General features: G+C 67.8%; 54 protein-coding genes (1 of these 54 running past the window's edge). 16 read left to right on the top strand and 38 right to left on the bottom strand.

Annotated features, from left to right (window positions below; translation table 11 throughout):
• The 12 genes from mtrB to FGL98_RS15165 all read right to left on the bottom strand — a co-directional run.
• On the bottom strand, positions 1-1,254 hold the 5' portion of the coding sequence (gene mtrB / locus FGL98_RS15220) for an MtrAB system histidine kinase MtrB (protein WP_246136574.1). The gene continues 420 nt to the left of window position 1, outside the view; 1,254 of the gene's 1,674 nt are visible here — the first part of the coding sequence; its start codon is at positions 1,252-1,254; the stop codon falls past the left edge of the window.
• A gap of 40 nt (positions 1,255-1,294) precedes the next feature.
• Positions 1,295-1,972 (bottom strand): MtrAB system response regulator MtrA, encoded by a 678-nt coding sequence (mtrA, locus tag FGL98_RS15215; RefSeq protein WP_146317940.1) that lies wholly within the window; start codon positions 1,970-1,972, stop codon positions 1,295-1,297.
• A 99-nt stretch (positions 1,973-2,071) separates the two neighbouring features.
• Positions 2,072-3,163 carry a VIT1/CCC1 transporter family protein gene (locus FGL98_RS15210; RefSeq protein WP_146317938.1) on the bottom strand — a complete coding sequence of 364 codons (1,092 nt, stop codon included), beginning with the start codon at positions 3,161-3,163 and terminating at the stop codon, positions 2,072-2,074.
• Between the two features lie 125 nt (positions 3,164-3,288).
• Positions 3,289-4,722: an adenosylhomocysteinase gene (ahcY, locus tag FGL98_RS15205; protein ID WP_146317936.1), complete on the bottom strand. Its 1,434-nt coding sequence runs from the start codon at positions 4,720-4,722 to the stop codon at positions 3,289-3,291.
• Positions 4,723-4,917: 195 nt separating this feature from the next.
• On the bottom strand, positions 4,918-5,460 hold the full coding sequence (locus tag FGL98_RS15200; protein ID WP_146317934.1) for a DinB family protein: 543 nt from the start codon (positions 5,458-5,460) through the stop codon (positions 4,918-4,920).
• A 9-nt stretch (positions 5,461-5,469) separates the two neighbouring features.
• Positions 5,470-6,459, bottom strand: coding sequence for a cation diffusion facilitator family transporter (locus tag FGL98_RS15195; RefSeq protein WP_146317932.1), 990 nt, complete (start codon positions 6,457-6,459; stop codon positions 5,470-5,472).
• Positions 6,460-6,510: 51 nt separating this feature from the next.
• Complete coding sequence (locus FGL98_RS15190; protein ID WP_146317930.1) at positions 6,511-7,881, bottom strand: mycothione reductase; 1,371 nt, start codon at positions 7,879-7,881, stop codon at positions 6,511-6,513.
• Between the two features lie 9 nt (positions 7,882-7,890).
• Positions 7,891-8,694 (bottom strand): tryptophan 2,3-dioxygenase, encoded by an 804-nt coding sequence (locus FGL98_RS15185; protein WP_146318009.1) that lies wholly within the window; start codon positions 8,692-8,694, stop codon positions 7,891-7,893.
• Positions 8,695-8,793: 99 nt separating this feature from the next.
• On the bottom strand, positions 8,794-9,990 hold the full coding sequence (locus FGL98_RS15180; protein ID WP_146317928.1) for an SIS domain-containing protein: 1,197 nt from the start codon (positions 9,988-9,990) through the stop codon (positions 8,794-8,796).
• Between the two features lie 3 nt (positions 9,991-9,993).
• On the bottom strand, positions 9,994-10,203 hold the full coding sequence (locus FGL98_RS15175; RefSeq protein WP_146317926.1) for a Trm112 family protein: 210 nt from the start codon (positions 10,201-10,203) through the stop codon (positions 9,994-9,996).
• A 10-nt stretch (positions 10,204-10,213) separates the two neighbouring features.
• Positions 10,214-11,653 carry a phosphomannomutase/phosphoglucomutase gene (locus FGL98_RS15170; RefSeq protein WP_146317924.1) on the bottom strand — a complete coding sequence of 480 codons (1,440 nt, stop codon included), beginning with the start codon at positions 11,651-11,653 and terminating at the stop codon, positions 10,214-10,216.
• A 21-nt stretch (positions 11,654-11,674) separates the two neighbouring features.
• Positions 11,675-12,010: a DUF3499 domain-containing protein gene (locus FGL98_RS15165; RefSeq protein ID WP_425460999.1), complete on the bottom strand. Its 336-nt coding sequence runs from the start codon at positions 12,008-12,010 to the stop codon at positions 11,675-11,677.
• Positions 12,011-12,125: 115 nt separating this feature from the next.
• On the opposite strand from FGL98_RS15165, the gene FGL98_RS15160 reads away from it, so the two are divergent.
• The gene (locus FGL98_RS15160; protein ID WP_246136573.1) at positions 12,126-12,512 is read left to right on the top strand and encodes a metallopeptidase family protein; all 387 of its coding nucleotides are present in this window, start codon (positions 12,126-12,128) and stop codon (positions 12,510-12,512) included.
• Positions 12,513-12,519: 7 nt separating this feature from the next.
• Positions 12,520-13,347, top strand: coding sequence for an SDR family oxidoreductase (locus FGL98_RS15155; RefSeq protein ID WP_146317922.1), 828 nt, complete (start codon positions 12,520-12,522; stop codon positions 13,345-13,347).
• A 134-nt stretch (positions 13,348-13,481) separates the two neighbouring features.
• Here FGL98_RS15155 and FGL98_RS15150 read toward each other — a convergent pair whose 3' ends face one another.
• Genes FGL98_RS15150 through FGL98_RS15140 form a run of 3 tightly spaced genes read right to left on the bottom strand, consistent with a single transcriptional unit; the run spans position 13,482 to position 18,656 of the window.
• Positions 13,482-14,945, bottom strand: coding sequence for a DUF5719 family protein (locus tag FGL98_RS15150; RefSeq protein WP_222432200.1), 1,464 nt, complete (start codon positions 14,943-14,945; stop codon positions 13,482-13,484).
• Between the two features lie 10 nt (positions 14,946-14,955).
• A complete protein-coding gene (locus tag FGL98_RS15145) occupies positions 14,956-18,354 on the bottom strand; it encodes a glycosyltransferase (RefSeq protein WP_146317918.1) in 3,399 nt (1,132 codons plus the stop codon).
• Between the two features lie 17 nt (positions 18,355-18,371).
• Positions 18,372-18,656: a WhiB family transcriptional regulator gene (locus FGL98_RS15140; protein ID WP_146317916.1), complete on the bottom strand. Its 285-nt coding sequence runs from the start codon at positions 18,654-18,656 to the stop codon at positions 18,372-18,374.
• Positions 18,657-18,764: 108 nt separating this feature from the next.
• Here FGL98_RS15140 and cofD point away from each other — a divergent pair, with 108 nt between their 5' ends.
• The 4 genes from cofD to cuyB are packed head-to-tail and all read left to right on the top strand — an operon-like array spanning position 18,765 to position 22,960.
• Positions 18,765-19,736, top strand: a complete 972-nt coding sequence (gene cofD, locus FGL98_RS15135) for a 2-phospho-L-lactate transferase (RefSeq protein WP_146317914.1) — start codon at positions 18,765-18,767, stop codon at positions 19,734-19,736.
• A gap of 3 nt (positions 19,737-19,739) precedes the next feature.
• Positions 19,740-20,801: a coenzyme F420-0:L-glutamate ligase gene (locus tag FGL98_RS15130; RefSeq protein ID WP_146317912.1), complete on the top strand. Its 1,062-nt coding sequence runs from the start codon at positions 19,740-19,742 to the stop codon at positions 20,799-20,801.
• A 10-nt stretch (positions 20,802-20,811) separates the two neighbouring features.
• A complete protein-coding gene (locus tag FGL98_RS15125; RefSeq protein ID WP_146317910.1) occupies positions 20,812-22,101 on the top strand; it encodes a carboxylate--amine ligase in 1,290 nt (429 codons plus the stop codon).
• A 58-nt stretch (positions 22,102-22,159) separates the two neighbouring features.
• The gene (cuyB, locus tag FGL98_RS15120) at positions 22,160-22,960 is read left to right on the top strand and encodes a cysteate racemase (protein WP_246136572.1); all 801 of its coding nucleotides are present in this window, start codon (positions 22,160-22,162) and stop codon (positions 22,958-22,960) included.
• A 92-nt stretch (positions 22,961-23,052) separates the two neighbouring features.
• On the opposite strand, the gene FGL98_RS15115 is transcribed toward cuyB, so the two are convergent.
• The 4 genes from FGL98_RS15115 to FGL98_RS15100 form a co-directional block, all read right to left on the bottom strand.
• Positions 23,053-23,976 carry a DNA-3-methyladenine glycosylase family protein gene (locus FGL98_RS15115; protein ID WP_146317908.1) on the bottom strand — a complete coding sequence of 308 codons (924 nt, stop codon included), beginning with the start codon at positions 23,974-23,976 and terminating at the stop codon, positions 23,053-23,055.
• Positions 23,973-24,725 carry a hypothetical protein gene (locus FGL98_RS15110; RefSeq protein ID WP_146317906.1) on the bottom strand — a complete coding sequence of 251 codons (753 nt, stop codon included), beginning with the start codon at positions 24,723-24,725 and terminating at the stop codon, positions 23,973-23,975. Before FGL98_RS15110 ends, FGL98_RS15115 begins: the two co-directional genes overlap by 4 nt.
• Before the next feature lie 64 nt (positions 24,726-24,789).
• Complete coding sequence (locus FGL98_RS15105; RefSeq protein WP_146317904.1) at positions 24,790-25,755, bottom strand: hypothetical protein; 966 nt, start codon at positions 25,753-25,755, stop codon at positions 24,790-24,792.
• Positions 25,756-25,765: 10 nt separating this feature from the next.
• Positions 25,766-26,644 (bottom strand): glycosyltransferase family 2 protein, encoded by an 879-nt coding sequence (locus FGL98_RS15100; RefSeq protein WP_342779982.1) that lies wholly within the window; start codon positions 26,642-26,644, stop codon positions 25,766-25,768.
• A 196-nt stretch (positions 26,645-26,840) separates the two neighbouring features.
• Here FGL98_RS15100 and FGL98_RS15095 point away from each other — a divergent pair, with 196 nt between their 5' ends.
• Positions 26,841-28,712, top strand: coding sequence for a hypothetical protein (locus FGL98_RS15095; RefSeq protein ID WP_146317902.1), 1,872 nt, complete (start codon positions 26,841-26,843; stop codon positions 28,710-28,712).
• A 190-nt stretch (positions 28,713-28,902) separates the two neighbouring features.
• Here the strand turns inward: FGL98_RS15095 and FGL98_RS15090 are convergent, their stop codons facing one another.
• The 5 genes from FGL98_RS15090 to FGL98_RS15070 all read right to left on the bottom strand — a co-directional run bounded on the left by FGL98_RS15090 (position 28,903) and on the right by FGL98_RS15070 (position 33,042).
• On the bottom strand, positions 28,903-29,676 hold the full coding sequence (locus FGL98_RS15090; protein ID WP_222432199.1) for an alpha/beta hydrolase: 774 nt from the start codon (positions 29,674-29,676) through the stop codon (positions 28,903-28,905).
• Positions 29,677-30,259: 583 nt separating this feature from the next.
• Positions 30,260-30,502, bottom strand: coding sequence for a hypothetical protein (locus tag FGL98_RS15085; RefSeq protein ID WP_146317898.1), 243 nt, complete (start codon positions 30,500-30,502; stop codon positions 30,260-30,262).
• 302 nt (positions 30,503-30,804) lie between these two features.
• Positions 30,805-31,551 carry an SDR family NAD(P)-dependent oxidoreductase gene (locus FGL98_RS15080; protein ID WP_146317896.1) on the bottom strand — a complete coding sequence of 249 codons (747 nt, stop codon included), beginning with the start codon at positions 31,549-31,551 and terminating at the stop codon, positions 30,805-30,807.
• Positions 31,544-32,773, bottom strand: coding sequence for an AMP-binding protein (locus FGL98_RS15075; protein ID WP_146317894.1), 1,230 nt, complete (start codon positions 32,771-32,773; stop codon positions 31,544-31,546). The genes FGL98_RS15080 and FGL98_RS15075 overlap by 8 nt, the downstream gene beginning before the upstream one ends.
• Positions 32,774-32,790: 17 nt before the next feature.
• Positions 32,791-33,042 (bottom strand): acyl carrier protein, encoded by a 252-nt coding sequence (locus tag FGL98_RS15070; RefSeq protein ID WP_146317892.1) that lies wholly within the window; start codon positions 33,040-33,042, stop codon positions 32,791-32,793.
• 132 nt (positions 33,043-33,174) lie between these two features.
• On the opposite strand from FGL98_RS15070, the gene pseH reads away from it, so the two are divergent.
• Together pseH and pseI are read left to right on the top strand one after the other, a co-directional pair.
• On the top strand, positions 33,175-33,684 hold the full coding sequence (pseH, locus tag FGL98_RS15065) for a UDP-4-amino-4,6-dideoxy-N-acetyl-beta-L-altrosamine N-acetyltransferase (protein ID WP_146317890.1): 510 nt from the start codon (positions 33,175-33,177) through the stop codon (positions 33,682-33,684).
• Positions 33,685-33,712: 28 nt separating this feature from the next.
• Complete coding sequence (gene pseI, locus FGL98_RS15060; protein ID WP_246136571.1) at positions 33,713-34,804, top strand: pseudaminic acid synthase; 1,092 nt, start codon at positions 33,713-33,715, stop codon at positions 34,802-34,804.
• A 63-nt stretch (positions 34,805-34,867) separates the two neighbouring features.
• Here pseI and FGL98_RS15055 read toward each other — a convergent pair whose 3' ends face one another.
• Genes FGL98_RS15055 through pseB form a run of 3 tightly spaced genes read right to left on the bottom strand, consistent with a single transcriptional unit; the run spans position 34,868 to position 38,012 of the window.
• On the bottom strand, positions 34,868-35,839 hold the full coding sequence (locus FGL98_RS15055; RefSeq protein ID WP_222432198.1) for a hypothetical protein: 972 nt from the start codon (positions 35,837-35,839) through the stop codon (positions 34,868-34,870).
• 5 nt (positions 35,840-35,844) lie between these two features.
• Positions 35,845-37,023 (bottom strand): DegT/DnrJ/EryC1/StrS family aminotransferase, encoded by a 1,179-nt coding sequence (locus FGL98_RS15050; protein WP_146317888.1) that lies wholly within the window; start codon positions 37,021-37,023, stop codon positions 35,845-35,847.
• A complete protein-coding gene (gene pseB, locus FGL98_RS15045) occupies positions 37,023-38,012 on the bottom strand; it encodes a UDP-N-acetylglucosamine 4,6-dehydratase (inverting) (protein WP_146317886.1) in 990 nt (329 codons plus the stop codon). The genes FGL98_RS15050 and pseB overlap by 1 nt, the downstream gene beginning before the upstream one ends.
• A gap of 178 nt (positions 38,013-38,190) precedes the next feature.
• On the opposite strand from pseB, the gene FGL98_RS15040 reads away from it, so the two are divergent.
• The 3 genes from FGL98_RS15040 (at position 38,191) to FGL98_RS15030 (ending at position 41,567) form a co-directional block, all read left to right on the top strand.
• Positions 38,191-39,237 (top strand): PseG/SpsG family protein, encoded by a 1,047-nt coding sequence (locus FGL98_RS15040; RefSeq protein WP_146317884.1) that lies wholly within the window; start codon positions 38,191-38,193, stop codon positions 39,235-39,237.
• Positions 39,238-39,360: 123 nt separating this feature from the next.
• Positions 39,361-40,869 (top strand): aldo/keto reductase, encoded by a 1,509-nt coding sequence (locus FGL98_RS15035; protein WP_281289184.1) that lies wholly within the window; start codon positions 39,361-39,363, stop codon positions 40,867-40,869.
• A complete protein-coding gene (locus FGL98_RS15030) occupies positions 40,866-41,567 on the top strand; it encodes a TIGR03089 family protein (protein WP_146317880.1) in 702 nt (233 codons plus the stop codon). Before FGL98_RS15035 ends, FGL98_RS15030 begins: the two co-directional genes overlap by 4 nt.
• 26 nt (positions 41,568-41,593) lie before the next feature.
• On the opposite strand, the gene FGL98_RS15025 is transcribed toward FGL98_RS15030, so the two are convergent.
• Positions 41,594-42,640, bottom strand: a complete 1,047-nt coding sequence (locus FGL98_RS15025; RefSeq protein WP_146317878.1) for a putative sugar O-methyltransferase — start codon at positions 42,638-42,640, stop codon at positions 41,594-41,596.
• 148 nt (positions 42,641-42,788) lie between these two features.
• Between FGL98_RS15025 and FGL98_RS15020 the strand changes: the two genes are divergently transcribed.
• Complete coding sequence (locus FGL98_RS15020; protein ID WP_146317875.1) at positions 42,789-43,559, top strand: CoA transferase subunit A; 771 nt, start codon at positions 42,789-42,791, stop codon at positions 43,557-43,559.
• Positions 43,560-43,562: 3 nt separating this feature from the next.
• Entirely contained in the window at positions 43,563-44,195 is a 633-nt protein-coding gene (locus FGL98_RS15015) for a CoA transferase subunit B (protein ID WP_146317873.1), read from the top strand.
• Positions 44,196-44,213: 18 nt separating this feature from the next.
• Here the strand turns inward: FGL98_RS15015 and FGL98_RS15010 are convergent, their stop codons facing one another.
• The 3 genes from FGL98_RS15010 to FGL98_RS15000 are packed head-to-tail and all read right to left on the bottom strand — an operon-like array spanning position 44,214 to position 47,004.
• Positions 44,214-45,104, bottom strand: coding sequence for an ABC transporter ATP-binding protein (locus FGL98_RS15010; protein ID WP_146317871.1), 891 nt, complete (start codon positions 45,102-45,104; stop codon positions 44,214-44,216).
• A gap of 1 nt (position 45,105) precedes the next feature.
• Positions 45,106-45,933 carry an ABC transporter permease gene (locus tag FGL98_RS15005; RefSeq protein WP_246136569.1) on the bottom strand — a complete coding sequence of 276 codons (828 nt, stop codon included), beginning with the start codon at positions 45,931-45,933 and terminating at the stop codon, positions 45,106-45,108.
• A gap of 27 nt (positions 45,934-45,960) precedes the next feature.
• Complete coding sequence (locus FGL98_RS15000; protein WP_425460998.1) at positions 45,961-47,004, bottom strand: glycosyltransferase family 2 protein; 1,044 nt, start codon at positions 47,002-47,004, stop codon at positions 45,961-45,963.
• A gap of 61 nt (positions 47,005-47,065) precedes the next feature.
• Here FGL98_RS15000 and FGL98_RS14995 point away from each other — a divergent pair, with 61 nt between their 5' ends.
• Positions 47,066-48,418: an LCP family protein gene (locus FGL98_RS14995; RefSeq protein ID WP_246136568.1), complete on the top strand. Its 1,353-nt coding sequence runs from the start codon at positions 47,066-47,068 to the stop codon at positions 48,416-48,418.
• A gap of 82 nt (positions 48,419-48,500) precedes the next feature.
• Here FGL98_RS14995 and FGL98_RS14990 read toward each other — a convergent pair whose 3' ends face one another.
• From FGL98_RS14990 to FGL98_RS14975, 4 genes are all read right to left on the bottom strand, one after another.
• On the bottom strand, positions 48,501-49,670 hold the full coding sequence (locus FGL98_RS14990) for an acyl-CoA dehydrogenase family protein (RefSeq protein ID WP_146317867.1): 1,170 nt from the start codon (positions 49,668-49,670) through the stop codon (positions 48,501-48,503).
• Positions 49,671-49,691: 21 nt separating this feature from the next.
• Positions 49,692-50,699 carry an LLM class F420-dependent oxidoreductase gene (locus FGL98_RS14985; protein WP_146317865.1) on the bottom strand — a complete coding sequence of 336 codons (1,008 nt, stop codon included), beginning with the start codon at positions 50,697-50,699 and terminating at the stop codon, positions 49,692-49,694.
• Between the two features lie 43 nt (positions 50,700-50,742).
• A complete protein-coding gene (gene purE, locus FGL98_RS14980) occupies positions 50,743-51,273 on the bottom strand; it encodes a 5-(carboxyamino)imidazole ribonucleotide mutase (RefSeq protein WP_146317863.1) in 531 nt (176 codons plus the stop codon).
• Between the two features lie 70 nt (positions 51,274-51,343).
• A complete protein-coding gene (locus tag FGL98_RS14975; RefSeq protein ID WP_146317861.1) occupies positions 51,344-52,519 on the bottom strand; it encodes a 5-(carboxyamino)imidazole ribonucleotide synthase in 1,176 nt (391 codons plus the stop codon).
• Between the two features lie 46 nt (positions 52,520-52,565).
• Between FGL98_RS14975 and FGL98_RS14970 the strand changes: the two genes are divergently transcribed.
• Positions 52,566-53,045: a GtrA family protein gene (locus tag FGL98_RS14970; protein ID WP_246136567.1), complete on the top strand. Its 480-nt coding sequence runs from the start codon at positions 52,566-52,568 to the stop codon at positions 53,043-53,045.
• Here the strand turns inward: FGL98_RS14970 and FGL98_RS14965 are convergent.
• From FGL98_RS14965 to FGL98_RS26355, 3 genes are all read right to left on the bottom strand, one after another.
• Entirely contained in the window at positions 53,042-54,001 is a 960-nt protein-coding gene (locus FGL98_RS14965) for a sensor histidine kinase (RefSeq protein ID WP_246136566.1), read from the bottom strand. The two genes, FGL98_RS14970 and FGL98_RS14965, sit on opposite strands and share 4 nt — an antisense overlap.
• Before the next feature lie 5 nt (positions 54,002-54,006).
• Entirely contained in the window at positions 54,007-54,687 is a 681-nt protein-coding gene (locus FGL98_RS14960; RefSeq protein WP_146317857.1) for a response regulator transcription factor, read from the bottom strand.
• A 68-nt stretch (positions 54,688-54,755) separates the two neighbouring features.
• On the bottom strand, positions 54,756-56,606 hold the full coding sequence (locus FGL98_RS26355; protein WP_186526190.1) for a biotin--[acetyl-CoA-carboxylase] ligase: 1,851 nt from the start codon (positions 56,604-56,606) through the stop codon (positions 54,756-54,758).
• Between the last annotated feature and the right edge of the window lie 240 nt (positions 56,607-56,846).

The raw sequence follows: 56,846 nt of genomic DNA, 5'->3' as shown, positions 1-56,846 counted from the left end.
CTCGATGGCGTTGGTGACGAGGTTGCGCACGATCCGTTCGATGCGACGGGAGTCCATCGGGGCAAGCGCGGGCGTGTGGGCATGCACGCGCAGCTGCGTCCCGGCCCGATCGGCCAGCGACGCGGCGCCCTCGGCGACACTCCCGACGATGACCCGCAGGTCCACCGTCTCGGTCGTCAGCGCGGCGGCGCCGGCGTCGAAGCGGCTGATCTCCAAGAGGTCGGTGAGCAGAGACTCGAACCGCCCCAGCTCCCGGTGCAACAGCTCGGATGACCGAGAGACCTGGGCGGTGAAGTCATCCCGGCTCGCATGGATGAGGTCGGCGGCCATCCGGATGGTCGTCAGGGGCGTCCGCAGCTCGTGTGAGACGTCCGAGGTGAAACGCTGCTGCAACTGCGACAGGTCCTCCAGCTGGCGGATCTGCCGTTGCAGGCTGTCGGCCATCGCGTTGAACGACGTTGCCAGCCGGGCCAGGTCGTCCTCACCGGACACCTGCATGCGCTCATTGAGGGCTCCGGCGGTCAGCCGCTCGGAGACGTGCGCCGCGGCGCGGACCGGGGCGACCACCATACGGGTGACCAGGTAGGCCAGGCCGGCGAGCAGCAGCAGGAGCGCCAGGCCGCCGGCAAGGAGCGACCCCTTGACGATGTTGAGCGACTGCTGCTCGGGGGCCATCGAGTAGATGAGGTAGAGGTCGTACTCGCCCGCGTTCGGGACCGTGATGCGCGAGCCCACCAGCACGGCCGGCACGCCCTGCCGGCCCTTGTACGGAGCGGTGATGATTTCGACCTGCTGATGAGCAGGGTCCTTCGCGAGCGCATGGACGATGTCGGAGGGCACGATGTCCGGGCTGACTCCGCCGGAGCTGATCCTCGGCAGTGCCTGATAGGTGTTGTTCAACGACTGTTGCAGGACCACCAGGACGGACGGGTCGTCGCCGGTTGAGCCGATCGACTGCACCGTCTGCCCTGCCACCAGTTTCAGTGACGCCGGATCCGTGCGGTCGGTGTTCAAGAAGATGTTCTGCGCGGCGGCCCGCTTGACGAGCGACTGCTGCTCGGCCGACGCCATGCTGCTGTGCACCAGTCCGTCGGCGATCTGCTGGTACATGTAGGTGCCCAGCGCCAGGGTGAACAGTCCGCCGACGATGGTCGTGATCGTCACCACCCGCAACGGCAATGACTGCCGCCAGCGGCGGTAGAGGAAGCGTGCCGCCCGGCGAGTCCAGCTGCCGACGGTATCCATCCGGCTCATGGCCCGCACATCACCGCGTCATGGGTCTTGCGCGAGCACCTCACGACGATCCGGCCTTGTACCCGATCCCTCGCACGGTGACGACGATCTCCGGGTGTTCCGGATCCGTTTCGACCTTGGAACGCAGCCTCTGCACGTGCACATTGACCAGCCGAGTGTCACCGGCATGACGGTAGCCCCAGACCTGCTCGAGCAGCACCTCACGGGTGAAGACCTGCCACGGTTTTCGCGCGAGCGCCACGAGCAGGTCGAACTCCAGGGGCGTGAGCGAGATCGGGGCCGCACCCCGCTTGACCGAGTGCCCGGGCACGTCGATCGTCAGGTCGCCGACCTCAAGCGTCTCCGCCTCGGGCTCATCCCCACGGCGCAACCTGGCCCGGACCCTGGCCACCAGCTCCTGCGGATTGAACGGCTTGGTGACATAGTCGTCGGCGCCGGACTCGAGCCCGGACACCACATCCGTGGTGTCCGTGCGTGCGGTCAGCATGACGATGGGCACGACAGACTCCGCGCGAATGCGCCGGCATACCTCGACCCCGTCCACTCCAGGCAGCATCAGATCGAGCAGCACAATGTCCGGGCGGTGCTCCCGGAATGCCTCAAGCGCCCCGGTGCCGTCGGCACAGTGACTGACGTCGAGGCCCTCACTGCGCAGAATGATGCCGAGCATCTCCGCCAGCGACGGGTCGTCGTCGACAATCAGCACGCGACCGTTCATAGACGTGTGGTTCCTTCCGTACACGAAGCCTTTCGATAATCTTCACACACTGCGCCGGGCGTCACCCGCTCAAACCGCGCCCCGTGTCCGGATCGTCGGTCAGGCCCCGCCGACACCGACCAGATGGCCCAGGAGATAGGTGACCGCGGCCGCACCATATCCGATCATCAGCTGGCGGAGACCGCGTTGCAGGGGCGGGCCGCCGGAGAGCAGGCCGACGATCGCTCCGGTCCCCAGCAGGGTGAGGCCCACAAGGGCGGCAGCAACGAAGACCGCGGTCAAGGCGTGCAGTCCGAACAGGTAGGGCAGCACGGGGACGACCGCGCCGGCGGCGAAGAAGCAGAACGAGGAGATCGCAGCCCGGAAGCCGGTCCCCACGGCCTCATGCTCATCTCGGCCCGGCGATTCGGCGCCTTGTCCGGAGCTCCCCTCACGAAGGACCGCGGAAGCTTGGGCCTCCGCCTCGTGCGGGTTCATGCCTCGGGACCGGTAGAGCAGGGCGAGCTCGTTGGCGTCGATGTTCAGATCCGGGAGAACGTGCCGGGCCTCCGGGTCCGGCGTCGATGCTTCGAGGAGCTCTCGTTGCGACCGGACCGACACGTATTCCCCGGCACCCATCGAGAGCGCCCCGGCGAGGAGACCGGCGACGCCGGTCAGCAGGATGATGTTGCTGGCGACCCCGGATGCGCCGACGCCGAGGATCAGGGACAGGTTGCTGACCAGGCCGTCGTTGGCGCCGAAGACCGCGGCGCGAAAGGATCCCGAGAGGCGGCTTCGCCCGTGCGTCGCGAGGCCACGGATGACCTCGACATGGATCCGTTCGTCGGCAGCCATCTCGGGGGTGGCATCGGGTTCGCTGTCGTACGGCGAACGAGTCTCGGCACGCTGGACGAGTGCCAGAACGAACACGGACCCGAATCGGCGGGCGAGGAACCCCAGAAACCGGGTGTGCGCGTCCCCACGGCGCGGTTTGCCGACCCGGTCGCCGAGGAGGTCGATCCAGTGCCGCTCATGGCGGGTCTCCGCCTCCGCCAGGCCGAGCAGGATCTCTTTCTCCTCACCTGCCCGGCGCCCGGCCAGGTCGCGGTAGACGGCGGCCTCGGCCCGCTCGTCGGCCAGGTACTGCCGCCACCGGCGGATCTGCGCCTTCGATGGTTCTGGAGGATTCGGCTCGGTGGTGTCAGGGGACATGGCGTTTCCTTCGGTCGGTCGCTCCGGCCGAGGGCCTCCAGGATCGCCCCAGCGAAGACCTCGCAGGCAGTGGATCAGCCCGGCGAACCGGGCTGATCCACTGCCAAGGAGCCGAGCACAAGGGCTCAGTACCGGTAGTGCTCCGGCTTGTACGGGCCGGAGACGTCGACGCCGAGATACTCGGCCTGCTCCTTGGTCAGCTCGGTGAGCCGCACGCCGAGTGCGTCGAGGTGCAGGCGGGCAACCTTTTCGTCGAGGTGCTTGGGCAGCGTGTAGACGTCCTTGCTGTACTCACCGGGCTTGGTGAACAGCTCGATCTGCGCGATCGTCTGGTTCGCGAAGGAGTTCGACATCACGAAGGACGGGTGGCCGGTCGCGTTGCCGAGATTCATCAGACGGCCCTCCGACAGGACGATGATGCTGTCGCCGTTCGAGAACGCCCACTCGTGCACCTGCGGCTTGATCTCGGTCTTGGTCACGCCGGGCACCTTCGCGAGACCGGCCATGTCGATCTCGTTGTCGAAGTGGCCGATGTTGGACACGATCGCCTTGTTCTTCATCTGCTGCATGTGCGCGGCCGTGATGACATTGAAGCAACCGGTCGTGGTCACGAAGATGTCGGCGATCCCGACGACGTCCTCGAGCTTGGCGACCTGGAAGCCCTCCATGGCGGCCTGCAGGGCGCAGATCGGGTCGACCTCGGTGACGATCACTCGCGCGCCTTGGCCGGCGAGCGACTGCGAGCAGCCCTTGCCGACGTCTCCGTAGCCGCAGACCACAGCAACCTTGCCGCCGATGAGCACGTCGGTGGCGCGGTTGAGCCCGTCGACGAGACTGTGCCGACATCCGTACTTGTTGTCGAACTTGCTCTTGGTGACCGAGTCGTTCACGTTGATCGCCGGGAACAGCAGCTCGCCGGTCTTCGCCAACTCGTAAAGCCGGTGCACGCCGGTGGTGGTCTCCTCGGTCACGCCCTTGATCTCGGCCGCGATCGTGGTCCATTTCTTCGGGTCCTGCTTGAGAGTGTCGCTCACCAGCGCCTTGAAGACCCCGAACTCCTCGGAGTCGTCGTCGGTGACGGGCGGCACCTGGCCGGCGGCCTCCCACTCGCGGCCCTTGTGGACCAGCATCGTGGCGTCGCCACCGTCGTCGAGGATCATGTTGGCGCCCTCACCCGGCCAGGTCAGCGCCCGGTTGGTGCAGTCCCAGTACTCCGCGAGCGTCTCGCCCTTCCACGCGAAGACCGGCACGCCCTGCAGGTCCTCCGGTGTGCCGTGCGGGCCGACGACGACCGCCGCGGCGGCCTCGTCCTGAGTCGAGTAGATGTTGCAGGAGGCCCAGCGGACCTCCGCGCCGAGCGCGACGAGCGTCTCGATGAGCACCCCCGTCTGCACCGTCATGTGCAGCGAACCGGCGATCCTGGCGCCGGCGAGCGGTTTGCTCGCCGCAAACTCCTCGCGAAGTGCCATGAGCCCGGGCATCTCGTGCTCGGCGAGCCGCAGCTGGTGGCGGCCGGCCTCGGCAAGACCGAGGTCTTTGACCTTGTAGTCGAAGGACATGTCTGTCCGTCTCCTTCTCGTTGTCGAACCTGCCGTGCAGACAGGCGGCGTCACAGGCGGTCGCGGGTGCGAGCGTCTGAGCGTGCTGTCACGGCGCGCCCCTCTGGGCTGTGGAGCATTCTCTGCTCCCGCGAGGTCATCACCAACGCCGGGCGACCCCATCCTACGGAATGCGCGAGGGTGCTGCGTGCAGGCTCAGCGCCCGATGCTCACTCCGACGTCGTGCAGGTGGTGCACCAGATCGTGCAAGCAGTACTGGCCGAGCGTCAGCACCGTGAACCGCGCGCCGCCGCCGCGCTGTCCCGTGCGATCCCACTGGCCGCCCGTGACCCGGCCGTACGATGTGGCGAGCTGCTCGGCCGACTGCATGATCTCGGAGCCGACGCGGGTGGGGTCCTGATCCGCATACCGGCCGGCAACCGATGCCGCGTCCTGGTCCCAGTTGTGGAACGGCGGATCGTCGCGGTCCAGCATCAGGTGCAGCCGGCCGTCGAACACCCGGCAGACGTCCCGCACGTGGCAGGCGTACTCAACCGGCGACCAGGTCGTCGGCGCCGGGCGGGCGTCGACGTGCGGCCACTGCAGCCGACCGGGCCACGGCGCGACCGCGGCACGGATGGCGTCGGCCAGCCGGTCGCCGGTCACCTCGCCGGCGTCGGCCGCGCAGTCGGGGCACCGTCGCGTCACCGTCCAGGTCCAGTCCTTGGTGTCGGGTGTGATGTCAGGTAGATCACCCATGGGCAGAATCTACTGGACCTCGTCCGCGTGCCGCCGTGGATGCGCACCAGTTGGACGTCCGGCACGGTCGAGGTCCGGTTCGAGGTAGACGACCAGGTCCAGCTCCGGTACCGCATCACGGGCGCGGCGCTCGCAGTCGTCGATCGTCGCAGCGATCTGTGCGCCCCGGTCGGCCCCGCTGATGGCGATCTTCGCGGCGACCAGCAGTTCCTCCGGCCCGAGGTGCAAGGTCTTGAGGTGGATGATCCGGTCGACCCCGGCCGAGGCCTCGATCGCCTGGGTGATCGCCCGCACCGTGCTCGGTGCGGCGCTCTCGCCGAGCAGCAGGGACTTCATCTCGATCGCGAGAACGACGGCCACACTCACCAGCAGCGCGCCGATCAGCCCGGTGCCGATCGCATCCCACACGGCATTCTCGGTGAGCACTGCCAGCAGGACCCCGAAGAGGGCGAAGACCAGGCCGATCAGCGCCGCGAAGTCCTCCAGCAGGATGACCGGCAGCTCGGGAGCCTTCGCACCGCGAATGAACTGCACCCACGATGCCGAGCCGCGCTGTGGGTTGCTCTCCCGGATCGCCGTCCGGAAGGACATGCTCTCCAGCCCGATCGCCACGACCAGCACCAACAGCGGCACCCACCACCAGGCCTGGTGCACCCCGGGTGATTCACCATGACCGGTATGGGACTCGTGCCACTTGTGGTACGCCTCGTAGAGAGCGAAGAGCCCGCCGACGGAGAAGAGCACGATCGAGACGATGAACCCGTAGATGTATCGCTCCCGGCCGTAGCCGAACGGGTGCTCCGGCGTCGCGTCACGCCGGGCCCGCTTCCCGCCGATCAGCAGCAGCACCTGGTTGCCGGAGTCGGCGAACGAGTGGATGGCCTCGGCCAGCATCGAGCTCATCCCGGTCAGCAGGAAGGCCAGCAGCTTCGTGATGGCAATCCCGAGGTTGGCACCCAGTGCCGCCACGATCGCCTTCGTGCCACCCTCGGTCGACATGCACGCAGTGTAGGGGCTCGCCCACCGGGCAGGTCCTCGCGCGCCGGCGACTCAGTCCAGGTCGAGTCCGAGCAGCGCATTTTCCAGCACCTCGGTCAGCGCCGGGTGGATCCAGTACTGCCCCCTGGCCATCTCCCGGACGCCGAGCCCGAAGGACAGCGCCTGAATCACCGGCTGGACCAGCGTGCTGGCGTCCGGGCCCATGAAGTGCGCCCCGAGCAGCTGCCCGGTTGCTCGGTCGGCGACGACCTTCGCGATGCTGGTCTGGTCCTCCATGGCCCAGCCGTAGGCGACGTCGCCGTACTTCTGGGTCTTGGTCACCACATCATGCCCGGCCTCGCGCGCCTCCTGCTCGGTCAGCCCGACGGACGCGATCTGCGGGTGGGTGAACACCGCGGACGGCACGTAGCGGTGATCGAACGCGCGCAGGTCACCCGGGTGGGTCAGGTTGTGCGCGACGGCGCGTGCCTCGTGGTTGGCGACGTGCTTGAGCTGATGCTCGGAGCTGGCATCACCGAGGGACCACACCCCGTCGGCATCGGTGCGCCCGAACTCGTCGACCACGATCCGACCGTCGTCGTGGGTGCGCACCCCCGCCTTGTCGAGGGCGAGCCCTGCGGTGCTGGGCTCGCGGCCGGTGGCTACCAGCAGCATCTCCGCCTCCACCCTGCGGCCTTCGGGCAGGCTGAGCGTGACACTGCGCGCATCGCCGCTGATCTTCTCCACCGGGGCATCGAGGTGGACGGTCCACTGCCTTGTCGCCAGCTCGGTGAAGGCCTCGGAGATCTCCCGGTCCTCTGCGCGCAACAGCGCCGGACCCCGGGTCACGACCGTCACGTCGACGCCCAACGCCGAGAAGACGTGCGCGAACTCCGAGGAGATGAAGCCTCCCCCGAGGATGACCATCGAGGCCGGCAGCTCATCGATCCGCATGATCGTGTCGCTGGTCTGGTAGGGCACACCGGACTGCGTGACCATCTCGGGGACCACGGCGTGCGCGCCGACCGACAGCACGATCTGGTCGGCGGTCACCGGGTGCGTCTCGCCGTCGACCTCGACGGCCAGCTCGCGCGGTCCGGTGAAGCGCGCCGTGCCCAGGTAGGCCGTGGTGTTCAGGCCATTGACGCGGTAGTCCTTACCGCCCTGCGCGATCGGATCGATGCGCCCGAACACCCGGTCGCGGATGTCCCGCCAGCGCACACCGTCGAGGGTCGCGTCGACCCCGTAGCGGGCGGCGTCGCGAACGCTCAGCGCGACCTCCGCGGCATACACGAACATCTTGGTGGGAATGCATCCGACATTCAGGCAGGTGCCGCCGAAGATGCCCTTCTCGATGATCGCGACCCGCTTGTCGTCGAAGTCGGGCGTCACGAGTGAGTTGCCGGATCCGGTGCCGACGATGGCCAGGTCGTAATGCGTCACGCACTCAGCCTACGAGGTCGCCCCTTCGGCGATCTCGCCGCGCACGCTGTAGAGCTCCGGGAAGAAGGTCTGGTCCAGTGCCCGCCGCAGGAAGGGCACCCCGCTGCTGCCGCCGGTGCCGCGCGCCTGACCGATGATGCGCTCGACGGTCTTGAGGTGGCGGAAGCGCCAGAGCTGGAAGTTGTCCTCGAGATCCACCAGCTCCTCGCAGGTCTCGTAGATGTCCCAGTGCTTCTCGGGATCGCCGTAGACCTCACGGAACACGCCGATCAGACCGTCGTGCACGGTGTAGGGCTGCGACCAGTCGCGCTCGATCAGGTCGGCGGGGACGTCGAATCCGCGCCGAGCGAGCAGCTGGATGAACACGTCATACAGGCTGGGCTCCGCCAGCATCGTGGCCAGCATCACGCGCGCCTCCGGCTGCTGGTCGAAGACCGGGAGCATGTCGGGGTTCTTGTTGCCGAGGATGAACTCGACCGCGCGGTACTGCACCGACTGGAACCCGGAGGAGGTGGCGAGGAACCGGCGGAACTGTGAGTACTCGCTCGGGGTCAGGGTCGCGAGCACGGTCCACTGCTCGGTGAGCGTGGACTGGATGTGCTTGACGCGCGCCAGGCGCTTGAGTGCGACCGGAAGCTTATCGTGCGTGAACAGGTCACGCGCGGAACGCAGCTCGTGCAGCACCAGCTTGAACCACAGCTCACTGGTCTGGTGCTGGATGATGAACAGCAGCTCGTCGTGCTGCGGTGGCACCGCGAGGGGATGCTGGGCGGACAGCAACGTGCTCAGGTCGAGGTAGTCGCCGTAGGACATGGAAGAGTGCTTCGTCACTCTTCCACCGTACCCAGCCGATGCACCGTGTGTCCGCACGTTGTGACTGCACCGTCACCTACGAAGCCCCGCACGTCGCGTCTAGTAGCCCAGGTCCCTGGTGCGGTCGCGCAGGTCGGCGACGTGCGGGGAGACTGCGGGATCGAGCCCGAGCCCGATGGCCAGGTAGGTGGACACGAAGTCCTGCATCGCCAGGTGCTCGGCCAGCCGCACGCAGGGGTGACCGGGCTGCGCGGTGGACTCGATCACCTTGACTCCGGCCGCACGCGCCGTCGCGAGCAACGCCTCCGCGAGTGCGACCCGCTGGTCCTCCTGGTGCGTGTGCTCCTGTGGCGGGGCATCGCGCAGCATCAGCAGGCCGAGGGTCGGCTGGGCCGGCCCGTCCAGGAACGGGTCGGCAAACAGGTCGCCGACCGGTCGGCCGCCGGGTGCTCGCACGCCGGCGCCCCCGCCGGCGGTGAACGGGCCGTCGAAGCACGCGACGATCTGGGACGCGGCATCGGGCAGCTCGCCCCAGGTCGTGGGCATCCGCGCGGTGCGGGCCAGCATGGAGGCCGCACGCATCGCGGCCACACCGGTCAGCTGGTTGTCACCGAGGACCACCGGTACGGTCTCTGCCAGCTGCAGCGCGGTCAGCTTCGCGGGGTTGACGAACGACTCCGAGGACGGCCGGCACACCTCCGCCTGCTCGTCGAGCCGCGCCGCGACCTCTGGCACCACCGCATCGGCGAAGTCGACGAGCCCGAGGCGATCGGCCGCCAGCAGCACCGGCGTGAGCAGCGACCACAGGGACGTGCGACTCGACGTCCGTCCACGGCCTACTCCCACGTGCACCCCGCGCGCCTGGTGGCAGGTCTCGGCGAGCAGCGAGTCGCTCGCGCCCACCGTCAGCAGGTCGGCGCCGCGGCGCGCCGCCTCCCGAGCGATGGCCACCGGCCCTTCGGCGTTCCCGGACAGGGACACGGCGATCACCAGGTCCAGCGGGCCGACCCAGCCGGGCAGCGGCAGGTTCCGCCGCACCGTCACCGGCACCGGCGAGCCCGGCTCCGCCAACAGCTCGAGCACGTCGGCAACCACCGAGCTGCCGCCCAGAGCGGCGACGAGCACGGACCGCGGACGTTCGCCCGAGGCCACCCGGTCCACTCCGGCCTCGCCCGCGAGCGTGGCCGCTTCTCGCGCTTGAGCACCCGCAGTTGCCAGCGCCCGCAACGTATCTCGCGTGTCGCGCCGCGCGAGCTCCTCGGTGTTGTCGATGAAGGACTCGTCGAGATGAGGCATGGCTCAGGCGGTGAAGATGCGAGCCTCGTCGGCCAACAGGACGGGTATGCCGTCCTCGATACGGTAGGCGCGCCGCTGACCGGGCGCCTCGCAGTCCTTCGCGCACTGCAGCTCAGGGTCACCGGAGGGGGACGTCCCATCCACCAGCTCGTGCCGGCAGACCGGGCACCGCAGGATCTCCCGCAGCCAGGGTTCGATCGTGGATGTGCTCATGAAGAACTCCTCAGGAAGCGGTGCGGATGAGGTCAAGGGCAGAGTCTCGCACGTGCTCCATCGTCGCGGCATCGGCCGCCTCGACGTTGAGCCGTAGCAGTGGTTCGGTGTTGCTGGCCCGCAGGTTCAGCCACCACATCGGGTCGTCGTCGTGGGTCAGCGTCAGCCCGTCGAGGTGGTCTTCGACGACACCGCCAGGTCCCATCGCCCATGAGCGCACGCTGTCGGTGGCTGCGGCCACGTCGTCGACCCGTGAGTTGATCTCACCGGACGCGACATAGCGGGTGTACCCCGCCACCAGCTGTGACAGCGGGACGTCCTGCTCCCCCAGCGCCGCAAGCACGTGCATCGCGGCAAGCATGCCCGTGTCGGCATACCAGAAGTCCTGGAAGTAGTAGTGCGCCGAGTGCTCGCCACCGAACACCGCACCGTGCTCGGCCATCTGGGCCTTGATGTAGGAGTGCCCCACCCGGGTGCGGACCGGACGCGCGCCGGACTCGGTGATGATCTCGGGAACCGCCCGCGAGGAGATCAGGTTGTGCACGACGGCCACATCGGAGGCCTGCTGTCCCCCGGCGACCTTCCGGGCGATCTCCCGGCCGGCGACCAGGGCGGTGATCGCCGAGGGTGGCACCGGAGCGCCCAGCTCGTCGACCACGAAGCACCGATCGGCGTCGCCGTCGAACGCGAGGCCCAAGTCGGCGCCCTGCTCGACCACGGCGCGCTGCAGGTCGACGAGGTTCTCCGGCTCGAGCGGATTTGCCTCGTGGTTGGGGAAGGTGCCATCAAGCTCGAAGTAGAGCGGCAGGATCTTCAGGGGCAGGTCCGGCAGGCCCGCACCGCCACCGAGGACGGCCGGCACAGTGTGCCCGCCCATCCCGTTGCCCGCGTCAACGACGACGCTCAGCGGCCGGGACCCGGACAGGTCGACCAGCCCGCGCAGGAAGGCGGCGTAGTCGAGCAGCAGGTCCCGCTCGACAATTCGACCCGGGTCCGCCGCCTCGCCGAGGTCGTGCACGTCGGCGCGGTCGAGCATCCACTGCGCCAGGTCGCGCACCTCCGCGAGCCCCGTTTCGACGCTGACCGGTCGCGCGCCGGCGCGGCACAGCTTGATGCCGTTGTAGGTGGCCGGGTTGTGGCTGGCGGTGAACATCGCACCGGGGCGGTCGAGGGCACCGCTGGCGTAGTAGAGGCCGTCGGTGGAGCACAGCCCGATCAGGGTCACCTCAAGGCCGTGGGTCGCGACGCCGTCCGCGAACGCTCTGGCGAACTCCGGTGAGCTGCAGCGCATGTCATGCCCGATCACGACGCCGTTCGCGCCTTCCGGGGCAACAATCACCTGGGCAAACGCCGAGCCGATGGCATGCACCACGCTCGCGTCCAGCTGCTCCCCGACCAACCCGCGCACGTCATAGGCCTTCACGAAGTCGGCCAACCGAGAACTCGTCACACGGTGAGCCTACCGGTGGGATCAGAGGTCTGGCAGGACCCTCAGCCTGGGCCGCCCCGGCGGCTGCGGCGCCGGCTCCGTCCGGCGGGGCCGGCCCGCCGCTCGCACCGCGTCGGCAAGTGCCAGCAGATCGTCCTCGCTCGGCTCCGGCTCGCTCAGATCGATGGCCAGCCGCACGACATCCCAGCCGCGCGGGGCCGTCAGGCGCCTGGTGTGGTCGGCGCACAGGTCGTAGGTGTGTGGCTCGGCGTAGGTCGCGAGTGGCCCGAGCACCGCCGTCCGCTCCGCCTGCACGTAGGTGAGCGTCGCCACTGCAGCCGCCTTGCAGGCAGTCCTGGAGCACTGCCGCTTCAGCATGCGCATCGCCTCGTCAACATCACGCACCGACTCTAGGGGACGCCGTCGACATCCGGCGGTCGGCACGCCGCGGGAGGCCACCACCGGGGCCAGGGCCGGCGGATAGAGTCGGGGCATGCACGCAGATCGCCATGGCCGGGGCTTCCGTGGTCCCATCGCCTGGCCGCAGGTGCCGGCAATGCGATCCCGTTCCAGTCGTTTCGACGAGCTCGTGCTGGACTCCGTGGACCATCTCGAGCACCGGTTGCACCGCCCGCTCGCGTCCCTGGAGTTCGCGGTCGAGGACGTGCCGCCCAGCGATCCGGCGCCGTGGGAAGCACAGATCGCGCTCGGCCGAGCCTTCCCGGCGACCCGCACAACCGCCGCACGCATCGTGCTCTACCGCCGTCCGATCGAGTCTCGTGCACTGCATGAGGCCGACCTGTGCGTGCTGATCGACGACGTGGTCGCCGAACAGGTGGCGAGTGTTCTCGGCATCCATCCGGACGACCTGGAGGACTGAATCCATCATGGCTGGACCGACCGACCCACCACCCCTGGTTCCGGGGCTTCCCGGCTTGGGCCGCGCCCCCGTGCTCGTCACCGGCGGGACCGGCACTCTCGGGTTGCGGGTCGTGGAGGAGCTCACCCGCTCCGAGGTGCCCGCACGGGTGCTGACGCGACGCGCGTCCGGCTCCTCGCCGGTGCCGCAGGTGGAGGGTGACCTGGCAACCGGCGACGGTCTGCTCGAGGCCGTCTCCGGGGTGCAGGCGATCATCCACTGCGCCTCCAACCCGACGCACGCCCAGCAGGTAGACGTGCAGGGCACCAGACGACTGTGCGACGTTCTGTCCCAGGCGAATCCGGACGCACGCCTGGTCTACGTCTCGATCGTGGGTTGCTGGGACAGTCCCATGTCGTACTACCAGGTGAAGGCGGACACTGAGGCCGTGGTGACCGGCTCCGGGCGTCCGCACGTCATCGTGCGGGCAACCCAGTTCCACGACCTGGTCGCCCGCATCTGCGGTGCGCACCTCGGACCGGTCGGTCTGGGGCTCTCCGGACTGCGCTTCGCCTCCTGCGACACCGCATGGGTGGCCGCTCGTCTGGTCGATGTTGCCCTCGACGAGACGCCGGCCACCGCACCGATCGAGCTTGCCGGACCCGAGACCCAGTCGGCCCGAGACCTGGCCGTGCTCACCGCACACATCCAGGGCCGTCGCACACCTCGCGTGCTGCCCCTCCCCGCGGTCGGCGGGGCCCTGAAGGCGTTCGCGGCGGGCGCGAACCTGCCGGGTCCGGGCGCAGTGCGCGGTGGGCGCACGTATGCCGAGTGGCTGGCGGCCCGGCCAAACTGACTGGCCTTCCCCACCGGATTCGTCGAGTGGTCACAGACGCACGCCACCCACTCGCTCGAACCGTGCATCCTTGACCACTCGATGCGCGACAGGGAAGCGTGCGCAGTGCGACTCGGCGCCCTCACCCAGCGACGTCAGGGAGTCGCGGGCCGAGCGTCCAGCACATCGGAGCGCACCTGCACGGGGTGCAGGGCGGTGCTGCTGAGCAGCGGACCCGAGGAGTCCTTGCCGTGGTCGACCAGGCCGGCGTACAGCGCACCCTTGGTGACACTCACCCAGCCGGACGCCGCCGAGGTCACGGTCAGCGCGACCGGTCGGTCGGCGGGGACCGTGACCGTCTTGGTGGTCGGCACGCCGGCGGGCGACACCATGGTGACTCGAGCGGTCGCCGGCCGGCCCGGCGACGCCAGCATCAGCACCGCATTCGACCCCGGGGACTGCGTGGACAGCGCGAACCCGGTCAACGACGTGATCGGGGCCGCCGCCGGCATCCACGCGAGATCGGACGTGCCGGAGGTGGCCGTGCGGGAGATCGCGGCGGCCACCACGGGCTCGTCGGCGGTGACCTGGACGGAGTAGGTGCCCTCGGGTAGGCCCTGCAAGGTCACCACACCCGTCGATCCAGCCGCGACGGTGGCGACCTGGTCGGTGACGACGGCGCCGGCGGTGTTGGTCGCGCGCACTCGCACGATGCCCTCTGACGTGCCCGGGACCGCCACCCGCACCTGCGGCGGCGCGCCGGCGGCGGTCACTGCCGGCAGCACCTGGCTGGTTGCCGGCGCGCTCGTCGGGCCCGTCAGCTCCTCACCGCCGCGGGTCTCCCCGGTCATCCAGGTGTCGAGGAGGGATGCCTGCACAACTCCGCCCGTGGCGGTGACGTGAATCATCGGGTCGGCGGCGGCCCTACCGAGCGCTCCGAGCACCACGACGGTGCGACCGCGAGCCGGGACCACGACATCCTGGGCGCTCTTGGACTTGCTGACGCCCGAATGTCCGAGCACCTCGGCATCGACGTTGATCGCGCCGTCTCCGGGGTTGGTGAGCACCAGCCGGGCGAGCCGACCCGGCTGCGCCCCGCCACCGGCCAGCCACACATCGCTGCCGGGCTCGGTGCACTCCAGCAGCGAGCTGCCGCGCCCGGTCCGGGTGGACTCTGTCGCGGTCTGCATCGCGAGCAGACCTCGCGCGTCGCTGCCTACGCCGGTCACCTGCACGGCTCCACCGCCGGTCACGCTGTCAACCAGCTGCCGGCCTCGAGCCGTCACGGTCTTGGGGGCTCCACCGCTGGTGGCCGGCAGTCGCGTCGCCGTCACCTTCCCGGATCCGGCTCCGCCCGACGCGGCTGACAGCACCGACTTCGGTGCCAGCGCGGTCAGGATGTCGACGCGCTGGGTATCGGTCTCTGTGCCCGTGGAACCCGGACGATCCGGCCCGGGGCACACCACCTGCGAGCGCGCCGCCGACGACGCCGTGCTCACCTGCTGCACATCACCGGGTCGGGTCCAGAACACCTGTGCGTCCGCGTTGGTCGCGCCGTAGACCAGTCCCGCACCCACGGCCACGGTCACCAGTGCCCGCACCGGGCCACCGACCTTCACGAGAGGCGCCTCATGCAAGTCTCCTCGAGCGGCGGTTGCCGAACGGGACCGCCAGGAACAGGCAGAGGATCAGCAACACTACCTGGACCAGTCGCAGTCGGGAGAAGGCAACACCCGGGTCGATCACCAGGTGCCCGCCGCTCGCGCCCAGCCGGTAGGCCGGTAGTCCGTCCAGCGTTGTTGCCTGCAGCGGGTGCCCATTCAGCCGCGCCGTGCCGACGGACGCCCAGCCGCGCCCTTCGGACAGGACGATCATCCGTCCGGTGGCGCCCTGTGGGACCGTTGTGCTCGATCGCGAGTGCGAGGACGTGGACGGCAGCTCGAGTGCAGGCTGCCCGCCGGAGTACAACGTGACCCGGCTGGCGTCGACCGTCCGCGCCCCATCGCCCACCACAAGCGGGGCCACTCGCCATACCGTGACGCCGCGGCCGGCGCGCAGCGACGTGAGGATCCCGGTCGCCTGCAGCGACTGGGTGAGCTGCGCCGTGCTGCCCAGACCACGAACCACCACGGTCTGTATCGCCAGTCGGTTCAGCTGCTCGGCCAGGGTCTGACCGGCACCACCGGCGGGTGGGCCGAGCAGACGGGCGACGGCGCCGGCAGTCGCACCCGCCCCGGTGGGCCGTTGCGTGGTCAGGTCGCTCACCGGCAGGCCCTGCTCCGCACCGTCCAGCTGGTAGTCGATCACCCCGTCCGCGCCGACGGTGAGGGACAGCGCGCGCACCTGCCTGCTGCCGTGGACCGGCTCGTCCGCGATGCCGGGCAGCTCGGACGCGGCCGGATGCAGGTTCTTGACCGGGGCCGACCAGGCGGCAACACCGGTCATCCCGAGTCCGAGCAGCAGCGCCAGGCCGACGAGCCCGGGCATCGCGGTCCGCAGCCCCCAGCGGCGCCGCGGGGGCGCACTGTCGTCGACGTCATCCACCGGATCTTCGCCGTCGACCGGGTCGGGACCGACGGCACTGTCGCTCGCCGGGGCCGGCGCGCGCCGGGGAAGGCTTGCAATCGTTCGCGAGCCCAGCAGCGCCATGCCGAGCAGTGCGGCCGCCAGCACGTCCAGGGCGGTGCCGCTCCATGGCGACAGGACGCCGTCGGGCCCTCGCACCAGCATGATGCGGGGCGCCGCGAGCCCGGCCGCGAGCCCCACCGCCGCCAGCAGGATCAGCGCCGTCTGCACCCGACCACGGCCGGATCGAAGCAGCCCGAGGACGCCGAACGCCAGGACCGGCACGGAGACGAGCACGAGGTAGGACCCGGGGCCGCCGGGATGCAACATGGCCAGCTGCCACGGCTGGGGGCCGGCGCCATGGCCGGCGTCCAGCTGCCCAGGACCCGCGAGCACGGCGCGCCAGTCATCGCGGATCAGCGAACGAGTCCACGGGGCCAGCAGGGCCCAGGGCAGCACCGCAACAATGAGACCGCGCAGGCGAGCCCAGCCGGGACCGATGACGACCACGACCAAGGCCGCCGCGGAGAGCAGCACCAGCTGTGCCGGTGCGAAGGCGCCCACGCCGGCCACGGCCAGCACCGTCCCGAAGGTGACCGGCGCGCTCGCCCGGCGGCGGCCGATCTCGAAGATCCCGGCGAGGGCGAACGGCAGCAGGATGTGCGCTACGGCGGGGCCGAGCCGGCCACCCGATACGGCCGTGGTCACGGTCGCAAGCGACGCCCAGGCCAGAGCTGCGGCGGCGCGCGGCCACCGGGCATGCGTCGCGGTGCGCGCGGCCCGGTAGGCCGCCGCCCCGGACAGCGGCATGGTGAGCAGCAGCAGCCAGGCGACGACGGTGGCACCCGTCGTCGCCCCGCTGATCCCGGGAATCCACTGCACGACCCAGGCCAGCGCGGCAAGGACGGGCAGGTATGGAGTGGGCACGTTGGCGTGACCGAGGCCGGTCCCCTGCCAGCCGTCGCGCCACATCGCCCAGATGCCGTCGGCGTCGGTCGCAAACGGCCGGAGCTCACCGCCGGTCAGTCCGCTGCCGGCGCCTCGGAGCGCGTCGGTGGTCAGCAGCTCCCGCCACATCACCGCGGACGCCGCCGCCAGCAGCAGCACGGCCCAGAGGCCGGGGTTGGTCACGGTCCGGTGGAACCAGGTGCTGCGGACCGGCACCATCTCGTCGACGTCGTCCTGTGCGGGCCCGCTCTCCGGCGTGCTCGACTCGTCATCGCGGGCGTCCTCGATCGCCACGGCGTCATGCAGGGACTCCATGGCGGATCGGGTGGCACCGGACAGCGGCACGAACAGCGCGCGCAGGTGGCGCCGACGTGCCGACGCGCGGCGCATGAAACGCAACCGGGCGCCAAGGACCCGGACGATGCCCAGCGGTGCCGTGGCCTGGGCGACCTCGGCCCCCGCCCGGCGCGGGCGCTTGAGCAGCAGAAACAGCAGTGCGAGCAGCAGCGAGGTGAGGGTGGTCCACACGGCCATTACCGGCATACCCAGCAGCGAGCATCGGGCCAGCGCAACCTGTCGGTGCCGCCGCAGGGTGCGCGGGCTGCGCGGGGCGGGGCGGTCCCCCTCTCCTGTCGGGGTCCCCGCGACGTACCGAGTGAGGGACGAGCGAGGACTTCGTGGGGTGTCATTGCCCGAGGCCAGGTCCTGGTGCACGACAGCCGCCGGGACGACGATGACCTGGTGACCGGACAGGTGCGCCCGCCAGCACAGGTCGAGCCCGTCACCGTCGCCGTCGAAGGCGGGGTCGAAGCCACCGAGGCGGGTATACACGTCGCGCCGCACCATCATGCCGGCGCTGCTCACGGCGAGAACGTCACGGCGATCGTCGTGCTGGCCCTGGTCGGGCTCGTCCAGCATCGTCGCGCCGACGTGCCGCCCGGTGCGGGTCAGGTCGATGCCGACATTGACCAGGCGGCGACGGTCCTGCAGACGGGTGATCTTGCAGCCCGCCACGCCGATGCGGCTCGAGTGGCCGACGACTCGGACCAGGTCGGCCAGCGCGGACGCCTCCGGCACGCTGTCCTCGTGCAGCAGCCAGAGCCACTCGTGCTTGTCGCGAGGGCGGATCTTGTGGGTGCGGGCCCGCTTGCGTGGTCGGCGCGCGACGACCGCGTCCTCCCCCGGCTCAGGCAGGGCATCGACGGCGGTGTCCACCACCGCGGCAAAGGGTGTGCCGCTCGGCACGGTGACGACCGAGATGCTGGGGAATGCCGTGTGCAGGTCGGCATCCGCTGCGATCCGATCGGGCATCAGGCGCTCGGCGGTCGCATCGACGACAACCAGTCGCTCCGGTCGCCGCTGCTGCCCGATGAGGGCGGCGAGGGTCTGGTCGATCCAGGGTTCGAAACCCTGCTGGACCACCAGGAGGGTCGTCACCTTCAGCTGGGTCCCCGTGTCGTCCGCATCGGACGCCGAGCACCCAGCACTACCCACCACGGTGGATGGCTGGGTCACGCTCTGTGCGTGGGCGCTCAGACCGCCCGCTTCTTCAACTTGCGGCGCTCGCGCTCGGAGAGCCCGCCCCAGATGCCGAACCGCTCATCGTGGGCGAGGGCATACTCCAGACACTCCGCCTGAACCTCACAACCGACACAGACTTTCTTGGCGTCGCGAGTTGACCCGCCCTTTTCCGGAAAGAACGCTTCCGGATCGGTCTGGGCGCACAGAGCACGCTCCTGCCAGGACAACTCGCCGTCCTCGTCTGCGAGGTCATGCAAGGCAAATAATGAGAACTCCTGCACAGCTCCTCCTTGCATTGAATGACAGCAAGGCTAATTACACTCGTGTGATTAGCCTTTAGTCAAGCGCGCAGAGCAGGGGATCTGCCCGCAACGGCAACCACCGCGACTGCCACACTGTCCGGTATGCGCATCACTGCACTGGCCGGGGGCGTCGGTGGCGCACGCTTCCTGCGTGGCCTGCGCCGCCACCTGGACACCCTGCCGGACGGCCCGCACGAGCTCACCATCATCGGCAACACCGGCGATGACATCACACTCTTCGGGCTACGCGTCTGCCCCGATCTGGACACCCTGCTGTACACCCTGGGTGGCGGGGTCCACGAGCAGCAGGGCTGGGGACGCGCGGACGAGACGTTCGCCGTCCAGCACGAGCTCGCGGCATACGAGGTCCCACCGCAGTGGTTCGGCCTGGGCGACCAGGACTTCGGCACGCACATCGCGCGCAGCCTGTGGCTCGGCCAGGGTATGCCGCTCAGCCGGGTCACGGCCCGGCTCGCCGAGCGGTGGGGCCTGCCCGGTCAGCACGTGCGGCTGCTCCCCATGACCGACACACCGGTCGAGACGCACGTGGTCGTCGAGGAGGGCGAGGAACAGCGGGCCATGCACTTCCAGGAGTGGTGGGTCCGCTATCAGGCCCAGCTGCCGGCCGTGCGGTTCGTCGTCGCCGGGATGGATCACGCCGTCGCGGGACCCGGCGTGCTGGATGCGATACGGCAGGCCGACGTGGTGCTGCTGCCGCCGAGCAACCCGGTCGTGTCGATCGGCATCATCCTCACCGTGCCGGGCGTCCGGGATGCACTGCGCGGCACCAACGCGCCGGTCGTCGGCGTGTGTCCCCTCGTGGGCGGCGCGCCGGTGCGTGGTCACGCCGACGTTTGTCTGGAGGCCATCGGGATCGACGTCACACCGGCCGGGGTGGCCGGCCTCTACACGGACTTCCTCGACGGCTGGCTGGTCGACGAACGGGACGCGGGTGCACCGGTCGCCGGTCTGCGGGTGCGAGCCTGCCCGCTGCTGATGACCGATGTGGACGCGGCAGCCGCCATGGGCGCCGCGGCGCTCGAGCTCGCCATGGACCTGCGCAAGGCCGCCTGACCGATGCTCACCATCTGCCCGGTCGACGGCATACCGGAGATCGTGCCCGGCACGAATCTCGGAGCGACCGTCGCGGACGCGATGCGCCGCGGCGGCACGACCCTGATCGACGGCGATGTGGTGGTCGTCACCAGCAAGGTCGTGTCAAAGTCCGAGGACCTGTTCGTCGTCGCCGGCGACCGGTCGGCGCTGACGCTGCAGGAGGCGCGCTCCGTCGTGACGGAGCGGGCGACGACCGGAGCGCCGACCCGCGTCGTCGAGTCCGTGGCCGGCCCGGTGATGGCCGGCGCCGGGATCGACGCGTCGAACGCCGGCGACGACCGGCTGCTCCTGCTCCCCCGCGACCCGGACGCCTCAGCCGCACGGATCCACGCGCAGCTGCAGTCGGCGCTGCCCAGCTCGGTGTCGTTCGGCCTGGTGCTCAGCGACACCTCGGGGCGGCCCTGGCGAGCGGGGGTGTCCGACTTCGCGCTCGGCGTGCACGGACTCGACCCGCTCGACGACCTGCGTGGCCGGGCCGACACCGAGGGTCGGGACCTAGCGGTGACCATCCGCAACCTGGCCGACGAGATCGCAGCCGCGGCGGACCTGGTCAAGGGCAAGCTGGAGCGGGTGCCGGTTGCGGTCGTGCGAGGGCTCGCGCACCTCGTGACCACGGACACCGCGCAGAGCCTGCACGGACGCGACCTCGTGCGGTCCGGCCCCTCGGACTGGTTCGGCCTGGGCCGCGCCGAGGCGGTGCGCGCCGCCCTCGGCGTGCCGCCTGGCACCCCGCGTGCCGCGGCCGCCGGACTGGAGTCCGTGCACCCCGAGCCGCTTCTGGATCGTGTCCGGCGGGCCTCGCGGGTCGCGCTGAGCGCCGGCGATCCCGCAGATGCCGTGGCCACCCACCTCACAGACGAGCGGGCCGAGGATGGCACCGTCGAACTGCTCGTCGCCGGGGCGGATCCGGTGGTGCTGGGTCGTGTGTGGGCACGGCATGAGGTTGCGCTCGCGGGCGAACGGCTGACCAGCGAGGTCATCGCCCATGGCCCGCAGAGCGTGCGCCTGCACGTGCGCGGTTAGGCTTTCTCGCATGCCTTCGCCACACGCCTCGACCAGCGAACCACTGCTGCCCGGCCAGGAGTTCGTGCCGGTCATCCTCGGGGGCGACCGCCTCGGATACAGCCTCGCCCGGTCGTTCCACATGGCCTACGGCTATCGCACGGTCGTGGTCTCGCGAATGGTCGGCGGCGCGATCGCGCACAGCCCCCTCATCGTGCACCAGCAGATCAGCAGCCTCGAGGACCCCGAGGCGCTGGTCACCACGTTGCGCGACCTCGCACCGCGCATCGGCAGCCGCAAGCTCCTGCTGCTGGCCACCACGGACCACGTCGTCAGCGTCGTCGCGCGCGTCAGGGACCGGCTCGAGGACCTCTACCTGGTGCCCTACAGCGACCACGAGCTGATCGACCGGCTCACCCGCAAGGAGCACTTCGCCCAGGTGTGCCAGGAACTGGACATCCCGCACCCGGCGACGGTCGTGTACGACCTCGCCGAGCATGCGGACAGCACACCGCAGACTCGTGCCGCCGTCGACGCGATGACCTTCCCGATCATCGCCAAGCCGTCCAATGCAGAGGCGTATGCGGGAGTCGCCTTCGAGGGCAAGCGGAAGGTGCACAGCCCGGCCGACCGCGCCGAGCTGGACGACCTGCTCGACAAGCTGTACCACGCGGGATACCGGGACAAGTTCATCCTGCAGGACGTCATCCCGGGCGACGACCAGGGCATGCGCATCCTCACCTGCTACAGCGACCGCAACGGGCTGGTGCGGTTCGCGTCCTACGGTCAGGTCCTCCTGGAGGAGCACTCCCCGGACACCGTCGGCTTCCCAGCGGCCATCCTGACGCAGACCAATCACGAGGTCGTCGGACAGGCGACGCGGCTGCTGGAGCACGTGGGCTGGCGGGGATACGCCAACTTCGACCTCAAGCTCGACCCGCGCACCGGCAAGATCGTGTTCTTCGAGCTCAACCCCCGACTGGGCGGGACCAGCTTCTATATCACCGCCGCCGGCCATAACACGGTCCGCTGGTATGTCGACGAGTACGTCCACGGCGAGGACCTGAGCCGGGTGGACCCACTCGAGGCCTCCGAGGAGCACATCTTCACCGCGATCCCGCTGCGCCTGCTCACCCGGTATGTGACCGAACCGGCCACCAAGGCGAAGGTGCGGCGCCTGATCAAGGCCGGCGACGTCACCAACCCGTTGTTCTACAGCGCGGAACGTCACCCCCGCCGGTGGGCCTGGATCATTGCGAACCAGGCAAACTACGTGCGCAAGTACCGTCGGCACTACCCCGAGCCCAAGGCCTTGGTATGACCACCCCACGAAGTTCTCCGCTCGCCAGCTCGCTCCGATACTTCGCGGGGACCCCGGTATGACCGCCCCCGGTATGACCACCCCCTCCCCCTCGTTGGCCGAGCTGCGGGTCGACACCGACCCCACCTGGTCCGCGGCGGTCGTCGGCGTGATCGGCGGTCTCGGTCCGGCGGCGACGGCCCTCTTCCTCCAGCTCGTGGTCGACCTGACTCCGGCAACGAACGACCAGGAGCACCTCGACCTGATCGTCCTGGACCACTCGACCACGCCGGACCGGACTGCGGCCATTCTGGATCCGTCCCACCCGGACCCGACGCCGTCGCTCACCCGGGACGCGCAACGACTGGAAGCCCTTGGGGCTGCGTTCATCTCGGTGCCGTGCAACACGGCGCACCACTTCTTTGCCGAAGTCGAGGCCGCGGTGTCGATTCCGCTGGTGAGCATCGTCGACGAGACCGCAAAGGCGGCGCAGCGTCGAGCAGCGGAGACCTCCGACGCCGATCACGCGCCTCGGGTGGCGGTCCTCGCCACCGACGGGACCCGGTCGGCCGGGGTCTACCAGGGCGCGCTCGAAGCACTGGGCTGCGAGGTTCTGCTGCCCTCGACCGCCCAGCAGGAGCTGGTGATGTCGGTGATCTACGACGGGGTGAAGGCCGGCGGCCCGGTGGACGTCACCGGGCTGCTCGCCGTGGTCGACGCACTGACCGAAGAGGGCGCCGACGTCGTCGTCATGGGCTGCACCGAGCTGTCGGTCGTGTATGCCGAGCAGCGTTGGCGCTCCCGGCCCGAGCTGGTCGACTCCGTCGAGTCCCTGGCGATCGCCACGATCCGCCAGGCCGGCCGCACCCCCAAGCTCTGAGGACTCCTGGCGGCCACGCTCGGTGTTGGGCGGATTCGCCGCAATAACAGGGCTTTTCGCCGACTCCGCGATGACGTTGGTGGATGCGGTGGTCAGGGCAGGTGCGACGGCACAGGCATCCGCGGGCCGCGGCGTGGTCGACCAAGGCGGGCCGCCATGACGAGGTGCTGCACGCGATACCGGTGCCCGCGATACGGCTCCAACAGCCGCTCCAGCCCGACATCGTCCACCGGCGCCCCCGTCAGCGCCCAGCCGAGGTCCTTGGCGACGTGGTAGTCGCCGAAGCTGACCGCGTCGGCATCCCCGAGGGCTCGCTGGGCCGTCTCGGACACCGTCCAGCTGCCGACCCCGCGAATGGACTGCAACCTGCTCCACGCCTGCCCGCGCGGCAGCACCGTGCACTCCTGCAGCGCATGCGCCACCTGCAGCACCCGCATGATCGTGTCGGCACGCTGCGCATCGACCCCCGCGCGCAGCCACTCCCAGGACGGAATCCCGCGCCACCCGTCGGCGCCCGGGGGCACCATGAGGCCCCGCTCGGCGCCGGGTCCCGGCGCCGCAGACCCATACCGGCGCACCAGCTGCCGGTAGGAGCCGAACGCCTGCTTGCCGGTGACCCGCTGTTCGATGACGGCCGGCAGCAGGCTCTCCAGCACGAGACCGGTCCGGCCGACCCGCCAGTGCTGATTGAGGTGCTGCGCACGGGCCAGCGCCGGATGCGCCGGCTCGAAGCCGGACACGTCGTCATCGGCGCCGAGCAAGCCCGGTAGGCGATCCAGGACCCACGAGGCACCGTCGCCCCACGCTCGAGCGACAACCCGATCCCCGTGTCGGGCCGTCGCCAGCTGCATTCGCAGTGTCGCCGACCCCGCGGGCGTGCGCACCCCACGCCATACCTCGCCGGGCGCGGACGACCAGGTCGGATCACCGGAGCCGCGACGCAGCGGCGCCAGGATCGCCTCGAGCGGCACGGGCCGACCCGGCGTCCAGTCGGTCGACTGCGGCTCGGACGTCACCGACGACGGAAGGTGAGCAGCGCCAGTCCGAAACTGGTGGCGCCCTCGACCTGCTGAGCCTCTTGAGCGCGCCGGCTGTCCGCAATGTCGAGGTCGCCGACCAGGGACAGGCCCTGCTCATCGGCGCGCGCGATCAGGGACCGCAGCTCCGCGATGCCCATCCCGCCTTCCTCCAGCGGGCCCAGGCGCACGGTCACGGCCATCAACCCGCCACGGCGCAGCGCACCCGACCCTCGCGCGAGATCCTCGTCGACGGTCTCCGGCTGACTGAGGTGCGGGTGAAGCCGGGTCACCATGTCCACCGAGTGCGGGTCGATACCGGTGCCGACCACGTCCGGCCTGGTCACATCGACATGGATCGGCGCAAATCCTGCCTTGGTGGTCCACCTGGAGAAGACCGAACGAGATCCGACCGTGTCGATGACCGTCGCGCTGCGGCGTCCGTCGTCGACGATCCGCAGCAGCGCCGCGAGCGCGCCCAGCGCGGCCCAGGCGCTGGTGTCGTCCAGCGTTCGCGGTAGGTGCAGCTCACGGGACCGGCGGCGCGCCGCCCTGGCCTCCACGCCGTCGACCAGCAGATCGGTGGTCCGGACCCCGCTCAGGTCGGATGCCTTGAGCGTGACGCGTTGTTCGGCCGGCCGGGGAACCTTTGCGGCGGTCCCCTTGGCAGCCTCCCGCGCGCGTCCAACAGCGCGTTGGACGGCAGGCGAGCTGGCAAGTCGTGCGGCGGTCGACAGGGTGCCCTTCACATCTACGACTGTAACCGCTTGGTGCTCAAATGGCAGTCTCGCCACCGCGCCCGTCCCGTTGTTCCTACTGCGGCTCCGCAAGATAGGTTGCCAACAGCCGGCGCTGACTTGCGCCGAGACCGGCGTCCAAATGCTCCAGTCCAGGCACGACGACTCGGGTCGCGGGTAGGCCGTAGAGTGCCGCGACGTTGAGCAGCGCCGTGCTCGTCCCGCCGACCGCTGCGGAGCATCCAACGACCTCCGGGTCGAGCTCGGCCGGCATCCGGCCGGTCAGCACATCGAACCGGCGGTAGCGATCGATCAACTCGGCCGGGTGGGGCCGCACCGCAAGCGATCGACCGTCGCGCTCGACGAAGCGCGCAACAGAGCGTATGTGGTCCAGATAAGCCGCCTCACTGAGCACACCGATCTCCACCCACGGCTGGGTCAGCATCACGACGCGGCGCGACTCCCGGTCGGGTCGCACGTCGCCAACATGGCGCGTGAACTCCGCAGCGACCCGGCCGTCGATCGCCCAGGATGCCCCCTCGTCATACATCGCCCAGCGTTCGCCGGTGAGCAGCCGACCGCCGCCTGCGACCGCCAGAGCACGGGCCGAGGTCCAGGGCTCGCCGCCTCCCTGGCGGCGCCACGCGGCCCGTCGAGTACGCCAGTTGCCGTAGGTGCCGATCCCTTCGTCGGTGACGACCACGTGCAGGTGCCTACGTGGGTAGGCGCGTCTCAGGAGGACCCACGCCTTCAGCCCCGGCGCACCGACTGCGACATAGACCAGCCGTTCACCGGGCTCAGCATCCCAACATGCAGTCCCTGCCAGAAAGTTGATGCTCAGCCGGTCGTCGTCGGGCAACATGCGCAGAACGTCGTCGTGAGTCACAGTCGCGTGTCCGAGGAAGCGTCCACCTCCGATGTAGGAGACCCGGACACTTCGGGCCCGCGTGAGGAGATCTCGCACGTAGGAGGCGATGTGCACCAGGTGTGTCACACTCCGCACCCCCGTGACGAAGACCCGCCAGTCCGCTTGCCCGTCCACGTCGTTCACCTCATACCACCGGTGGGCGACCTGCGCGCGTCAGGCGAGCGACCGTGTGCCAGGACATCGGGTGCCGGTCGCCGGCGTCGCTGCTCACACCTTCACGTAGGCCGCGGAACCAGATGCGCAACGCGTCGCGGTCATGCACCCGCGCGAGGGTGATGCCCGTCCACACACCGAGGTAGACCGGGATCAACGGCGCCGGAAGATTTCGGCGCGCCACCCACACCCGATTACGAGCGTTCATCCGGTAGAAGACCTCGTGTCGGGCGGGGCTGGTGGCGGGGTGATGGACCACCACCGAGGGGACGTAGCGGATATGCCAGCCGGCATCAAGCAGTCGCCACGCCAGGTCGATGCCTTCGTGCCCGTAGAAGAAGTGGCCGGGCCACCCGCCGACCTGCTGAAACGCCTCGCGGCGCACCATGAAGACAGCCTCCCAGAACCACGTCGCCTCACCCGGCCGGCCACCCCCCTCGACGCGGAAGCGAGGCACCCAGCGCCGCGGAGCCGGCTTGCCGGTCGGGTCCTCACCTCGCGGTTGCGCGACGGCCACACTCGGATCATCGAGGATGACGTCCGCCAGCCGCGCGAGCACATCACGTGCGGGCAGCGACGCGTCGTCGTCGTAGAAGTAGATCAGCTCGCCGCCGGCCTCGCGGGCCCCGATGTTGCGACCCTCTGGTATACCAACATTTTTGGCCAGATGGACGGTGCGGACCCACTCGGGCAGCCCCTTCGGCTCCCACCCATTACCGACCAGGACGACATCCAGGTCGACCCCCTCCTGAGCATGCAGGGTGTCGAGTGCGTGCGCGAGCTCGACGGGCCGATCACCCATATGGAGCACGACGACGCCAACTCTGGGACGACGCTCGGGTGCGGACACGAGGCTCCTTAAAAGGGATGCAGTCAAGCAGTTCGGACCCAGATTAACGGGACCTGACGTCGACCCGAGGCGCGGCATAGCCCACAGGTCACGGCCTGGTCTAGGCTGTGGCGGGCACAGCCAGGGCGGCGCCCACGACGATGAGTCCTACGCCCCGGCGGTGACCACGTTCAGATCCCGGTTCGAGAGGACAGCTGTGCAGTCATACCAGGTCGATGCGTCATCGGGCAGCCGACTTATCGGCGGGGACATGTTGGAGTGGTCCGATCTGGACCACACACCTGGGCTGAGTTCTGCGGGCTACCTGGTGGCACGCCTGGTGCACCAGACGCATGCCACCCGCGTGCTGTTGGCCGGCCCCCGCGCAGCCGCACTGGTCGACTCGGTACCCGCCAGCGTCGAGACCGACCTCCTTGTGCGAGGCCTACCGGATGCTCGTCGCCTTGCCACCATGGGGGGATCGCTTGGACACCTGCAAATCTACTGCGGCGGACTGGACCGCTACCATCCCGAGGTACCGTACGACCTGATCATCGCTCTAGACGGCCCGGAGACACTGCTGACGCCCGATTCTGTGGGCCTGTCCCATGCCGAGGTTGCCGCGCGCATCGGCGGTTGGGTAGCTCCGAAGGGCACCGTGGCGATGCTGTTCAACAATGAACTCGGGCTGGACAGCATGCTGCGCCTGGAACTGCGCTCGATGTATGACGCGGACGACCAGTGGCACCACGGCGCACCGGGGTTCGATGCCCGTCGGCCCTACGTCCGGGAGCTGCCGGAAGCACTGGCTGGCGCCGGGCTGAGCATCGACGTGAAGTACTCTGTGTTCCCCTCCCGAGAGAACCTGTCCCTGCTGATCTCGGACGCCGCGGCGCAGGACGAACATGTCGCCGCCGGCCTGCACGCCGCCGTTGCCCGCACCGAGGGCAGTCACTTCGCCACAAACCCCGCCCTCATCGACCCGTACACCTTGACTCGCCAGGTCATGGACGCCGGCCTGACCGCCGACCTTGCTCCGGTGTGGCTGCTCATCGCACATCCATCAGCCGGCAGCTCGTCCTTGGAGACTTCCCTGCCTGCGGTCATCTCTGCCGATCACGACGCCCTACCCGAGTGGACGGCTGTGATGACCTTCGACCAGGCGGACGAGAAGAACCCGTGGACCTGTTCGGTGCACACCCCGCGGGGGGCCACGACAATGAGTGAACGCCGGGTTACCCGTGACACCTCAGTCCTGGCGATGGAGCTGTCGCCTGGCCGACTCCTGGAGGCCGACCTTCGAGAGGCCTGCGCAGGAGGCAACCTCGCGCACGTGCGAGTCCTGGTGCAGCGGTATGCCGCGTGGATCCGTGACGACGCCGCCTGGAAGGGCCACGCCGACCAGAGATTCTTCGCCGTTCCGAGCAACGTCATCGTACGCAGCGACGGATCGTTCACCTTGTTCGACGCCAGTTGGTCGTGGTCGGAGACGCTCTCGGCAGACGTTGCCGTGCTCCGCGGGATCCGCGACTTCTGCCGACGAATGCTTCAGTCCGGTGCCGAACACCCGTGGAAACCGGACATCAGCCCCGATGACCTGGCCCACACGATGAGCACCATGATCGACCTGTCCTGGAGCGCACAGGCCATCGAAGCAGTCGGGTCGCGCGAAGCCGAGCTCGAGGTCGTGGTTCACGGGGGCAACGCAATGGCGGAGAGCAACGCCCTCGCCGCCAACCTGGAGAGCGGCGCCTCTCAGTTGACCGCGACCCCAGGACCGTCTCGGGGTTACCGGGAGAGCCTTGCCACCTCGGGCCGCATGTCCCATGAGTTGTACCAGCGGGGCGGTCAGGTCCAATGGCTGGAGGCAACCCTGCGTGCGCGCGATGCCCGGGTCGGCGAGCTCGAGCACACACTGGGCCAGGTCCGCGACTCGACGAGTTTCAAGATCGGGCGCGGTGTCACCTACCCCGGCCGAGCGGCGATGGGCAGTGCCCGCCACGCGGCAATTTCGATGCTGCCGCCCGGGTTCGTCCCGCGGGCACGGCTCGCCGTCCGCCGCCTCCTCAACGCTCAAGCTCGCCGCTAGAGGTTCCATGCGAGAGCGACGACCAGCACCACCCGAGCCCCGCTGATCGGCGTCCTGACACGGCTCGCCCGCACCGACCGGCGCCTCCACCTGCACCTACCTACCGACCAACAGACGGTGGATTCAGGCTGAGGTACCCGAGCCAGTCAAGCCTGGGCCGGACAACGCGGTCTACGGTTTTGATCCGGTGTCAGCTGGCAGTTCTGGACTGCGTCAGATGGGTCGACAACCACCCGAATGCCTCGGGGAGGACCAACTGATAGTCGGTGAAGTTGTGCCCGCCGCCATGAACGACGACCAGTTGCACGACCATCGGCGGACGAGCCAGGCTCGCAAACAGCCGGCTGTCGACGATCCCGTCGCTGCCACCCTCCAGGGTCCCGACTGTCGCGAGTATCGACACGTGCGGAGGTGCGAGGTGCCGCAGCCTCCACTCTGGATCGTTCACATCCCGAACCGACCGGGAGCCACCCCAGAGGCTGCCCGTCGTGACGTCGCTGATCGCATGGTAATAGCCGGATAGTGAGGCAGCTGTCGAGAACTGACGGGGATGCAGCATTGCAAGCTTCGTCGCGCAGTACCCGCCGGTGGAGTGCCCCATCGCGCCCCACGCGGACTCGCTGACTCGAAGGTGCGCCCGGAGGTCCTCGGGTACGTCCTTGGCCAGGTAAGTCAGCACCTGCGGGCCGTGTGGAATGTTGGTGCACTCGGTGTCTCGAGGTAGCACAACGGCGGGGTCAAGCATGACCAGGATCATGGGTCGTGCCGTGCCCGCGCGGATCGCGGTGAGCAGATGCTGGGGGTAGGCCAGTCGGTCGACAAGCTGCAGCACGTCCCCAGGGAACCCCGAGAAGGTCTCTACCACGGGGAACTTGGCACCACGCCAACCGGGCTCAAAGTACTGCGGCGGCAGGTAGACCAAGGCACGAGTCGAAAGGTGGGTCGTGCGGCCCGGCAGGGGCATCGAGAAGACACCACCTCGGGAACTGTACTGAGAGCGGTTGGACCATGTCGAGGCCCTGAGCGGTGAGCCGGAGCCACCCGGCATCGTCGCACCAACCGACCTATCCGGTGCTGGTCCCGAGACGACAGTCAACTGGTGCGGGCCACCGCCGAACAGATCGGACCACGAGCCGTAAAAGTAACCCCAGTCATTGACCGCAGCACCAACGAACGCCACGGCCACCAACTGGGACAACACGATCAGCATCCCACGCCGCACGCTCCAAGCAAGCCGCCCGCCGCGCCGCGGCCGGCCCCCAATCGCGGCGACGGTTAGCAGCACCAGGACGATCCCGAGAAGAACGAGAACCGGCCACCCCGTCAACGACACGCTCGCGATCATAGGTCAGCACCTTGACCGCAACCTTCAGGTAACCTGACGCGGCTGCGCTAGCCGGACGGGTTCGTCCACCCGCGCTATGAGAACGCCGGTGGTAGGTCTCGGACGGCAGCATCGGCGGCCGGGGGCCCGCCGCGCTCCTCGAGGTGGCTGCTGCAAATACCCGGTTCGTCGTATGCGGAACGCTCACTGGTGAGGAGGGGGGTCATACGTCAGTACGGCTCGACCAGTGGATGGCACCCACCGTCACCACCATCTGCTCCAGCACGAGTGTGCGCAGCATGAGATGCCCGACTTCTGTGGGGCCAGACACGTGCAGGTCGTCAGGCAGTTCGACCGAGTAGCGCCTCAACCACAGAAGAATCGGCACGTCCTGCAGTTTTGCTGCCACCTCGGCTCGCGTCCAGTGGCTCCAGAACGCCACCAGATCCGCCCGGGTGGACGGCATTGGTGCATCCCCCATTCTGACGAGTAGCGCTTCAGGGACTCGCTGGTCAATGAGTTCCGCATCCGCGGCTCGCCTGATCTCGGCCTGGTCAGGGGCGGTCCATGCCACACCGCGCCCATCGGACAGGTAGGTCCGAGCCGCATCCGGGTGGGTCCGCGCCGAGACGGTGCCCGCTCGGGTGTCCTGACCCGTACCGGCCTGCCCGATCACCAGATGCTGAACACCGCCGTACTCTGCCAGGAACCGCCGAAGCCTCGCCGAATCGCCGGACCTGACGGGCTCGTCTTCCGTCGACCCGCCGCTCAGATCGACCCGCCGCCATCAACGGTGATGACCTGACCGTTGATATTGGTGTCGTCGAACAGCAAGGACCCGACGATCGGGGTGATGTTGTCGGGCTCGACCAGGCGACCGGTCGGTGTCCGTCTGGTAATTGTCGACAGTTGCTCGGCTCCCAGCACGGACGACATCTCGGAGGCAAAGAATCCAGGGGCAACGCTATTGATCAGGAATCGTCCGTGCATCTCGCGAGCGAGAGCACGCATAGCCGCATCCAATCCGCCCTTGGTGGCGGAGTAGCTGACCAGTCCCGCGTAACCGCGTTGGGCACACACCGATGTCACCATGACGACCCGGCCCTTGCCCGACTTCGCCATTGCGTGCCGCAAGAACGCACGAGTCAGCAACAGTGTGGACGTGAGGTTCGTCTCGATGATCTGGCCGATGCGCTCGGGCGATGTATGCACGTGCAGCGAGTCCTGCCCGACCGCAGCGTTGTTCACCAGTGCATCAAGCGGGCCGAGCTTGGCGCAAGCCTCCTTGATGAAGGCCCCGACCGCCGTGTTGTCGGTCATGTCGACCGAACCGACGAAGACGTCCTCCGGGTGGTCCGCCGCGATCTTTGCGAGTTCCGGGGTGACTGTGCGGGCGAACGCCGCGACTTTGGCACCACCGGCAAGCGCTCTTTCGACCAATGCCAGGCCGAGGCCACGGGATCCACCAGAGACGAGCACACACGATGCAGCAGGAATGGCGGGGGTGTCAGACATCACTCTTCAACGTCTCCTTGATTGGGATTTCGGGCAATAACCGCAGCCGCCTGGGTACGGCGTAATCAGGTAGGCGTTCGGCGCACCAGGCAACCAGGTCTGCATCCGAGACCGCGTCAGGTGCGTCCAACACGACCTGCGCGGTAACGACATTTCCGACGAGTGGGGCCTTGCGGCCACGCACCGTGGCCCAAGCCACCTTCGGGTGCTCCAGCAGCACCGCACGCACCTTGGCTGCGGAAGCCTTCGAACCACCCACGTTGATCTCGTCGGACGCGATGCGGCCCGTGATCAGCACACGTTCGTCGGCAACCTCGACGTGGTCGCCGGTACGGATCGCCCCGCTCATCCCCTCCGCGGCATGCTGCGAGGAGATGATCAGCTCATCGTCCTGCACAGACAGCCGGGGGCGTCCGTTTACTTCGCGATCGAGCCACGCCGTCGGAAATCCGGCCCGACCGTCATGCACCGCAATGGCGGCGCCGGCCTCTGACGATGCGTAGATCCAGGAGACTCTTGCCTTCGGAAACACCTCATGAAGGCGATCCAGGATCGACTGATCGACCGGCTCTCCGCCGAGAGTCACCTGCCGCAGATCGAGTTGCGCAACAGTCTCTGCAGAACGCCATAGTGCCTGCCGCCAAAACGTTGGTGTGCCAGACGCCGCAGTCACTCCCGCGTCGAGCGCCTGCTGCGGCCAGCTGTCCATCTGCCCGGGCTCCACAAACAGCACGTCCTGCCCCGGCAGACTCAGCGACATGGTGACGACCTGCCACCAGGCGTACGCGCCGGTGGCATATGGACACAACCAAGTCCGCGGAGGCTGCTCACCTCTCACGGTGGTCAGGCTCTCCAATGTGTGAGCAACCTGCTTGGGGCGTCCGGTGCTGCCGCTCGTGAGCAACCAGATGCGGCCGACCTCGGGGGCGCGGTCGATGAGGGCCGGTTCGACCTGCTCACCGCGCACCACGGCAAGGCCAGACCTCCGCAACTCCAGGGCCTGGTCATCCCCTATCCGACTCGGCGACGCGATCAGCGTCTCGCGCTCGCCGGTGGCGTGTGCCCAGACGGCTTGAGCGGCCTCGAAGTTGTTGTTCGCCAGAACTGCACCGGCGGGTGGCAGTGCAAGGGTCGTCCGACCATCAAGTTGTGCCCAGGTGCCGTCGAATCCGTGGGCGACGATGCGATTGTCAGAACCAGCGGGGCCTGCATGCGAGCTCACGGATGCCGCTTCCGCGCTCAGGCGGACTGCAGTTGGTCGATGAAGTCCAGCACGTCGGACACCGTTTCGACGGACCGCAATCCGGGTGCGTCGAAGTTGAGCTCGGCGTCCAACTCGTCCTCGACTCGCAGAGCAAGCTCGGAGAAGTCGAGCGAACGGAACCCGATGGCATTCAGCCGGGTGTCGTCATCGGAGGGCAGATCTTTACCCTGGGCGCTGAGGACCTCCCCCATCATGGTGCGGACCCGGTCGCGGCTCAGCGTGCTCATCAAACCTGCCTTAACAATCGACAAACGGACTCTGACTCTGGTTGCCGCACGCGGCCAGGGAATAGCAGCGTCACGTGCGACCTGCTGTAGTCTAAACGCGCCCTTGGAGCATGCCAACAACTGGAGGCGCAGTTGCTTCGTCCTGCCAGAGAAGCCGACAAGGAAGTTGTCCGCCTATGGCGCAACCACCCTCAGGTGCGGGCCGTCTCGCTCACTCGCGATGAGATCACCCCGCAGATGCACGATGCGTGGTGGGACGCGGTCCAGTCGGACGACACTCGCCAGGTCCTCATCTACGTTCGTCACGGGGTGCGCAGCGGCGTCGTGAACTTTTTCGACATCGATCACAAGCGGCGCTCAGCCATGTGGGGCTATTACCTCGACAACGAGGGACTCGAGCTCCGCGGTGAGACCTTGCCTGCGTGGATCGAGATCCAGCGCCAGGCGGTCAAGTATGCCGATGCCGAACTCGCCCTCGACACATTGTCCGGTGAGGTGCTGGACCAGAATGCCGCTGTGCGACGGATGAACCGCCGCAACGGGTTCGAGGAGATCGACACTCAAGAACGCGAGATCGATGGGACGACCGTCATCGTGCACACGATCCGCCGCACTCACCCGTCCGCGACGCGCCAGTCATGACCACGCCACCAGTCAGGAGCCACAACCGATGAGCAAGCCCAGTACGTCGACGACCGACAGGCTGTCAGGTATGCCCGAGATCAGGATCGGTCGGCATACCATCGGCGCGCACTCCGAGCCGTTCATCATCGCCGAGGTCTCCGGCAACCACGACGGAAGCCTCGACACCGCGCTCAAGATCGTGCGCATGGTAGCCGACTCGGGTGCACAGGCCGTCAAGCTCCAGACGTACAAGCCAGAAACGATCACGATCGAGTCCGACGCGCCGGACTTCCGCTTGTCGGAAGGTCATGAGTTGTGGGGCGGACGAACCCTCTGGGACCTCTACCAGGAAGCACACACCCCGTGGGAGTGGCATGAGCCGATCTTTAGCCTGGCGAAGGAGCTTGGCCTTGTGGCATTCTCGAGCCCGTTCGACCCGACCGCGATCGACTTGCTCGAAGACCTCGACACCCCGGCCTACAAGATCGCGAGCTCGGAAATCGTCGACCTTCCGCTGATCCGGTTGGCAGCGAGCAAGGGCAAGCCGATGATCATCTCCACGGGGATGGCGTCGGTCTCCGAGATCGATGCGGCTGTCGAGGCCGCGCGCAGCACCGGAAACGAGCAGATCGTTGTGCTGTCCTGCACTGCTGACTACCCGGCCGATCCGAGCGAGTCGAACCTGCGCGGCATCCCCCTGATGCGGGACACGTTCGGCACACCGATCGGCCTGTCGGACCACACCACTGGGATCGGTGCCGCCCTCGCCGCGGTTGCCCTGGGCGCCTGCGTTGTCGAGAAGCACGTCACGCTGGCCCGTGACGGCGGTGGCGTCGACTCGTCGTTCTCGCTCGAGCCGCAGGAGCTCAACGCGCTCGTTCGGGAGTCCCGGACCGCGTGGCAGGCGCTCGGGCAGCCGCGCATCGGAGCGGTGGCCACCGAGCGCGAGGGTCTACGTTTTCGCCGGTCCTTGTATGTCGTGCAGGATGTCCACGCGGGCGACCTCGTCACCGCAGCGAACGTGCGGTCGATCCGCCCGGCGCTCGGCCTGGCCCCCGACCTGTTCTCGGTCGTCTTGGGACGCACCTTCACCCAGGACGTCTCGCGCGGGACCGCGTTGTCCTGGGACCTGGTCTAGCGGAGTACGAGCAGGGCCGGGGTAGCACCGGATGCCCGGAGCCGACTCTGGTCGGTGTCCCGGCTACTGCCCGTCAAGGACCGCGTCGTCGGCGTCGTCTCGCTTCTCGTCATCGGTCGGGATGTGACTCAGCTGCTCACTGGTGTCGGCTCCGCCCTCCGCCATCGAGGACAGGCCCATGATCGGGGTCTGGCCGCTTACTGCACGCCGCGCATGCTGCCACCCGAAGACCTCTCGCACCTCGTTCGCGCTGAGCATGACGTCCTGGCCCAGCTCGTAACGGGCCAGTTCCTTCGCGTAGTTCATCGGGATGAACGGTTGATGCAGGTCGGGATAGAGCCGCAGTTGCTTCTCCCTGCCACCAAGCGCGGCCCGCTCGGCCTCGAGGATCATCGGGTCACCATAGACACCGATCTCAGCGCCGACGCTGACCGCGTAGAGCAGCGCGCTACCGATCCGGTTGCTAATGACTCGTTTGTGGCGACGCAGCTCGTCCAGTTGCTTGTCCAGAAAGTACACATCCGTGCCCTTCCATAGGTGACCCCGGTAGCCATGGGAGATCACCCGGAAGCCGGCATCCTCGTAGGACCGGCGCACCGACTCGTCCTGGTACTCGTTCCAGTAGAGGCAGATGGTGATAGGGACATCACCCTCGACCTCCTTGATCTGCCTCACATAGGTGTCATGGCTACCGATGATGTTCTGCTGCTCCCATCCGTGGAACGGGTACACCAGAGTCCCCTCCCGCTCCGGCTCGGATGCCTCCCACTCGTCCTGCTTGCTCATCTGCAGCAGGTAGGCCCACGGGGACGCCACGACAATGTAGTCGCGTAGCCCAGCCACCCAACCACGACGAGCCACGGAGTCGGACCACACCAACTTCGGGAAGTTCGGTGCGAAGGAGGTCCCGACGGCAAAGCCGTCGTGCGTGTTCCACCCGTGCTGCAGGTATCCCCAGATGCGCGGGACCTCGGCCAGTTGGGTATACCGCGCCATGATGTGCGCGTGGCCGTAGAAGTGGTTTGCGTGGTGCATAGCGGTCAGCCCTCGACGAAGATGCGGATGAGGTCGATGACTCGATCGATGTCGGAGTCGGCGAGCGAAGGGAACATCGGCAGGGAGATCTCCTGCTCGTAGTAGCTCTCGGCCACTGGGCACATGCCCCGCCGGTAACCGAGGTCGGCAAAGTAGGGCTGCCAGTACACCGGGACGTAATTGACCTGTGCGCCGACGCCGTTCTCTCGCAAGTACTCGAACAGCTGTCGACGACGACCGTCCTGGATGCGCAGCGGGAACAGGTGCCACATCGGGTCCGCTCCCTGCCGGTGCGTCGGCAAGCGCAGCACGTCAAGACCACCGAACCCCGCGTGGTACCGGTCTGCAATAGCCTGACGACGAGCCTTGAAGGACTGCAGTCGCTTCAACTGGTTCGCGCCAAGGGCCGCCAGCACATCGGGTAGCCGATAGTTGAGCCCGAGCTCAGGCATCTCGTAGTACCAGGCGCCCACGTCCTTGCTGCGCATCAGGCGGCTGTCCCGCACCATCCCGATGCCCTTGAATGCGCGGGCCCGGGTCAGCAGTTCCGCATCGTTGGAGGCGACGGCGCCGCCCTCTGCCGTGGTGAGGTTCTTCGTCGGGAAGAACGAGAAGGTGGTGACATCGGCCAGCGCCCCCACCGGCGTGCCGTTCAGCGAACCGCCGATGCTGTGCGCCGCGTCTTCGAGCAGCATCGCGCCCGCATCGTGGGCGACCTTGCAGAGTGCCGGCGCATCGATGGGATGGCCGCCGTAGTCGACACCGGCAACGACCTTGGTCCGGCCGGTGACGGTGGCCGCCACCGCGTCCGGGTCAAGATTGCCAGTGTCCTCACTCACATCGGCGAACCTTACGGTCGCGCCCTGCCAGATGGCGCACGTCGCCGTCGCCAGGAAGGTCAGAGGCGTGGTGACAACCTCGTCCCCGTGACCGATCTTCAACGCGGCGTAGGCGGTGTGCAGCGCGGCCGTACCCGAGCTCACGGCCACCGCGGGATGACTCACGCCCGCACAGCCCGCAATGCCCGCCTCGAACTGGTCCACAGCCGGCCCCGTGGTCAGCCAGTCGCCGCGCAGCACCCGGCTGACGGCGTCGACATCACCCTCGTCGATGGTCTGACGCCCATACGGCAGCACGGACCCGGCGACCGTGCTCCACCTCGCATCATCGGGGTCGAGACTCATCAGACTCCTGACTCCAGGATCTTCCGGATCTCCTCGGCGGAGTACCAGATGTCGTTCTTGTTGGAGGCGTAATGGAATCCGTCGGCCACGGGCTCGGCGTCGTTCAGCGGCTTGTAGCCCCAGGTCGCCAGCTCAGGCTGGATGACGAAGTACTTGCCATCCATGACCTTGACGGCACGCCGGCCCTCCTCGGGGCTGATCATCTCTTCGTGCAGCTTCTCACCGGGTCGCAGACCGATGTCGTGCATCTTGGCACCTGGCGCAACCGCCTGTGCCAGGTCCGTGACCATGTGCGACGGGATGTGCGGCACGACAAGCTCACCGCCCTGCATCATCTCGAAGGTGTCGAGGACCATCTGCACGGCCTGCGGCAGCGTGATCAGAAAGCGAGTGCAGCGAAGATCCGTGATCGGCAAGGACTCGCCGTTCTCCTGCAGTTTGCGGAACTTCGGGATGATCGATCCGCGCGACCCGGTGACGTTGCCGTACCGTACGACCGCGAATCGGGTGTCGTACGCCGCTGCGTAGTGGTTACCCGTGATGAACAGCTTGTCAGCGGTCAGCTTCGTCGCACCGTAGAGATTGATCGGACTCGACGCCTTGTCCGTCGAAAGCGCTACGACCTTCTTGACCCCGGAGTCGATGGCGGCCTCGATCACGTTCTGGCTGCCCAGCACATTGGTCTTGACGAACTCATACGGGTTGTACTCGCCGGTGTCCACCTGCTTCAGCGCCGCGGCGTGGACAACATAGTCCACCTGGTGCATTGCCCGCCGCAGTCGGTCGAGGTCCCGGACGTCACCGATGAACCAGCGCAAGCGGGGGTCGTCCTTGAACATCTGGCGGACCTCCCACTGCTTGAGCTCGTCGCGGGAGTAGATGACCACTCGCTTGGGCTTCACATCACGCAGCAACTTGGTGATGAACGCCTTGCCGAATGACCCAGTACCTCCGGTGACCAGGATGTTCGATCCTTCGAGAATGCTCACGCACAGCTCCCATAAACTGACAGCGTCCGCCAGCGGCGAACTTGGGGAAATAGGTGGCCGTCCGCCCGGGCACTGCCGCGCGGACCGACCGTCGTCGAGGCTAGCATTTCAGACAGGTCGGCCCAAAGGTCGACACGACCGTCATGCCCAACCTGTGGATCGCGAAGGGACGGGACAGTTGCCTCAGTTGCGCCGGGTCGCATTGCGCTGCGACGCCTCGCCGACACTCGGTGTGGGGCATGTGGTGCGCTGCCTGGCACTGGCCGAGGAACTCCAGGCCCGGGGTATCGAGGTGCTGCTGCTCGGCGACCTGGGCGGTGTCGAGTGGGTCGAGCAGCTCTACGCCGAGCGCGGCATCCGCCAGGTCGCGGCGCCCGAACGCGCGCACGAGCTGGCTGACCTGGCGGTTCAGCTGACCGTGGACGCAGTCGTCCTCGATGGATACGGTCTGCCCCCTCAGTGTGGTGTGCAGTTGCGGGCTCGCAAGATCACCGTGCTCGCGATCGTTGACTACCAGTTCGGCGCGGGTCAGAGCGCTGATCTCTACGTCGATCAGAACCTCGGTGCAGAGCCCGCCGCGGGCCAAGATCCCGGTGGATTCTTGGCAGGGTTGGACTATGCCCTCTTCCGCGACTCGGTGCTTCAACACAGGCGTGGCCTGCCCTTGACGACGAGATCACCTCCGCGGGTGCTCGCCGTCTTCGGTGGGACAGACCCGTTCGGCGCATCACCGACCATCGTGCCCCTGCTGCTGGCCACCGGCGCGCCGGTCCACCTGATCGCCGTCGCCGCCCGCGCCGAGCTGGGCGAGGCGCTCCGGTCGCTGCCGACAGAGTCCGGCCAGCAGGTCGAGGTTGTGCCACCCGCCCGGAACCTGCCGGCGATAGCAGTCGGGTGTGATCTCGTCATCAGCGCGGCCGGGTCCTCCATCTGGGAGATGCTGTGCCTCGGGGTGCCATGCGCAGTGGTCTGCGTGGTCGACAACCAGCGTGATGGGTACCGTCGAATCGTCGCGAGCGCGCTCGCGGCGCCGATCGGCCTCCTGGCTGAGCTACGAGAGCAACCCCGTGCCCGACACATCGCTATCGACCGGCTGCGTGTCCTCCTAAGCGATGCACCCCTTCGCGCGCAGCTGGCTCGAAGCGGCCAACTGGCGGTGGACGGGCAGGGTCGAGCTCGAGTCGTCGACGCGTTGGCAGCGCGGCATCGGGCGCTGAACTCCTGAGACCACAACGCACCACACTTGCCTCAGTGCCAGCCCACCACCACTTCCATGTTGCCGTGGTGACGTAACCTGCAGTCGTCCCGTTCAGCCCGATCGGAGGTCGTCTTGCCACGCACCCGCATCGTGATCCAGTCACGTCTCAACTCGTCACGACTACCGGGAAAGGCTTTGATGTCGATCGGGGGGATGCCACTCGTCGAGCTGGTTGCCCGCCGCGCATCCCGGTCCGGTCACGAAGTGGTCGTCGCTACCAGCAACGAGCACTACGACAGCCTGATCGCCAATCATCTTGCCCGAGTGAAGATCCCCGTCGTTCGTGGCCCGCTGGACGATGTGCTCGCTCGGTTTGTACTGGCCACCTCAGATCTGGCGCCGACCGACCGTGTCGTCCGCCTGACCGGTGACAACCCTGTCGCCGACGCGGACCTCGTAGACGAACTGCTGGCCGCAATGGATGCCTCCGGACATGCCTATGGACGAGTCGACATTGACCAGGTCCCCGAAGGACTCGGCGCGGAGGGGTTCTCCGTACAGGCCCTTCGCGACGCGGCGGCCACAACACAGGACGCATATGACCGCGAGCACGTGACTCCGTGGCTGCGGCGCACCTTGGGTGAACTGCTCTTCGTCCCGGCAAAGAACCCGGGCGAGCCGACGCGCTACCGGTGCACCGTCGACACCCTCAGCGACTTCGACCGCGCCTGCCTCTTGTTCGACAGCACCACAGACGCAGTACGAGTGCCCTGGGCGGAACTGATGGACCGTATCGTCCGAGATGCCCGGGTGGACGGTCCGACTGTGCCTTCACGTGGCCAGGGTCACCTGCGCCAGAGTCGGTTGGTCCTGGGAACGGACCAGTTCAGCGGCCAGGCCGCACCAAGCGCGGACCAGGTGCGCGCGATCCTGGCCGCTGCCGTCGAGCGTGGGGTAAGTCATGTGGAAGTGGGGCGAACACAGGAACTGGCCGAACGAAGACTTCACGCAGGTGTCGAGCCCCAGTTGACCCGCCGCCTGAAGGTCATCTCCCGGCTCGCCCCCCTGACGGAGGGTGCTGCGGCCCTACGGGTCGAGACCAGCCTGGAGCGAACCTTTGCCGAGCTTGGCCGACGCGAGGCTGCTGCGGCCCTGCTACCAACCCTCGCCGACGCTTGCCGGGACCGCGGCGCTGGTTGGGCACGTCTACGGGCATACCAGGGCGACGGCATCGTCGGACTGGTCGGCGTGTGCCTGCAGCGAACCGCCGAACTCCCAATGGCGCTCGAACTCGAGGGGCTGGACTACCTCACGCTGCCATTCAATGTGCTGTCCGGGGGACTGGGCGATCACGTCGAAGCCCTCATCGAGCGCGGTATCGTGCTCAGCACCCACAGCACCTTCGCCGGGGGTGCCCTGCTGGATCCGACAGCGGAGGGAGCGAAAACCCTGGAGTCACTGTCCGCGGAGCTTGGCCGCGCGGATGTGGCCGACCTGTGCCTCAGTTACGTCCTCGGCCATGGCGTCGTCACGTCGGTAACGCTCGGGGCCACGAATACCGAGCAGCTGCGACAGGACCTCACGCTCATGGCTGCAGAGCCCTTACCGGCTGACCAGATCGCGCAGGTCGATCACCGGATGGCGGAGGCGGGCCGATGACACCAGCCGACGTCCTCGCACTGATCCGCCAGGATGAAACCGCGCCGCGCGTCACCTTCTACGACGACACGCCGGGCCAAACCCGCGGCGAGCGAATCGAACTGTCTGCCAAAGTGTTTGCCAACTGGATTGCCAAGGCGGCCAACCTACTACAGGACGAGTTCGAGGCCGCGCCGGGCACCACCATCGGTCTTGACCTTCCCCCACAACACTGGCGCACTCTCTACTGGGCAATGGCGGGCTGGGCGGTTGGCGCGACCGTGACGTTGGACGGCGTGACCAATGCCGACATTCTGGTCACCGATGACCCCTCCCGGGCCGGGACCGGTGATCTCATCCTGGTCACGCTTGCGGCGCTGGCACGAATGAGCCCCAACCCGCTGCCGTCCGGTGCGCTGGACGAGGCGGCCGAACTGTCAACCTATGCCGACCACTTCGATGCCTGGGCCAGCCCCGAAGATTCGGATACTGCACTTATCGCCGGCGGGATTCGGACAACCTATCGGGACCTGGTGAGCGTGCCCGCCGCACGAGATCGGCGCAGGAGGTACCTCAACGTCGTCGACGCCGCAGCAGTGCTGCGCGGCGCCCTCGACACGTGGGCCGCAGATGGATCCGTGCTGCTCATCCGCGATCCCGACGCCATGATGCTGGACCGGCGGTTGCAGATTGAGGGAGCGACACCAACGGTTGGCTGAGCCAGCATTCTGTGGCCGTTTTTTGGTCAGTCTCGCTTGAGGATCACCAGTTGGGCCGCCCCGCGGATCAACGGCTGGTCGTACTGACTCAGCAGCGAATAGCCGCGCCGCTCGAACATCTTGACGATGTCCGCCGACCTCACCGGATCCAGCGCGCCCCAGTCCCCTGCGGACGCCGCCTTCGGCTTGCCGTTGCGGGAGTTGAGTGAGACCGCGTACCGCACTCCCTTGTCGCAGACCGCACTGATGTAGTGGTCGACGACCGGCGGCTCCATCTCTTGGAAGGAGAACGAGTTCACAAAGACGTCGAAGTCACCGTGCACGTCGTCGATGCGCCAGTTGGGCAGCACAGCCGATGATGACAGCTCGATGGGTCCGCTGCTCGGCACGTCCTCGTTGAAAACGCGCACCTTCGTCTGGCCGAACAGCTCGGTCAGGTAATAGGACGCTACCGTCAGCAGTGGTGGGATATCCAGATCCACGTAGCGCGCCCGCTGGTCTCGTGACATGACGATCTCGCCCAGGACGCCGTACCCGCCACCGATCTCAAGGAACGAGGTCTGTGGTTTATCGACGTGATTGGACAGGGCCGCGAGGCACAGCAGATAGTTGGCGTACGCTCGGCCGTACTTCAAGGGCCCCGGCTCCAGCACGGAAAATCCCTGCGGACGTTGGCCGATCTCGCTCTCGCCGTAGCCGAACAAGTCCATTGGCCAGCGGTCCTGGTTCCAGGCGAGGCAGGCTGCATCGAAGTCGCGGCGTGCCTCGTACCCGCCGGACAGCGCGGAGAAGATGAAACCGGGATTGGTGCGGGAGTTGATCGTGCGGCTGTGTTCGGTCAACTCCTTGATCATCGCCTCGCTGAATCCGCTGCCGTAGGTCGGATAGAACCAGACTCGTGCGCTCGGCCAGGACTTGAACTTCTCCAACCCGTGGGTACTCATGTCGGCGAGCAGCTGCTCCAGACCAGGTCCCCAGAAGTTCGTCGGCCGATACACCGGATCAGCGCTCTTGATGCCTGCCAGCGAGCGATCTGTCAGGGCGTTCCACGCCTGGCGTGAACCATGTCTCAAAGCGGCCTCCTGAGCTGTTGTCCCGTCAGACTACCGACGGATCATCTCTGAGGCCGGAAGCCACGTCGAAGCACAATGACGCCCTACCTCTTCACGAGCTCAGACCCGAACGGAAGGTTGCGTGAGCAGGACGGCTAGAGTCCCGAGCATGGACAAAGTCGTCTCTTACGCAACCGATGCCGTTGCAGACATTTCCTCCGGGGCGTCGCTGGCCGTTGGCGGCTTCGGCCTCTGCGGTATACCGAGTGTGCTCCTCAAGGCACTCCATGACCAGGGCGCAGATGACCTCACCGTCGTCTCCAACAACTGCGGGGTGGATGACTGGGGTCTCGGGATTCTTCTGAGGGACAGGCGCATCACTCGGATGATCGCCTCCTACGTCGGCGAGAACAAGGAGTTCGCGCGGCAGTTCCTCCAAGGTGAGTTACGAGTCGAGCTCACCCCACAGGGCACGCTCGCGGAGAAGTTGCGTGCTGGGGGTGCCGGCATTCCCGCGTTCTACACCGCCAGCGGAGTGGGCACCCAGGTCGCCGACGGCGGGATGCCGTGGAAGTACTCGCCGGATGGCGGTGTCGAGGTCGCCTCTCCCGCCAAGGAGACCCGCGAGTTCACCCTCGCAGGGCGCGCTCGCACGTTCTGCCTCGAGGAGGCGATTGTCACCGACTTCGCACTGGTTCGTGCTGCCAAGGGCGACCGGCACGGCAACCTGGTCTTCAACAAGAGCTCGCGCAACTTCAACCCGCTGGCGGCGATGGCCGGCACGATCACGGTCGCGGAGGTAGAGGAGCTGGTCGAGCCGGGTGAACTGGACCCCGACCAGGTTCACCTACCCGGCATCTACGTGCACCGTGTGCTGCCGCTGAGCGCCGAGCAGGTCGATGACAAACGGATCGAACGACGCACCACCAGGAAGGCCTGAAGCATGCCACGGACCCGCGATGAAATGGCCGCCCGCGCCGCGCGAGAGCTGCAGGACGGTGACTACGTCAACCTCGGGATCGGTATGCCGACACTCGTGCCCAACTACGTTGCCGACGACGTCGAGCTGGTGCTGCAGTCCGAAAACGGCCTGCTCGGTGTGGGGGCATACCCGATCGCCGGGCACGAGGACCCCGACCTGATCAACGCCGGCAAGGAGACCGTGACGCTTCGCCCGGGGGCGTCGATCTTCGACTCTGCCACCAGCTTCGGGATGATCCGCGGCGGCAAGGTCGACGCCGCGATTCTCGGCGCCATGCAGGTTTCGGCCGACGGCGACATCGCCAACTGGATGATTCCCGGCAAGATGATCAAGGGCATGGGCGGGGCGATGGACCTTGTGCACGGTGCCAAGAAGGTCATCGTGCTGATGGACCACACAGCCAAGGACGGGTCCCCGAAGATCCTCGAAAAATGCACCCTGCCGCTGACCGGCAAGGGCGTGGTGCAGCGCATCATCACCGATCTCGCCGTCATCGACGTCACCGGTCAGGGACTGGTACTGCGCGAGCTCGCACCGGGCGCCACAGAGGATGAGGTCCGCGCCAAGACAGGACCCACATTGCGCACTGCCTGACGTGAAGGCGGCCGGTCCCTAGTTATTCCGGACCTGTTGCTGCTCGCGCGTGGCGTGCCGAGCCAGTCGACGCTCTTCCTTGGCCTGCTCGCGCTTCTGTCGCTCTTCCTCTCGCTCCTCCGGCGTCGGAGGTGTGTAGCGGTCGCCCATAGTGTCGTGCATGTATTGCTCCATGATCAGGTCCATCGGGCCGTCATCGACCAACTGACCTTGCCTGAGAAAGATCCCTCGGGTGCAGAAGCGCATGAGGTCGGCAGCGGAGTGCGAGACGAGAAAGAGAGTGCGCCCCTCCTCCAACAACACCTCCATTCGGTCATAGCACTTCTCCCGGAAGGCCACATCACCCACCGCCAGTACTTCGTCGACCAGAAGGATCGGCTCGTCGAGGCAGGTAATCACACCGAAGCCGAGGCGGGCCTGCATACCGGAAGAGAAGTGCCGAAAGGGCAGGTTGAGGCCGGCGCGGACCTGTGGACCCGCGAAGTCGACGATCTCCTCGAAGCGCTCGTCAATTGCTCGGGTCGACATCCCGTGAAGTCCCGCGGTCAGGTAGATGTTCTCGCGCGCCGACAACTCACCGATGAAGCCTCCAGTGAGTTCGATCAGGGGAGCGACACCCTCCTTGGTCTCGACCGAACCCTCGTCAGGCAACAGGGTGCCTGCGATCATCTTCAGCAGCGTCGACTTGCCGCCGCCATTCGCTCCGACCAGGCCGACCGCCTCGCCACGGCCCACGGTGAAGGAAAGATCCCGTAGCGCCCAAAAGGTGTCCTTGACGTGCGTCGCCTGTCGCCGGTACACAATCTCGCGCAGCGACAGATTGCGCCTACGGCCACGAAGGAACTCGACACCGAGGTTCTTTACCTCGATCACGGGCTCGCCAGGTTTCGTTCTCCATGCAACGGCCATGTCAGATCTCCTTCAGGATGGCCGGCTCGAGCTTGCGGAACACCCACATCCCGAAGAACAACCACGCCAGCGAGACGAGGATCGAGAAGATCCACGCGTGGTAGTCGGGCGTGTAATGACTTGTGATCCCACATCGGTACATGTCGATTATCCCGGTCAGCGGGTTGAGCTGCTGCAGATGCATGGCCCAGGGCAGCTTCGTGCCCAGATAGTTGGCCGAGTAGACGACCGGGGTCAGGTAGAAGCCCATCCGCAGCACGATCCGCACAACGCGAATGAAGTCGTCAACCATCGCGGTGACCGGGGCCATGACCAGGCCCATGCCTATACATAGAATCAGCTGGATCACCAGGGCCGGGATGATATAGACCAGTTCCCAGTTGACGTGCACCTCGCCTCGGAGGAGAAAGTACAGGATGAACGCGCCGTAGATCGGCATCGACATCAGGTGCTCGATCCCCTTAGACAGCACAACCCGCACCACCCACATCTCGCGGGGAATGTTCGTGGAGCGGACCAACAGGCGTTCAGCCGACAGGGCGCGTGCGGTCTCGTTGATGCACATGTTGAACCAGTTCCAGGCAAGCAGACCGGAGACCACGAACAGCACAATATCGATGCCATCGGTACGCGCATTGATCGACGCGTTCCCGTTGGCCTTCACTCCGTAGATCACCCCGAAAACGAAAGCGTAGACCAGTGACATGGCGAGGGGGTCGATGAGCGTCCAGACGTAACCCAACCAACTACGGGCGTACCGCACGCGCAGGTCGCGCCGCACGAGGATCACCAAAACCCTGCGGAATTCGACCATGCGTCGTATACGCATCGCTACTGACATCTCATCCTTGCCGTGCTACCGATCCGGAACGGGGCCGAGACAGGCTATCCTTCCGACGCTGGAAGCCGCCGGAAGATCGTCGGTGAGCCGGATTCTGCTGGTGAGGAAACCCCAGCCCCATGCCATGTGCATCGTGGCCAAAACAGCAGGAACCCGCAGGCTTACCGCCGAGTCCTGACCTGTGGAGATGGCCAGCCCACCCGTGGTGACCGCAGCCCCATATGCGGCAGGAATCACCCATAGGGGCCGCCAGAACAGTCCGCCAACAGACCCGACGACGACACCGGCCAGCGCAGTCGGTGGCGCGAGGTACCTTGCGTTCAACGATCCCTTGTGCTGCCGTGCAACCACCCGTCGCCACTGGCCGTACTGCTTGTACTGGCTGGCCAGTGCGCTGAACGAGCCACGTGGCCGATAGTCCACCCGCAGGTCCGGAGTGAACCAGACCAGCCCGCCCTGCGCTCGGATCCGGTAGTTCATCTCCCAGTCCTGTGCCCTGCTGAACCTCGGGTCGTAGCCGCCGACGCGACGCAGCCACTCGCGCCGGAATACACCGAGATACACCGTCTCCGCCGGGCCGGCCTCGCCACCGAGCTTGAACTTCGCTCCACCGACGCCGATCTTGGACTTCATCGCGACGGCGACGGCACGCTCGAACGGCGTGCTGCCTTGAGCGTCCATGATGCCGCCGACGTTGGCCGCCCCGGTCTCCTCGAGCGTGCGCGCGGCGGTTCGCAGGTATCCGGCCGAGAGGATGCCGTGCCCGTCGACACGGCATACAACGTCGTAGTCGGCAACCGCGAGCGCGGCGTTCAGCCCGTCTGGCGTGCGTCCGGACGGGTTGTCGACCAGGCGTATGCGGTGATCCGCGTCACGCAGCCGCGTTGCCACCGTGCGCGTCCCGTCGGTCGAGGGACCGAGGGCCAGGATCAGCTCCAGCGGCCCGTCCCAGTCCTGGTTCAAGACGGCCTGAACCGCCTCGGCGAGATGACGCTCCTCGTTGAGGATCGGCATCACCACCGAAATACCCTGTAGCGGGGAGGAATCAGCGCTCGACACGAGCGCCAGGCTACATGCGCGGCTGAGCGGATCACTCATCTGGCCGGGTTACTCTGGCGCGATGTCCGATGACGATGACGCCTACACCGTCGACACGCGCCGCGGCGGGGCCCGACGGCCTCGCCGCGAAGCCCGACGCCCCGCCGAGGAACCGCAACAGATTCCGGTCCGCCGTCCAGGGTCGGAACAGCGCGCCGGGCGGCTCCCCCAGCGGCCGCCGCGCGGTTCCGGCGGGCAGCCCCCCGCAGGCGAGAGGCACCCCCAACGGGACGACGCCACCCGGGCGATGCCGGCCGGAAGCCGTGGAGGCACGAGCGCCGCGCCCGGGCGCGGCGCACCACCGCGTAGCGGCCCAGCACGTCAGCGCCCGGTGGGCGGGGGTCCCGGCGGTCCGCGGGCCGGGTATGACGATGGCCGAGGTGGCCGGCGCGAAGCACCGCCGCGCCGCCGACGGAAGCATCCGTGGCGCCGAGGCCTGCTTGCGCTCGTCGTGATCCTGGCTCTGTGGATCGGCGGTCTGCTCTACGCCGGCTACGCGATATGGGGCAAGGTGGCCAAGGTGGATGCCATTCCCACCAGCAACCGTCCTCCGGCGGGCAAGGGCACCAACGTGGTGCTGGTCGGGTCTGACTCACGCGCCGGGCTCACCTCCGCGCAGGCCCACAAGCTGGGCACCGGCGGCAGCAACGTGTCGGCCGGAGCCGCACACACGGACTCGATCATGATCCTGCACATGCCGGCCAGCGGATCCCCGACGCTGGTCAGCGTGCCGCGTGACAGTTGGGTGCCGATCCCCGGGCACGGCAGCGGCAAGATCAACTCGTCCTTCACCTATGGCGGCGGCAAACTGCTGGTCCAGACCATCGAGAATTCCACCGGCCTGCGCATCGACGACTACATGGAGATCGGCTTCGGCGGGTTCGCCGGTGTCGTCAATGCCGTAGGCGGGGTGCGAATGTGCCTCCCTGAGGCGGTCAAGGACTCCTACGCCCACATCAACCTGCCCAAGGGCTGCCAGGTCCTGGACGGGGCCAATGCGCTGGGCTATGTCCGCTCTCGACATGCGTTCGCCACCGGCGACCTGGCCCGAGTGCAGCACCAGCGAGAGTTCCTCGCTGCCCTGATGAAGAAGGTCGCCAGCCCCAGTCGCCTGCTGGTGCCGTGGCGGCTGAAGAGCATCGGCGAGTCCGGCGCCCAGGGCATCGCGGTCAACAAGGGGATGTCGCCCCTTACCGCGCTGAAGATCATGTGGACCATCAAGGGCATCACCAACGGCGGCAACTCCGTGCAGGTGCCGATCGGGAACGCCAACTACTTCGTGGACGGCCAGGACGCGGTGCAATGGGACCGCACCAAGGCGCTCGCAATGTTCGACGCGTTGAAGAACGACAAGTCGGTGAACGTCCAACCCTGAGCCCGCCCCTCCCCCCGTCGAGTGGAGCACATACACCCCGAGTGGAGTACTTCTATTTGGTCCACTCGGCGGAGAGGGATGGCTAGATGCCCTTGAGGACCTGCCGCGCCATCACCATGCGCTGGATCTGGTTGGTGCCCTCGTAGATCTGGGTGATCTTGGCGTCGCGCATCATCCGCTCCACCGGGTGGTCCCGGACATAACCGGCGCCACCGAGCAGCTGCACCGCATCCGTGGTGACCTCCATGGCGACGTCCGAGGCGAAGCACTTGGCCGCCGCACCGAAGAACGGCAGATCGTCGTCGCCCCGCTCGGACTTGGCGGCCGCGACATACACCATCTGCCGCGCCGCCTCGAGCTTCATCGCCATGTCGGCGATCATGAACTGCAGGCCCTGGAACTCGGCGATCGCCTTGCCGAACTGCTTGCGCTCCTTGACGTAGCCGAGCGCGTAGTCCAAGGCACCCTGCGCGATGCCGACGGCCTGCGCGCCGATGGTGACGCGGGTGTGGTCGAGGGTGCGCAGCGCGATCTTCAGACCCTCACCCGGCGCACCGATCATCCGGTCGGCCGGGATGCGCGTGCCCTCGAAGTGCAGCTCCCGGGTGGGTGAGCCCTTGATGCCGAGCTTGCGCTCCTTCTCACCGAAGGAGAAGCCCTCGTCGGACTTCTCGACCACGAAGGCGCTGATGTTGCGACCGCGGTCGCCGTCGGGATCGGTCACCGCCAGCACGGTGTAGTACTGGGAGATGCCGGCGTTGGTGATCCAGGACTTCTGCCCGTTGAGCACATAGAAGTCGCCGTCGGCCTTGGCCCGACAGCGCATCGACGCGGTGTCGGAGCCGGCCTCCCGCTCGGACAGTCCGTAGGAGAACATCGCGTCGCCCTTGGCGACCGGCGGGAGGTACGTGCTCTTGAGCTCGTCGGAGGCGGCGAGGATCACCGGCATCGTGCCCAGCTTGTTGACGGCGGGGATCAGCGAGGAGGACGCGCAGACTCGCGCGACCTCCTCGATGACGATGCAGGTCGCGAGCGCGTCGGCGCCCACCCCGTCATACTCCTCGGCGATGTGCGGAGCGTGGAAGTCCGAGGCGACCAGCGCCTTGAGGGCGGCCTGCGGAAACTCGCTCTTCTCGTCCACCTCCGCCGCATGCGGTGCGATCTTGTCCTCGGCAACGGCACGCACGGCCTCGCGGAGAGCCTCGTGGTCCTCGTTGATCTTGAACAGGTCGAAGTCTTTGTTTCCAGTCACAGGCGTGATCCTACCCGCGAGTCACTTCGTCAAGTGCGGGATCACCTGCTGCTGATACAGGTCGATCGACCTGGTGTCGTATGCGGCGTCGATGAAGTAGCTGATCGCGTAGGCCAGCCCGCCCTTCTCGAGTGCTGCCAAGCGCTCCACGACCTGCTCCACGGTGCCGACCAGGGGCTGCGAGCGCAGGTCGTCCGCCATCTTCCGGGCGCGTTCCGGCTCGAAACCGGCCTTGATCGCGTGCGACTCATACCAGGAGAGCCGGTCCTCGACCTCCTGCTGCGTCTCGCCGATCACCGGGTTGAAGTCGGCGGTCCTGGTGATCTCACCGAAGTCGCGGCCGACGTCCTTGCAGTGCTGCGCCAGCACCTCGCTCTTGTGCGCGAACACCTCAGGCGTGCCGTCGAAGTTGGTGTAGTCGGCATACTCCGCCGCGATCCGCAGGGTCTTCTTCTCCCCGCCGCCGGCAATCCAGATCGGTATGGCGTTGCTCGAGCTGGTCGTCTGCAACGGCTTGGGCGCGCAGATGGCCCCATCGACCTGGTAGTACTTCCCGTCCAGTGTCGCTTCTCCCCGCGTCCACATCTGCCGGAAGATCTCCACTCCCTCCCGCAGTCGCCCGAGCCGCTCCCCCGCCGATGGGAACCCGTATCCGTAGGCGCGCCACTCGTGCTCGTACCATCCGCCGCCGATCCCCATCTCGACACGTCCGCCGGAGATCACATCGATGGTGGCCGCGACCTTCGCCAGGTAGGCCGGGTTGCGGTAGCTCATGCACGTGCACATCTGCCCCAGCCGCACCCGGCCGGTCACTGCGGCGAACGCCGACATCAGACTCCAGGCCTCGTGGGTCGCCTCGTGTGACGGCTCCGGGGTGGTGTGGAAGTGGTCGTAGACCCAGAGCGACTCCCACCCGTCATACGCGTCCACCCGTTTGGCCAGATCGGACATCAGCCGCCAGTGGTCGGCCGGGTCGATGCCGACCAGATCAAAACGCCAGCCTTGCGGAATGAACAAGCCGAATCTCATCATGAACTCCTTGGTCAGTGCCGGGCCAACCGATCAAACCGGCTCAGTCGTGTTGGTCGGCGACGCGAGAGCGCAGCGCGTCACCCTTGGCGTGGGCCGCCTGCTTGAGGTCGGCCTGGAAGTCCACCATCGCCGCGCGCAGCCTGGTGGCCTCGTCGTCGGTGCCGGCGGCCAGCATGCGCACTGCCAGCAGCCCGGCGTTCTTGGCTCCGCCGATCGAGACGGTCGCGACCGGCACGCCGCCGGGCATCTGCACGATCGACAGCAGCGAGTCCATTCCGTCCAGGTACTTCAGCGGCACCGGCACCCCGATCACCGGCAACGGCGTGACCGCGGCCAGCATCCCGGGCAGGTGCGCGGCGCCGCCGGCACCCGCGATGATCACGCGCAGCCCACGCTCGGCCGCATGGGCGCCGTACTCGACCATCTCGTGCGGCATCCGATGGGCCGAGACGACATCGGCCTCGTAGGGCACCCCGAACTGCTCCAGCACGGTGGCCGCCTCGCTCATCACCGGCCAGTCGGAGTCGCTGCCCATGACCAGGCCGACGACAGGTTGTCGTGCGGCTTTCATGTGGGGCCCCCGCAAAGTATCGGAGCGAGCTTGCGAGCGGAGAACTTTGTGGGGTGGCTTTGTGGGGTTCTCATTCTTTGACCGTTCCTTGCAGATAGTCGGCGGCGTGCGCGCCGCGGGCGCGCAGCGCGTCCAGGTCGCCGCCGCATACGGTCACGTGGCCGATCTTGCGGCCCGGGCGCACGCCCTTGCCGTAGAGGTGCACCTTCAGCCCGGGATCCCGCGCCAGGATGTGCCGGTAGGCCGGGTAGAGTTCCAGGTAGTCGCCGCCGAGGACGTTGGTCATGACGGTCCACGGCGCGCGCGCTGTCACCTCACCCAGCGGCAGGTCGAGGACCGCGCGCAGGTGCTGCTCGAACTGGCTGGTCACCGACCCGTCGATGGTCCAGTGGCCGCTGTTGTGCGGGCGCATCGCGAGCTCGTTGACCACGAACGTCGGACGCCCAGAGGCCCTGTCCTGCACCTCGAAGAGCTCCACCGCCATCACCCCGGTCACGTCCAGCTCACCGGCGATGCGCAGCGCGGCCTGGGTGACGGCGCCCTGCAGGTCGCCGTCCAGGTCGGGTGCCGGTGCGATCACCTCGGTGCAGATGCCATCGGTCTGCACCGTGTGCACGACGGGCCAGACGGCGCCCTGGCCCGACGGGCTGCGCGCCACCATGACGGCAAGCTCACGGGTGAAGTCGACCGCCTCCTCGGCCAGCAGCGGCTCCCTGTGCGCGAACCAGTCGGCGGCGTCCCGCGGATCGTGTATGACGCGCACTCCCCTGCCGTCGTAGCCGCCGCGGGGCGTCTTGAGGATGACCGGCAGTCCATGCACGTCGGCGAACGCCTTGAGCTCGGCGACGTCGCTGACCTGCGCCCAGGCGGGGCAGGGTATGCCGAGCTGGGTGAGCCGGCGGCGCATCACCAGTTTGTCCTGTGCATGGACGAGCGCCTTCGGGCTGGGATGCATCTTTACGCCGTCTGCCTCAAGCGCTGCCAGCACATCCAGCGGCACCAGCTCGTGGTCGAAGGTCACGACGTCGCAGCCGCTCGCGAACGCCCGGATCGCCTCGACGTCGTCCTTCTGCCCGACCGGCGCGGACGGCACCACGAGCGCCGCGGCCGCATCCGGCGACTCGCTGAGCACGGACAGGGTCAGGCTCAGGGCGACCGCCGGTGGCTGGCACATCCGGGCGAGCTGCCCACCCCCGATGATGCCGACAACCGGGAAGCCTCCAGGGGCGCGCAGTGCATCCGTCACAGGCCCACCTTAACGAGCACTGCATACTCGCCCGTACCCTCGTGTCGTGATCGACAAGTTGAGACGGACCGTCTCCGTGCTGTGGCGCGAACTCGTCAAGTTCGGCATCATCGGCGTCGTCTCCTTCGTGATCGACCTCGGCGGCTTCAACTGGCTGGTCAGCGGGTCGTTGGAGCACAAGGTCACGACCGCGAAGATCATCAGTGGTGGGGTGGCCACGGTCTTCTCCTGGGTGGGCAATCGCTTCTGGACGTTCCGGCACCGCCACAACAGACCGGTCCATCACGAGGCCGCGCTCTTCTTCGCCGTGAACGGGGTCGCTCTCGCGATGTCGGCAGGCTGGGTGGCCTTCGCGCACTACCTGCTGAACGCCCAGGGCGCCCTGTGGCTCAACATCAACGCGTTCATCGGTATCGCGCTCGGCACCCTCTTCCGGTTCTGGACCTACCGCCGGTTCGTCTTCGTCAACGAGGACCTCACCGAACCCGAGGTCGCAGCGGCCGCGCCCACCCGGGATACGCCCTAGTTGCTCTCGCCCTCCGAGAGGAACAGCGCGAACACCGCCGGCTGCGAACTCCGCAGCTCCAACCGGCCGCCGTTGGCCTGAGCGAGGTCACGCGCCAGCGCGAGCCCCAGCCCGGTGCCGCCCGTCGTCACCCGCCGCTCGAAGATTCGTGGGGCGATCGCCGGATCGACACCCTCGCCGCGGTCACTGACCTCGACGACGACCGAGGGCCCGCTGCGCCGTGCCATCACCTGCACGGTGCCCGTGCCGTGGGCGAGCGCGTTCTCCAGCAGTGTCGACAGGATCTGGGACAGCCCGCTGCGGCTGGCCACCACCATCAGCCCGCGCTCACCGCCGACGCGCACGCTGCGACGCGCATCCTCAAAGGCCGGCTGCCACTCCCGCTGCAGGGCCGCGATCACCGAGTCCAGCGAGATCGTCGGGACCGGCCCTGACGGGGTATGCCGGGAACGCTGAAGCAGCTCGTCGACCACCGTGGTCAGGCGCTCGACCTGGGCGATGCCGACCCGCGCCTCCTCCCGTGCCAGCGCCAGGTCGTCGGTGGTCGAAATCTCGTCCAGCCGCATCAGCAGCGCGGTCAGCGGGGTCCGCAGCTGGTGACTCGCGTCGGAGGAAAACTCCCGTTCGGCAGCGAGCGTGCGCGTCAGCTCGCCGGCACGCCGCTCGAAAACCTGCGAGATTCGGTCGATCTCATCGATTCCCGTCCGCATCGGCTGGAAGAGGACCGGTCCGTCGCCGGCCTGCTCGGCGCGCTGCGTCAGGTCGCTCACCGGCCTGGCCACCTCGTCGACACCGCGGCCCATCACCCACCAGGCGACCCCTCCGCCGATCAGGGCGAGCACCACCACGAGCACCTTGCGCTGCCAGCCGGGCACCACGATGAGCAGCGGCACCACCATGATCAGCAGCGCCGCGACCCCTGCGCGTGCCGCGGCACGGACCAACCGGTCCCGCAAGACGCTCAGGCCCCGTGCTCGGGCTCAAACCTGAAACCGACCCCGCGCACCGTGGTGATGAAGCGCGGCTGCGCCGCGTCGTCCCCGAGCTTGCGTCGCAGCACCGACACGTGCATGTCCAAGGTCTTGGTGGACCCGAGCCAGGCCGTCTCCCAGATCTCCCGCATGAGCTGCTCTCGTGACACGACCTTGCCCTGCTCACGGACCAGGACCCGCAGCAGATCGAACTCCTTGACGGTCAGCTGCAGCTCGTTGTCACCGATGAACGCCCGCCGGGCGTCGGCATCGATCCGGATGAGTGCCCCGCCCTCGTGCTCCTCCTCCTGCAGGTTTCGGCGCAGCAGCGCCCTGGTGCGCGCCAGCAGCTCGGCGAGCCGGAACGGCTTGGTGACGTAGTCGTCGGCGCCGGCGTCGAGCCCAACGACGGTGTCGACCTCTTCCGCCCGGGCCGTGAGGATCAGGACAGGCACGGACGACCCGCCGGCCCGAAGCCGGCGACAGACCTCCAGTCCGTTCATGAGCGGCAGCCCCAGATCGAGAATCAGCAGGTCCGGGTTGTCCTGGGCGCCGTCCAGGGCGCCCTGGCCGTCTGCGCGCACGTCGACGTCGTACCCCTCACGTCGCAGCGCCCTAGCCAGCGGTTCCGAAATGGCCGGATCGTCCTCGGCAAGCAGCACGCGCGTCATGGTGGCGATCGTATCGACCCGCTGCGTATTCCATGCGCTGTATGCACGGGTAGTCGCGGAGAGCGCGGTCACGACCGGCCCTCCGGGGCGTCGGCTTGGCGGGTCAGCACCCATGGCTCCATGTGCCCGATTCCGCGCAACTCGATCGGATCCACCGACGTCGCGACGACCTCCGGCAGTGCCTGAGCCTGCTCGGCCACCCCCGGATCGACCAGCACCGTGCCCGGCTGAGCCACGGTAGTCAGCCTGCTGGCCCGATTGACCGTGTTGCCGTAGATGTCGCCGAGTCGGGCAAGAACCCGGCCGCCCGCCATACCCACCCGCATCTGAGGCATCAGGTCGTCGAGCTCGGCTGCTTGGAGCAGGTCGAAGGCGATGTTGACGGCGCCTTCGACGTTGGGGTGTGAGAAGAGCACCTCGTCCCCGACCATCTTGACCACAGCACCCCCGTGCTGGCTGACCACGTCGGCGGCGAGCGCCTCAAACCGCAGCACGAGCGCGCCCAGTTCACGCTCACTGAGCTGGCGCACCAGGCGGGTGTAGCTCACCAGGTCGGCGAAACCGACCGTCCGCACGACACCGATGTGCGTCTCGGGCTCCGAGTCCGCGACGAGGCGTGAGATCGCGACTCCAAGGTTGCGACGGAACGCATACAGCAGCAGCGGTTCCAGTCGAGCGGCCAGGTCGACAACACGCTCGGCGGAGACATGCGCCAGCTGGCTGTCGACCTCGGCAATGTTTTCGCCGCTGACCATGTCGGTGACCAGTTGCAGCGACCACATCCCCATTCGGTCCGTGGTGCGCCCCAAGGCACGAGCCAGACCCAGAGCCGTAGTCTCGTCGAGCAACCCATCCCGGACGATCTTGTCGACCTGAGACAGGGCCTGCACATCGGCTTCACTGAAGACCACGTCGTCGTCGCGTGCATTGGCAAATCCGAGTGCCCGCCAGAACTTGCTCGCCTCGTCGCCCGACACCTGCGCGGCATCGCCCACGTCGGAGCGCCGCATCGTCCGCGGGTACCCCATCAGCCGGGCCTCCAGGCTGTCGACAAAAGCCGCACGGTCCAGCTGAGACTCGCGCGCCGGGGGCGCCATCGTGCCCGCCGACCTCTCGCGGCCGGCCTGGCCGCCCGTGCTGGTCGGCTCTCGTCGGACATGCACCACGTCGCCGACCGCGTGCGGCACGAGCCCACTCGGGGTCTGCAGCACCAGACGACCCATCCGGTCGATGTCGACGGCCGGCCCGCGAGCCACCTCCCCCTCGGACAGCTGGATGCGCACCTCCTGCCCGAGCGTGACGCAGGCCGACCGGTACCTGTCGTCCCAGGTCGCGGTGTCCCAGCCCTTCTCGACTTCGGCAAGTGCCCCGAGCACCGCCACGACCACGTCCTCGCGACTGACGTGGGCACCGCACAGGTCGAGGGAGGTCGCCGTGTCCACCGGCAGCTCCGCAGCAGTCTGGTGGACGTTGAGGCCGACTCCGACGACGACCACCGGGTGGCTGCCACCGGTCGCGTTGCACAGGATCCCGGCAATCTTGCGCCATTCCCGACCCGGCTGTTCCCGGGCCAGCACATCGTTGGGCCACTTGAGGCCGAGCTCCAGGTCGGTCAGCTGCAGCAAGGCCCTGCGGACGGCGACCCCCACGAGCAGCGGCACCCAGCCCCACCTGCCCGCATCCTGCGGCAGGGGCATCGAAGCGGACATGGCGATGCTGGTGCCCGCTGGCGCAACCCAGCTGCGCTCCAGTCGGCCGCGGCCCGTGGTCTGGTGGTCAGCGACCAGCACCCGCCACGGCCGCGGGTCGATCAACAGCTCCTCGTTGGTGGAACCGACCTCGCTGCGAACGACGGTGTCATGCCAGGTCGTCGTGGACAGCCGTTGCCGCAACAACCCACCATCGAGAAAGTGACTCACACCACTAAGGCTAGAGCCACCGCACCAAGCCACCCCTCATGCCTCCCTCGGTACTTCGCGGGGCCCCGACTACAGTCATGCCTCATGAGCGATGCGGCCCTCCCCACCGATGACCGCCCTGACCTGCATACGACGGCTGGAAGACTGGCCGGTCTGCGGCTTCGCACGGATGAGGCAGTGCATGCCGGATCCGCGCGGGCCGTGGACAAGCAGCACGCCAAGGGCAAGAAGACGGCACGC

It is taken from the genome of Leekyejoonella antrihumi, from assembly GCF_007845645.1.
In the GTDB taxonomy this organism is placed as follows: domain Bacteria; phylum Actinomycetota; class Actinomycetes; order Actinomycetales; family Dermatophilaceae; genus Leekyejoonella; species Leekyejoonella antrihumi.
The sequence above is the reverse complement of the archived record's forward strand: the minus strand, read 5'-3'. Positions and strand labels throughout refer to the sequence as shown.

What these genes read in the sequence shown, in the direction of transcription:
- FGL98_RS15155 (WP_146317922.1), top strand. Translation starts at nt 12,520, where the DNA reads ATGGCTGGACCGACCGACCCACCACCCCTGGTTCCGGGGCTTCCCGGC.
- FGL98_RS15080 (WP_146317896.1), bottom strand. Translation starts at nt 31,551, where the DNA reads ATGTCTGACACCCCCGCCATTCCTGCTGCATCGTGTGTGCTCGTCTCT.
- FGL98_RS15050 (WP_146317888.1), bottom strand. Translation starts at nt 37,023, where the DNA reads ATGAGTCTCGACCCCGATGATGCGAGGTGGAGCACGGTCGCCGGGTCC.
- mtrA (WP_146317940.1), bottom strand. Translation starts at nt 1,972, where the DNA reads ATGAACGGTCGCGTGCTGATTGTCGACGACGACCCGTCGCTGGCGGAG.
- FGL98_RS15090 (WP_222432199.1), bottom strand. Translation starts at nt 29,676, where the DNA reads ATGCCCCTGCCGGGCCGCACGACCCACCTTTCGACTCGTGCCTTGGTC.
- FGL98_RS15125 (WP_146317910.1), top strand. Translation starts at nt 20,812, where the DNA reads ATGCCTTCGCCACACGCCTCGACCAGCGAACCACTGCTGCCCGGCCAG.
- FGL98_RS14985 (WP_146317865.1), bottom strand. Translation starts at nt 50,699, where the DNA reads ATGAGATTCGGCTTGTTCATTCCGCAAGGCTGGCGTTTTGATCTGGTC.
- FGL98_RS15140 (WP_146317916.1), bottom strand. Translation starts at nt 18,656, where the DNA reads ATGCAAGGAGGAGCTGTGCAGGAGTTCTCATTATTTGCCTTGCATGAC.
- FGL98_RS15030 (WP_146317880.1), top strand. Translation starts at nt 40,866, where the DNA reads ATGACACCAGCCGACGTCCTCGCACTGATCCGCCAGGATGAAACCGCG.
- FGL98_RS15160 (WP_246136573.1), top strand. Translation starts at nt 12,126, where the DNA reads ATGCACGCAGATCGCCATGGCCGGGGCTTCCGTGGTCCCATCGCCTGG.
- FGL98_RS15185 (WP_146318009.1), bottom strand. Translation starts at nt 8,694, where the DNA reads ATGTCCTACGGCGACTACCTCGACCTGAGCACGTTGCTGTCCGCCCAG.
- FGL98_RS14960 (WP_146317857.1), bottom strand. Translation starts at nt 54,687, where the DNA reads ATGACGCGCGTGCTGCTTGCCGAGGACGATCCGGCCATTTCGGAACCG.
- FGL98_RS15195 (WP_146317932.1), bottom strand. Translation starts at nt 6,459, where the DNA reads ATGTCGACCGAGGGTGGCACGAAGGCGATCGTGGCGGCACTGGGTGCC.
- FGL98_RS15130 (WP_146317912.1), top strand. Translation starts at nt 19,740, where the DNA reads ATGCTCACCATCTGCCCGGTCGACGGCATACCGGAGATCGTGCCCGGC.
- FGL98_RS15005 (WP_246136569.1), bottom strand. Translation starts at nt 45,933, where the DNA reads ATGCGTATACGACGCATGGTCGAATTCCGCAGGGTTTTGGTGATCCTC.
- FGL98_RS15070 (WP_146317892.1), bottom strand. Translation starts at nt 33,042, where the DNA reads ATGAGCACGCTGAGCCGCGACCGGGTCCGCACCATGATGGGGGAGGTC.
- FGL98_RS15020 (WP_146317875.1), top strand. Translation starts at nt 42,789, where the DNA reads ATGGACAAAGTCGTCTCTTACGCAACCGATGCCGTTGCAGACATTTCC.
- purE (WP_146317863.1), bottom strand. Translation starts at nt 51,273, where the DNA reads ATGAAAGCCGCACGACAACCTGTCGTCGGCCTGGTCATGGGCAGCGAC.
- ahcY (WP_146317936.1), bottom strand. Translation starts at nt 4,722, where the DNA reads ATGTCCTTCGACTACAAGGTCAAAGACCTCGGTCTTGCCGAGGCCGGC.
- FGL98_RS15165 (WP_425460999.1), bottom strand. Translation starts at nt 12,010, where the DNA reads ATGCTGAAGCGGCAGTGCTCCAGGACTGCCTGCAAGGCGGCTGCAGTG.
- cofD (WP_146317914.1), top strand. Translation starts at nt 18,765, where the DNA reads ATGCGCATCACTGCACTGGCCGGGGGCGTCGGTGGCGCACGCTTCCTG.
- FGL98_RS15010 (WP_146317871.1), bottom strand. Translation starts at nt 45,104, where the DNA reads ATGGCCGTTGCATGGAGAACGAAACCTGGCGAGCCCGTGATCGAGGTA.
- pseI (WP_246136571.1), top strand. Translation starts at nt 33,713, where the DNA reads ATGAGCAAGCCCAGTACGTCGACGACCGACAGGCTGTCAGGTATGCCC.
- FGL98_RS15055 (WP_222432198.1), bottom strand. Translation starts at nt 35,839, where the DNA reads ATGCACCACGCAAACCACTTCTACGGCCACGCGCACATCATGGCGCGG.
- FGL98_RS15015 (WP_146317873.1), top strand. Translation starts at nt 43,563, where the DNA reads ATGCCACGGACCCGCGATGAAATGGCCGCCCGCGCCGCGCGAGAGCTG.
- FGL98_RS15085 (WP_146317898.1), bottom strand. Translation starts at nt 30,502, where the DNA reads ATGCCGTCCACCCGGGCGGATCTGGTGGCGTTCTGGAGCCACTGGACG.
- FGL98_RS15175 (WP_146317926.1), bottom strand. Translation starts at nt 10,203, where the DNA reads ATGAGCACATCCACGATCGAACCCTGGCTGCGGGAGATCCTGCGGTGC.
- FGL98_RS15180 (WP_146317928.1), bottom strand. Translation starts at nt 9,990, where the DNA reads ATGCCTCATCTCGACGAGTCCTTCATCGACAACACCGAGGAGCTCGCG.
- FGL98_RS15210 (WP_146317938.1), bottom strand. Translation starts at nt 3,163, where the DNA reads ATGTCCCCTGACACCACCGAGCCGAATCCTCCAGAACCATCGAAGGCG.
- cuyB (WP_246136572.1), top strand. Translation starts at nt 22,160, where the DNA reads ATGACCGCCCCCGGTATGACCACCCCCTCCCCCTCGTTGGCCGAGCTG.
- FGL98_RS14995 (WP_246136568.1), top strand. Translation starts at nt 47,066, where the DNA reads ATGTCCGATGACGATGACGCCTACACCGTCGACACGCGCCGCGGCGGG.
- FGL98_RS15200 (WP_146317934.1), bottom strand. Translation starts at nt 5,460, where the DNA reads ATGGGTGATCTACCTGACATCACACCCGACACCAAGGACTGGACCTGG.